This window comes from Bradyrhizobium sp. i1.15.2 (assembly GCF_040548425.1).
Classification (GTDB): Bacteria; Pseudomonadota; Alphaproteobacteria; order Rhizobiales; family Xanthobacteraceae; genus Bradyrhizobium; species Bradyrhizobium canariense.
This window is the reverse complement of record NZ_JBEPRQ010000041.1, coordinates 1-45,399: the sequence shown is the minus strand read 5'-3', so window position 1 is coordinate 45,399 and position 45,399 is coordinate 1. Positions and strand designations below refer to the sequence as shown.

Annotated in this window: 34 protein-coding genes and 5 pseudogenes; 26 read left to right on the top strand and 13 right to left on the bottom strand. The window is 58.6% G+C overall.

All coding sequences use genetic code 11. The features are described from left to right. From ABIB80_RS36925 to ABIB80_RS36910, 4 genes and pseudogenes are all read left to right on the top strand, one after another. A pseudogene (locus ABIB80_RS36925) lies at positions 1 to 481 on the top strand (M10 family metallopeptidase C-terminal domain-containing protein); the annotation flags it as partial. 317 nt (positions 482 to 798) lie between these two features. After that, positions 799 to 1,566 (top strand): annotated as a pseudogene (gene rfbF, locus ABIB80_RS36920) (glucose-1-phosphate cytidylyltransferase). A 94-nt stretch (positions 1,567 to 1,660) separates the two neighbouring features. After that, positions 1,661 to 1,888, top strand: a complete 228-nt coding sequence (locus ABIB80_RS36915; protein ID WP_354129378.1) for an NAD-dependent epimerase/dehydratase family protein — start codon at positions 1,661 to 1,663, stop codon at positions 1,886 to 1,888. A 27-nt stretch (positions 1,889 to 1,915) separates the two neighbouring features. Further along, complete coding sequence (locus ABIB80_RS36910) at positions 1,916 to 2,452, top strand: Rossmann-fold NAD(P)-binding domain-containing protein (RefSeq protein WP_354129377.1); 537 nt, start codon at positions 1,916 to 1,918, stop codon at positions 2,450 to 2,452. 339 nt (positions 2,453 to 2,791) lie between these two features. Here ABIB80_RS36910 and ABIB80_RS36905 read toward each other — a convergent pair whose 3' ends face one another. From ABIB80_RS36905 to ABIB80_RS36895, 3 genes are read right to left on the bottom strand one after another with little or no spacing between them, the layout of a single operon-like run. Then, positions 2,792 to 3,616: a glycosyltransferase family 2 protein gene (locus ABIB80_RS36905; protein ID WP_354129376.1), complete on the bottom strand. Its 825-nt coding sequence runs from the start codon at positions 3,614 to 3,616 to the stop codon at positions 2,792 to 2,794. 7 nt (positions 3,617 to 3,623) lie between these two features. Beyond that, complete coding sequence (locus ABIB80_RS36900) at positions 3,624 to 4,958, bottom strand: O-antigen ligase family protein (RefSeq protein ID WP_354129375.1); 1,335 nt, start codon at positions 4,956 to 4,958, stop codon at positions 3,624 to 3,626. 25 nt (positions 4,959 to 4,983) lie between these two features. Continuing rightward, complete coding sequence (locus ABIB80_RS36895; protein WP_354129374.1) at positions 4,984 to 5,922, bottom strand: glycosyltransferase family protein; 939 nt, start codon at positions 5,920 to 5,922, stop codon at positions 4,984 to 4,986. 427 nt (positions 5,923 to 6,349) lie between these two features. Between ABIB80_RS36895 and ABIB80_RS36890 the strand changes: the two genes are divergently transcribed. The 10 genes from ABIB80_RS36890 (at position 6,350) to ABIB80_RS36845 (ending at position 17,233) form a co-directional block, all read left to right on the top strand. Further along, positions 6,350 to 7,264 (top strand): FkbM family methyltransferase, encoded by a 915-nt coding sequence (locus ABIB80_RS36890; RefSeq protein WP_354129373.1) that lies wholly within the window; start codon positions 6,350 to 6,352, stop codon positions 7,262 to 7,264. Beyond that, positions 7,245 to 8,753 carry an oligosaccharide flippase family protein gene (locus ABIB80_RS36885; RefSeq protein ID WP_354129372.1) on the top strand — a complete coding sequence of 503 codons (1,509 nt, stop codon included), beginning with the start codon at positions 7,245 to 7,247 and terminating at the stop codon, positions 8,751 to 8,753. The genes ABIB80_RS36890 and ABIB80_RS36885 overlap by 20 nt, the downstream gene beginning before the upstream one ends. A 2-nt stretch (positions 8,754 to 8,755) precedes the next feature. Further along, positions 8,756 to 9,469: an FkbM family methyltransferase gene (locus ABIB80_RS36880; protein WP_354129371.1), complete on the top strand. Its 714-nt coding sequence runs from the start codon at positions 8,756 to 8,758 to the stop codon at positions 9,467 to 9,469. A 91-nt stretch (positions 9,470 to 9,560) separates the two neighbouring features. Then, complete coding sequence (gene asnB / locus ABIB80_RS36875) at positions 9,561 to 11,459, top strand: asparagine synthase (glutamine-hydrolyzing) (protein ID WP_354129370.1); 1,899 nt, start codon at positions 9,561 to 9,563, stop codon at positions 11,457 to 11,459. 487 nt (positions 11,460 to 11,946) lie between these two features. Continuing rightward, complete coding sequence (locus ABIB80_RS36870; RefSeq protein WP_354129369.1) at positions 11,947 to 12,768, top strand: methyltransferase domain-containing protein; 822 nt, start codon at positions 11,947 to 11,949, stop codon at positions 12,766 to 12,768. Beyond that, a complete protein-coding gene (locus tag ABIB80_RS36865) occupies positions 12,765 to 13,334 on the top strand; it encodes an acyltransferase (protein ID WP_354129368.1) in 570 nt (189 codons plus the stop codon). The genes ABIB80_RS36870 and ABIB80_RS36865 overlap by 4 nt, the downstream gene beginning before the upstream one ends. After that, a complete protein-coding gene (locus ABIB80_RS36860; RefSeq protein ID WP_354129367.1) occupies positions 13,324 to 14,181 on the top strand; it encodes a class I SAM-dependent methyltransferase in 858 nt (285 codons plus the stop codon). Before ABIB80_RS36865 ends, ABIB80_RS36860 begins: the two co-directional genes overlap by 11 nt. Next, positions 14,178 to 15,104: an NAD-dependent epimerase/dehydratase family protein gene (locus ABIB80_RS36855; RefSeq protein WP_354129366.1), complete on the top strand. Its 927-nt coding sequence runs from the start codon at positions 14,178 to 14,180 to the stop codon at positions 15,102 to 15,104. Before ABIB80_RS36860 ends, ABIB80_RS36855 begins: the two co-directional genes overlap by 4 nt. Then, positions 15,101 to 16,267 carry a glycosyltransferase family 4 protein gene (locus ABIB80_RS36850; protein WP_354129365.1) on the top strand — a complete coding sequence of 389 codons (1,167 nt, stop codon included), beginning with the start codon at positions 15,101 to 15,103 and terminating at the stop codon, positions 16,265 to 16,267. Before ABIB80_RS36855 ends, ABIB80_RS36850 begins: the two co-directional genes overlap by 4 nt. Positions 16,268 to 16,294: 27 nt before the next feature. Then, entirely contained in the window at positions 16,295 to 17,233 is a 939-nt protein-coding gene (locus ABIB80_RS36845) for an NAD-dependent epimerase/dehydratase family protein (RefSeq protein ID WP_354129364.1), read from the top strand. 218 nt (positions 17,234 to 17,451) lie between these two features. Here ABIB80_RS36845 and ABIB80_RS36840 read toward each other — a convergent pair. Together ABIB80_RS36840 and ABIB80_RS36835 are read right to left on the bottom strand one after the other, a co-directional pair. Then, positions 17,452 to 18,396: pseudogene (locus ABIB80_RS36840) on the bottom strand (nucleoside-diphosphate sugar epimerase/dehydratase); the annotation flags it as partial. A gap of 369 nt (positions 18,397 to 18,765) precedes the next feature. Further along, the gene (locus tag ABIB80_RS36835) at positions 18,766 to 19,131 is read right to left on the bottom strand and encodes a hypothetical protein (RefSeq protein ID WP_354129363.1); all 366 of its coding nucleotides are present in this window, start codon (positions 19,129 to 19,131) and stop codon (positions 18,766 to 18,768) included. A gap of 440 nt (positions 19,132 to 19,571) precedes the next feature. Here ABIB80_RS36835 and asnB (ABIB80_RS36830) point away from each other — a divergent pair, with 440 nt between their 5' ends. Genes asnB (ABIB80_RS36830) through ABIB80_RS36810 form a run of 5 tightly spaced genes read left to right on the top strand, consistent with a single transcriptional unit; the run spans position 19,572 to position 24,983 of the window. Further along, the gene (gene asnB, locus ABIB80_RS36830; RefSeq protein WP_354129362.1) at positions 19,572 to 21,458 is read left to right on the top strand and encodes an asparagine synthase (glutamine-hydrolyzing); all 1,887 of its coding nucleotides are present in this window, start codon (positions 19,572 to 19,574) and stop codon (positions 21,456 to 21,458) included. Between the two features lie 32 nt (positions 21,459 to 21,490). After that, complete coding sequence (locus ABIB80_RS36825; protein WP_354129361.1) at positions 21,491 to 22,426, top strand: glycosyltransferase family 2 protein; 936 nt, start codon at positions 21,491 to 21,493, stop codon at positions 22,424 to 22,426. Positions 22,427 to 22,458: 32 nt separating this feature from the next. Continuing rightward, a complete protein-coding gene (locus ABIB80_RS36820; RefSeq protein WP_354129380.1) occupies positions 22,459 to 23,385 on the top strand; it encodes a lysylphosphatidylglycerol synthase transmembrane domain-containing protein in 927 nt (308 codons plus the stop codon). Positions 23,386 to 23,422: 37 nt separating this feature from the next. After that, positions 23,423 to 24,118: a class I SAM-dependent methyltransferase gene (locus tag ABIB80_RS36815; protein WP_354129360.1), complete on the top strand. Its 696-nt coding sequence runs from the start codon at positions 23,423 to 23,425 to the stop codon at positions 24,116 to 24,118. A gap of 40 nt (positions 24,119 to 24,158) precedes the next feature. Further along, on the top strand, positions 24,159 to 24,983 hold the full coding sequence (locus tag ABIB80_RS36810; protein WP_354129359.1) for a class I SAM-dependent methyltransferase: 825 nt from the start codon (positions 24,159 to 24,161) through the stop codon (positions 24,981 to 24,983). Positions 24,984 to 25,011: 28 nt separating this feature from the next. Here the strand turns inward: ABIB80_RS36810 and ABIB80_RS36805 are convergent, their stop codons facing one another. The 4 genes from ABIB80_RS36805 to ABIB80_RS36790 form a co-directional block, all read right to left on the bottom strand. Then, positions 25,012 to 26,031, bottom strand: a complete 1,020-nt coding sequence (locus tag ABIB80_RS36805) for an NAD-dependent epimerase (protein ID WP_354129358.1) — start codon at positions 26,029 to 26,031, stop codon at positions 25,012 to 25,014. A gap of 218 nt (positions 26,032 to 26,249) precedes the next feature. Next, positions 26,250 to 27,920: a hypothetical protein gene (locus tag ABIB80_RS36800; RefSeq protein ID WP_354129357.1), complete on the bottom strand. Its 1,671-nt coding sequence runs from the start codon at positions 27,918 to 27,920 to the stop codon at positions 26,250 to 26,252. Between the two features lie 16 nt (positions 27,921 to 27,936). Next, on the bottom strand, positions 27,937 to 29,226 hold the full coding sequence (locus tag ABIB80_RS36795; protein ID WP_354129356.1) for a nucleotide sugar dehydrogenase: 1,290 nt from the start codon (positions 29,224 to 29,226) through the stop codon (positions 27,937 to 27,939). Between the two features lie 187 nt (positions 29,227 to 29,413). Further along, complete coding sequence (locus ABIB80_RS36790) at positions 29,414 to 29,761, bottom strand: hypothetical protein (protein WP_354129355.1); 348 nt, start codon at positions 29,759 to 29,761, stop codon at positions 29,414 to 29,416. Between the two features lie 933 nt (positions 29,762 to 30,694). On the opposite strand from ABIB80_RS36790, the gene ABIB80_RS36785 reads away from it, so the two are divergent. The 5 genes from ABIB80_RS36785 (at position 30,695) to ABIB80_RS36765 (ending at position 37,393) form a co-directional block, all read left to right on the top strand. Continuing rightward, the gene (locus ABIB80_RS36785) at positions 30,695 to 32,089 is read left to right on the top strand and encodes an MBOAT family O-acyltransferase (protein WP_354129354.1); all 1,395 of its coding nucleotides are present in this window, start codon (positions 30,695 to 30,697) and stop codon (positions 32,087 to 32,089) included. An 8-nt stretch (positions 32,090 to 32,097) separates the two neighbouring features. Beyond that, positions 32,098 to 33,174 (top strand): hypothetical protein, encoded by a 1,077-nt coding sequence (locus ABIB80_RS36780; protein WP_354129353.1) that lies wholly within the window; start codon positions 32,098 to 32,100, stop codon positions 33,172 to 33,174. A 1,561-nt stretch (positions 33,175 to 34,735) separates the two neighbouring features. Next, positions 34,736 to 35,806, top strand: a complete 1,071-nt coding sequence (gmd, locus tag ABIB80_RS36775) for a GDP-mannose 4,6-dehydratase (protein WP_354129352.1) — start codon at positions 34,736 to 34,738, stop codon at positions 35,804 to 35,806. Further along, complete coding sequence (fcl, locus tag ABIB80_RS36770) at positions 35,787 to 36,728, top strand: GDP-L-fucose synthase (protein WP_354129351.1); 942 nt, start codon at positions 35,787 to 35,789, stop codon at positions 36,726 to 36,728. Before gmd ends, fcl begins: the two co-directional genes overlap by 20 nt. Before the next feature lie 350 nt (positions 36,729 to 37,078). Continuing rightward, positions 37,079 to 37,393 (top strand): hypothetical protein, encoded by a 315-nt coding sequence (locus tag ABIB80_RS36765; RefSeq protein ID WP_354129350.1) that lies wholly within the window; start codon positions 37,079 to 37,081, stop codon positions 37,391 to 37,393. 166 nt (positions 37,394 to 37,559) lie between these two features. Here the strand turns inward: ABIB80_RS36765 and ABIB80_RS39530 are convergent. Both ABIB80_RS39530 and ABIB80_RS36750 read right to left on the bottom strand, forming a co-directional pair. Beyond that, positions 37,560 to 38,682, bottom strand: a pseudogene (locus ABIB80_RS39530) (ERF family protein). A gap of 7 nt (positions 38,683 to 38,689) precedes the next feature. Beyond that, positions 38,690 to 39,416 (bottom strand): annotated as a pseudogene (locus tag ABIB80_RS36750) (YqaJ viral recombinase family protein). A gap of 499 nt (positions 39,417 to 39,915) precedes the next feature. Here ABIB80_RS36750 and ABIB80_RS36745 point away from each other — a divergent pair. Then, a complete protein-coding gene (locus ABIB80_RS36745; protein WP_354129379.1) occupies positions 39,916 to 40,476 on the top strand; it encodes a D-glycero-alpha-D-manno-heptose-1,7-bisphosphate 7-phosphatase in 561 nt (186 codons plus the stop codon). A 1,985-nt stretch (positions 40,477 to 42,461) separates the two neighbouring features. Next, on the top strand, positions 42,462 to 42,977 hold the full coding sequence (locus ABIB80_RS36740) for a hypothetical protein (RefSeq protein WP_354129347.1): 516 nt from the start codon (positions 42,462 to 42,464) through the stop codon (positions 42,975 to 42,977). On the opposite strand, the gene ABIB80_RS36735 is transcribed toward ABIB80_RS36740, so the two are convergent. Beyond that, positions 42,955 to 43,503, bottom strand: a complete 549-nt coding sequence (locus ABIB80_RS36735; protein ID WP_354129345.1) for an SGNH/GDSL hydrolase family protein — start codon at positions 43,501 to 43,503, stop codon at positions 42,955 to 42,957. The genes ABIB80_RS36740 and ABIB80_RS36735 overlap by 23 nt on opposite strands. Before the next feature lie 1,431 nt (positions 43,504 to 44,934). After that, positions 44,935 to 45,180 carry a hypothetical protein gene (locus ABIB80_RS36730; protein ID WP_354129344.1) on the bottom strand — a complete coding sequence of 82 codons (246 nt, stop codon included), beginning with the start codon at positions 45,178 to 45,180 and terminating at the stop codon, positions 44,935 to 44,937. Between the last annotated feature and the right edge of the window lie 219 nt (positions 45,181 to 45,399).

Sequence of the window (45,399 nt, the reverse complement as noted above, 5' to 3'; positions counted from 1 at the left end):
CAACACCGGTCAGGTGTCAGGCACCAGCGCCACGCTTGAGCAAGCCGAGAGCCGCTTCCACCAGGACCTCAACGGCGATGGCGTCATCGGCATCCTCACGACCAGCATCGAAGCGTTCGGCAGCACGAGCCTGGTGCAGGTCGGCAGCAATTTCTACATGAATCCTGTAGCCGGCGGCTCAGGACCTGCGCTGAAATACGCCGGCTCGCCGGTGGTGGCCGGCCAGTCCGGCGGCTGGACGCCGATCGCCGTGGAGCAGACCTCGAGCGGTTACGAGGTCGCTTGGCGATACCCGGGCAGTGATCAGTTCACGATCTGGACGACCGACAGCAGCGGCAATTTCGCCACCAACACCGGTCAGGTGTCAGGTACCAGCGCCACGCTGCTGCTGGCGGAGGCCCGGTTTCATCAGGATCTCAATGCCGACGGGACGATTGGGCCGGTTGCGTCTCACGCAATCGACTGGCATCTCCATGTTTGAACACTGGGCCCCATCGCATGGGACAGCAGCGACTGCCGCGATGACGGTGGAAGAGTGGCTGCGGCGGGCCATTCGGCCGTGAGCCCTCTGTTTCCCAAAGGCGAGCGACGGCTAGCCACCCCGGTGATCTTCAGCGCCTCGCAGTTCGCTTTCGTGTCGCCACGGTCGTCGACGTGGACGTTCACATAAGCTGCGCGAAGCAACGATGCCCGGTCGCCAGGTGATGGCGGGTACCAACCGAGTTTGATTGACGGTTAAAAGTGCCCGCAGTATCCGGTGGTTAACCGGGGCCGATCCCAGACCGCAGCAGGCACTCAATGAAAGTCGTCTTTGTCGCGGGAGGTCTCGGCCCCCGAATCTCCGAGGAGACCAGCACGCGACGCAAGCCCATGGTCGAGATCGGCGCCGACCGATCCTCTGGCACATCATGAAGATCTACAGCCGTCACGGCTTCAATGATTCGTGATCTGCCTTGGCTACAAGGGTTAGATGATCAAGGAGTATTTCGCGAACTACTTGCTGCACATGTCCGACGTGACCTTCCATCTCGCCGAGAACCGGATGGAGGTCCACCGCGAAACCGCCGAGCCCTGGCGGGTCATGCTGGTCGATACCGACGATAAAGCCCAGACCGCGGCAAGCCGAAGCGGGTGCTGTCCTATGTCGCGGATGACCCCTTTTTTGCGTTGACCTATGGCGGCGACGTCGCCGACATCGATCTCGACGCCGAGATAGCCTTTCATAGGGCGCACGGGCGCCGGGCCCGCCGTCTCGGTGGTGCGGCCGGCCAAGCGGGTCGCGGCGATCGCGATCGAGGGCGATCGCGTCGTCAATTCGAGGAGCAGCCAGGCGATGACGGCGGCTGGATCAACGGCGGATTCTTCTTGCTGTCGCCGTCGGTCGGTGACCTGATCGCGGGCGACAGCATGATCTGGGAGCGCGAGCCCATGGAGCAGCTCGCCCGCGGTGAGGATTTGCGCGCGTATGTTCATCACGGCTTCTGGCACCCGATAGATTCGCAGCGCGACCGAAACTTCCTCGAGGGCGAGGGGGCCATCGGCCAGGCGAGGTGGAGGGTCTGGTGACGGATCCAGGATCTGGCGCGGCAAGAAGGTCTTCCTGACCGGACACACCGGCTTCAAGGGCGTTATCCGCGATCTCCCGACCTTGCGTGCCGCGATGGCAGAGGCCGAGCCCGTCATCCACTTGGCGGCGCAAGCGTTGGTGCGGCCTACCTACGATACGGTCGAGACCTTTGCGACCAATGCGAGGGGCACGCTGCATGTGCTGGAGGCGGCACGGCCCCTGCGCTCGGTGCAGGTGATCGGCAATGGCGCCGCCTTCGGCGAGGGCGACCGGCTCGGCGGCGACGATCCAGTAACAGCAAGACCTGCCCCGAGTTCGTGACGCACGCCTGTCGCCACAGCTTCTTCGATGCGAAGGGCACGGCGCGCTTTGCGACTGCGCGCGCGCGGCAACGTCTTTGGCGGCGGCGACTGGGCGCGCGACCGCCTAGTGCCCGACGCGATGGATTCCTTCCTCGAAGGCCGGGCGTTGCCCATCCGCAATCCCAATTCGGCGCGCCCCTGGCAGCACGCACTCTATCCAGTGCTGCGCTACCTCAGGCTGGTCGAGCGGATGGCGAGCGATGACCGCTTCACCGGCGGCTGGAATTTCGGGCCCGATGCCGCGAGCGAGGCGCCGGTCGGAACAGCGGCCGGGCCTCTGGTCGCGATGTGGGACGACGGTGCGCGCTGGACGGCCGATGCCGGCCCGCCTCCGCATGAAGCCGCCTGTCTCAGGCTCGACTGCGCGAAGGCGCCAAGCGAGCTCGGCTGGAGGCCACAGCTCGACCTGGCGCAGGGTCTGCGCCTCACCTCGACTGGTACAAGGCGATGCGCGGGGGCCGCGATTTGCGCGCATTCTCGCTCGATCAGGTCGTCGGCGTTGGCGGACATCCAACTGGCATGAACCCGCGCTTCACGGACAGTGCCTGACATTCGGGAGCGCGACGCTTGCTGGGGCTCATCCCCGACGCCGAAATGTCATGGTGATGGGCAGCGTGTGGCCGCTTCCTTCGACCCGGTTGACCGAGTGACCGTTGATGCCGGCGTACGGGATCGCCGAACCTTGCATTTTGCAGCTGATGGGGCCGTGGCGCAGGGCCAATTTTGAAGTCAAGCAAAGGCTCAGGCACTTTCGCCTCGGCGCCTGAAACGCAGTGAGATTGCGCTTAATCATCATCGCGCTTTAGGTTGTTGTTTGCAAGATCATTTCGGAAAACCGCTGCGCACTTTTCCGGATCATGCTTTAATTCCCGCCAGCGCGCCGCCATAAGCCGCGCATGACGTATCCGATATCGCCGTGGGCAAGCATCAAGGCGAGGCGGCGCAATTGGGAGCAGGCGACGCTCAAACCTGACGGTGCGCGTCCACCGCGAATTGCCAGGTTCTCCTTCGCAAAACGTTCGGTGAGGACACTCGTTTTCGATTGGCCATGATACCGGAGGCAGCCCCAATGCTCCCGAACGTGGACCGCGCGTCCAGACTTGAGGAGGCGCATGAACCAATCATAGTCGAACGAGCAATTGTACTGCTCATCGAGAAATCCAACGCGCTCATGCAGGGCGCGGCGCCAGAATGCCGCCTGGTTCGCGAGCACCATGCCCTCTGCGAATAGGCTTTCGTAGGTTGGCTTGACATATCTGACATCACGGATCGGCGCGCCAGCTTCATCGACGAGGACGATATCGGCCAGAACGATGTCGGCATCGGGATATCGTCGAGTGGCGACGGCAAAGGATTCGAAAGCTCCGGGCAAATAGAAATCGTCGGAATTTTGCCAGCCTACCCAGTCGCCAGTAGCGCGCTCGAACCCCTTATTTAGAGCGTGCACTTGGCCGCGATCTTTCTCGCTAACCCAAAATGTCAAGCGGTCACTGTAGCTTTCGAGGATCTCGCGGGATCCATCTATGGAGCCACCGTCGATGACGATGTATTCGAGTCCAGGATATTTCTGGTCAAGAACGCTGTCGAGCGTCTGGGGCAGGAAAGGTGCTTGATTGAAGGACGGCGTGACGATCGATAGAGTCGGGACGGAGGCGGTCGTCCTGCGGAAAGCTTGGTCATTCGTCATAGTCATCTCACCGAGAGTTTTCAGGATTTCGAATAGGCCAGCCGCGCAAGTGCGGATGCTCGGATCTCGTGACCAGTGATGCTGAAAAGCCCAGCAAGAGACTAGCTGTCGACGACAAAAGAATTCGTCCATAGAATTGATCGAGAATTATAAAGAATGAGAGCAATGCGAGCACAACAATCGCTGGGCGACTTGTGCAAGGGAGACGATTAATCGTCAAGCCGATTAACGAGAATATCGCTGTGGCGAGCAGTAGTACGTACGCGATGCCCCCAACAGCGCCCATCTCGACGAAGGCTTGTAAAATAGTGCTATGCGGAAAGCTGCCTGGGCAAGTGTGGGCGGCGAAGTTTTCGAGCCCGATTCCGAATACTGGCGTTTTTTGAAAAAATAAGAAGCCTTGTTGAAACAGCCAGATCCGAATCGGCGTCGAATCAACCATTTTATTAAGTTGATCACACTCCTCCCGAGAGTCCCGTCCCAAGCCCGGAACGCCAGCGCCCGAGTCCCGTCCCAAGCCCGGAACGCCAGCGCCCGCCGGCGATTCTAGCGGCAGATAGGTACGCACCATGAAGTCGCGGGCAACGTGGTTCAATATTAGTGCGAGCGTGGCTCCGACAAGAATGGCGGCGAAAACGACAATGCGCCCGCGGCGTCCATGGCGGGTGGGAGCCAATACCATTAGCAAGGCAGTCGCGATGGTCGCGATAACGACGCCGCGCGCCCCGAGTACCACGAGCGCAGCTGTGACCAGCGCGGCGATCATCGGCATCGTACAGGTTGCGATCGAGTATTTCCCGGACGCGCCGCTGGCTTGGATCACGACGGAGATGCCGAGCGCAACGGCCACGATTAGTACGCCGTGGTTAAGGCCCAGCATGACCGGTCGTAAATTATCGCCCGCCGTCAACTGCGGCGAGAACTGCCACGTGATCGCTGCTGCGCTTACTGTCAGCGTTATCGCTCCGAGGATCTTGAGAATGCGCGTTATGTCCTGCGCGGAAACGAGCCTCGCCGCAGCGTAGGGGCCGATCCAGAACGTCACGAGGAGGGCCCAGTCGCGTAGACCTGCATGGAGTGTGAAAACCTTGAGATGGACCGCAAGCAAGACAGAAACGAGGCAGAATGTAACGTCTATTGCTGTAATGCTCGCCTGGCGACGGATGAAGTTCGGCAGAAGGAGAGCCAGAGGTATAAACCAAACAGCGACGGACCAGACAGCAAAATATGAGGATTCGTGGTCGATACCTAACAATTGTAATGAGAGAAAATACACTAGCGATGCGATCGGCAGGAGGCTCAACAAAGTGAGGCTGAGTGATCGAAGTAAAACGCCGCTCATCGTTCACAAGCTCTCTTCCGAAAAGTTACCTTGGTCCTCGCATTGAGGTTTGCATCGTCAGATTGACGCGGAAAAGCAGCCATCGCAAAAGGTTTCTTGCTCTCCGATAGAAGAGGGGATCTACGATCCTCGCGAGCTCGGCAAGCGATGCTTGATTGATTGCAACCTGGTCCGGCATCGCCGGCGACGATTCCGGTAACTCGTGATTTAGGCCTCGCCATAGCAATTTTGAACGGGACGTATGAGTTCCCGAGCTGTCGAGCCCATCATTCCGAACGAGGCTGATGGGAGGGTAGAGCACTAGGCCATCTCGGCGGAACACCGACCAGTACCATCGAATCGCCCAACTATCTATGCGGCCCGCTTCTTGCCTCTGTAGCATGTCGTAATAGCCAAATAGCCCACCAAGGTCAAAGCGCGATCTAAGCGCGTAGTTGGAGCGCAAGGCATCGGTATCTCGGGCATCGGGATCAAAATCGTGCCACGATCGTTCCCATGTAGCCCAGCCCCAAGACGTCGTGACTGGCAAAAACCGCGCTGTCGAGTGCGGCGATGCGTTGCTTCGCGCAAACGCAAAACCAGAGATCTGCATGACGCGTGGATCATCTGCAAAGGTATCGAGGCCGGTATTCATATAGTCAAGAAATGCAGGTGAGACGGTCAGGTCGTCTTCGACAACAATGACCCGGCCGTATTGTTCGCACAAGCGAGTGACACCGGCGATGATCGAGCGGGCGAGGCCCTGGTTCTCGGTCGAGATGACGAGGGTCTTTCTTGGATGGTCGAAGGCCTCGACGATGGCGCGCACATCCGCGACCGCCTGCTCGTCGCGTGTGCCGCGAGGACCGTCGCAGAAAATATACAAATCAATGTTTTCTATTCCCCTGCAGCGAGCGAGCGATGCTAGCGTGGCTCTCGTCTTGTCAGGTCGGCGAAAAACGAAAAGTGCAATCGGAGCAGCCATTATGGAGTTGTTCCGTTCTCCCGAATTCAGGACTCACCCATCCATACTTCGGCCGCTTGTGACTATCTGTCAAGAAGTGCAGGCTGTTGGAGAAGGTTTGAATGAAGTTCGCGGCGATCTCTTGCTCCAGGGCGTGGCACTTGAAATTGCGCCGGGACTTCATCGGTGGCCGAGGCCCTTGCCAAGGCTAGCTGAGCCGGAAAACTCGCACTGAGGCTGGTCCAAGAACTCGGGGACCAGCGCATCCTGGATTGGCCCCGACCTCGGCGGGACTCCTGCGATCTCGGCAAGGAAGGTCCCCAACGATCCCATGGGCCCATCGATCAGGCGGACCGTTAGCGGAAATTATTCGCGGTAGACGATCCAAGCGAACCTCGTTATGACCCACATATAGACCTTGGGGGCAGGTGGTGACTAGGAGTTGGTCGTGTCGCGAAGCCTGAGCGGAGAACTTGCCGAAGCTTTTGAGGCTGCAGTCGCCCGGCGGAATGCGTCACGGATACAGCGACTGGTCGCCGACCCCCAGCGCGCTGTGACGCCTGCTTTTCTGCGGACGCTCGGGCGCGTCAAGGAAGTTCCTGCCCAAACATTCTGGGGCGAGACGATGCGGGTTGTGGTTCCCGAGCCGGTTTCGGCGATGATCTATCGCTTCGGTTATTACGATGAGAACGTTTGCCGTTTCTTGCTTGCAGCTCTGCGCGAGGGCAACACGTTTGTGGATATTGGCGCTCACTTTGGTTTTTTTTCGAAACTTGCCGTGCGGCTCGTCGGAGGGAGCGGGCACGTGGTTGCGTTCGAGCCCATGCCGCGGACACGCAGCCTGCTGAGCGCGAACCTTTCCGGCTCCATCGGAGCCGGTTGCGCAAGCGTCGTCGAGTACGCCGCTTTCGATGAGGAAAAAACACTTGAGTTTCGCGACTACGGGGATGCGCATTCATCGTTCAACTCTGCATTTGTTGGACGCGGGCTCGAGCGAACCGGTATCCCTGTCGATGTTCGGGCGCGCCGCTTCGACGACATCTGGAAGGAGCTGGGCCATCAACGCATCGACGTCATGAAGATCGATGCGGAGAGCGCCGAGCTGAGGGTTTTGATCGGTGCCGAACAATCGCTTGCGAAATTCAAGCCTGTCGTCATCGCAGAATTCGGTGATTTCGACCTTCCGAACGTTCCCGCTTCGCGATCCATCGTTGAATGGCTGCTTCCCCGCGGTTACGTCGCGTTTGAGGCATCAAAAAGTGGCCCCAGGCCACACCAGACCCAGGTCAGGTATGGTTATACCAATCTGATGTTTGTGCCGCGCGACAAGCTGGACCTTATCGATGCGCGCGACAGTCACTAGGCAGGCGATAGCCTCCCTGGCCGATGTTGTTATCCAAGGCATCGCACTCGCATTTCTGTACGGGTACCTTCTGCGTGCTCTGGGCTCGGACCAGGTCGGCCTTTGGGCAGTCGTTTTCAGCATCGCCGCGATTGGACGCGGCGCCGATCTAGGGCTGTCGAGGGGATTGATACGTTACCTTCCATTGCAGACCGATGACCCTCGGCGATCGCCGGATCTCGTCGATTCCGCAGTCGTGGGGACTCTCGTTCTACTTGCGCCGTTGGGCCTCGTCTCGGCCGCAGCATTGTGGTTCTTGATCCCGTTATCCGTCCAAGATTCCTTGCATGAAGCGCAAGCGCTGGTCCCATGGGCGCTGGTACTGCTTGCGGTCATGACGATGGGGCAAGTTTATCTGAATGCGCTTACGGCGGTTTTTCGTACCGACCAGCGATCCTATGCAAACATCACCGCGACCCTTGTCATGCTCTCCGCAACCGTATCCCTTGTGCCGGTCTACGGACTTCTCGGTGTCGCATGGGCGCAGATCATTCAACACGTTGTTTCGATCGCAGTTTCTGCCTTGCATCTGAAGCGCAGCCTTCCGGGATTTCGTTTCGTGCCACGAAGAGCCGGGCGCAAGGACATGCGCCTGCTCTTCGCCTACGGATTGAAGTTGCATGTTGCAGGCCTTGCCATGCTAGTATTTGAGCCAGCTACCCGGATCATCTTGGCCAGGGTCGAAACGCTCGACGCCGTCGCCTACTACGATATGGCCTCTCGCTTGCTCCAGCAGGCGAGAAACCTGATCGTCATGGCAAATCAGGTCATGTCGCCCTACTTTGCCCGGCTTTCCGCGCTCTCTCGCGTAGAGCTTCTGGCTGCCTATCGCTCGGCCTTGTCCATGACGCTCTTCTTCTCGCTGCCGACGATGGCATTCCTTGTGGTGTCGGCTCCCCTGATCGCAATACTGTGGATAGGCAAGAGCAACGATTCTTTTGTCGTCTTCGTTGCGGTACTCAGCATAGGTTGGACCATCAACATTTTGAGCGCGCCCTCCTACTTCCTGGCGACCGCCGCGGGATACCTGTCTCCCGTCATCGTTTCCCACCTGCTGATCTCCGTTGGCAGTTCCGTTCTTGCGTATGCATTCAGCCTGCTCGCCGGCGAGCGCGGAGTTGTTGTCGGCGTCACGTCCGGGCTCGTCGTCGGAAGCGTTTGGTGCATGCGAATGGTGCATGCCAACAACCTTGGCGGGTCGGAACATCTGTGGCGGCCTTCGGATCTGCGCTTTGCAATTCTTTGCGTCGTTGCGCCGATAGCAAGCCTGACATTCTATTTCGCTATGCGCGCGTCGCTCGGCACATCGACAAGTGCGCTGGCGGGGTTGGCTGGCGGGACGCTCGTGATCGGATTGGCCGTCTTGACCAATCCCTCAACAAGGCTGATACGCGATAGGTTGCTGCCGTCGCTAAAGCGGCATGGCGGAACGAAGGCCGTTGACATATGAGCATGAAGCACCTCGCCACTGCATTTCTCGCCAAGTTTGATCTTCACGTCGAACGCTTGTCCAAGCATCCAAAAGAAACGCTTCTCGGACTTTCGGGCGAAAACGTACGAAATGTGCTGGATATCGGAGCCAATACGGGACAGTTCGCGCGTGCGGCGCTCAACCGATTTCCCCGCGCGAAGATCTGGTGCTTCGAGCCGCTTCCCGCGGCATACAAGCTCTTGAAGGGCATGGAACGGGACAGTGACGGTCGCATGACCGCCCTGAACTTCGCGCTCGGGGCCAGGCAAGGCGTGATGAACATGCACTTCCATAGCGAGCATTCGCCGTCGTCGTCGCTGATGCCGACGACTGGGATGTGTGAGGAGCTCTTTCCCCAAACTCGTGCTCAGACCAGCGTTCCCGTCGAAGTCCGGACGCTGGACGGCGTGTGCGCCGAATTCCCGACGCCACCGCTCGAAGATCTCGTGATCAAGATAGATGTTCAGGGTTATGAAGCCGAAGTCATTGCGGGAGGCAGGAAAACGATAACGGCGGCGAAGGCTGTGATCATCGAGATTTCCTTTGACGAGCTCTACAAGGGAGCTCCAACCTTTGAAGACCTGAGTAAACTTCTGGGCGAGACGGGACATCGTTTCGCCGGAGCCATAGAGCAATTCACTGCAGGGGACGGCCGCGTCATCTTCATGGACGCCCTGTTCAAGAAGCTCGGATAGTCCTCGGCGACAGAAGGATGAGACACTGCCTTGGCGGCCCGCATTTCGTGATAGTCGTTGCCGTTTCGCGAAGCGGGCCGTATGACGCGACATGTCGGCGGGATATGCGTGTGATTGCGAGCCGCCTTTTGTCAGCGAGGGTCTTCTAGCCATGTGCGGGATTGCGGGTATCGTTCATTTCCGTGGCAACGCGATTGAGCAGGAGGCGATATCGCGCTTGACGAATCTCCTGGCCCATCGCGGCCCGAACGGCGCCGGGACCTGGTTCAGTGCCGATCGCGATGTCGCCATGGGGCATCGCCGGCTGGCGGTTATCGATCCGGGAGAGGGCGGCTACCAGCCGATGTTGTCGGCTGATCGTCGCCATGTGATCGTCTTCAATGGCGAAATCTACAACTTCCTCGAGCTTCGGCGCGAACTCGAGGAGCGGGGCGCGATCTTCCGCACTCAATCGGATACCGAGGTCATTCTTGCTGCGTGGCGGGAATGGCGGGAAGGGATGTTGTCGCGCTTCAACGGCATGTGGGCGCTGGCAATCTACGACACCGAAACAAGGGAACTGTTCCTCGCGCGCGACCGCTTCGGCATCAAGCCGCTGCTCTATGCGATGTCGCCGGAGCGCTTTGTTTTCGCATCGGAGCAGCGCGCCCTGGTGCGAAGTGGTCTGATCGGGACGTCGCTGGATGTCGACGTAGCGCGGCGGCTGTTGCTGGATGCCTTCGGAGTCGAAGGTAGCGAACGGACCCTCTGCCAGGACGTGCGCCGCTTGCAGAGCGGCCATTGCTTGTGGCTGCGTCACGGGCAGCTGGATATCCGACGCTGGTGGCGCACCATCGATCACTTGCCGGAGGTGCCGAAGACCGAAGCCGAGCGCGTCGAACGTTTTCGCGAGTTGTTCCAGGATGCCGTCGCGCTGAGGATGCGCAGCGACGTGCCGATCGGAACTTGCTTGTCGGGAGGGTTCGATTCATCAGCAGTGATTTGCACCATGGCTGCGCACGAAAGGGTCGGGATGGGTCCGCGCGACAGTACGTCATGGCGCCACGCCTTTGTCGCGACATTTCCAGGCGCATCGAATGATGAGCGGCCAATGGCCGAGGAGGCGGCTGCGTGGGCGGAAGTCAACCCGACCTATCTCGAGATCGGTCGGGCGGACGCTCTGACGGAGCTGGACCAGATCCTCGACGACAATGATGACGTCTATATCGGGCTTCCGAGTGCGATCTGGTTGATCTATCGTGAACTCAGACGTCAGAACGTGCCGGTGTCGATCGATGGCCACGGGGCCGATGAGTTGATGGGGGGCTATTTCCAGGGAGGGCAATACGGCGCTTTCTGGATTAGAAATGCCATTGCGGGAATTTCCTCGAATTCAGCGTTGACCAGGCGCGGCGTCGATCTGTTGAGGGCGCTGATGATCAAGCGTCAGGGGCAGTATTTCCTGCGCGGCGGACTGCGCCAGGTTCCCGGCCAGCTCAGTCTTGTGGGCGATGACGACGTGCTGCCGCGCGATTGGGGCTCGTTCAATCGCCGCCTCTATCGAATGTTTCACGGCACCGTATTGCCGACAATTCTGCGAAACTACGATCGCCTCTCGATGGCCCATGGCATCGAGGTCCGGATGCCGTTCATGGACTGGCGCCTGGTGACCTACACGATGGCGTTGCCGGAGAGCAGCAAATCCTCCAGTGGTCTCACGAAAGTCATCGCGCGGCGGGCGATGGAAAACCAGATGCCGGAGTCCATCCGCATGGGAGCCCGGAAGGTGGGGTTTAACTCGCCGATGCCGGAGTGGCTGAACGGGCCTCTTGCCGGCTGGACGGCCAGCCTGCTCGATCAGAACGTTCCGGCATTCGCCGAGTTGGTGGACGAGCCTGCATTGCGCCGGGCGGTCGGCCGCTTGACAACATCGAAGGCCTGGGATTGGGAATCGGTCGGACGGGTTTGGCCGTATCTGAACATGAAATGGATGCTAGCGAGGCGCACTTGACGAGCTACGTCGGCCCTTAGAGGCCGATCGATGTCGTCATCATCGGCGGCTACTCGCGGCATCATTCCGCCCGCGCGAAAGCGCTGGAACAGGTGGCCGGGCTGCCGCAAACGCTTAAGGTCGTGTTCCACCTCGATGCATCGCGCTTGACGCGTCTGGCCGAAACGGGCTGGAGTGCTTGTTTCCGAAACCTGGATGGCCTAGACGGCCGCACGCGGAAGCCAAAATCAGCCGGCCCGCTGTACGAACTTGTCGGACGTCCAAAATCGTCCTCAACGGAGCCGTTGACATGGCGGGTAGGGATCGAGGAAGTATGGGCTGTTTCGAGGCGATTGGATGCGGCGCCCTGGGACGGAGGGAATTCCCCCTGGCATGAGCGCAGGCGTCACGATGCTGACTTATCAATCCCCGGAACTGGCGTTGACCGTCTGTGGCCCGCCGCCAGCAGGGATCATTTAGGACCTCGATCATGCGCACAGATGCCCCCGTGCATGCGGCCAAATCCCTGGTCGACGCAGCCGCGGCACCGCTTTTCAAGGTGCGCCCGAGACCGTTCGGGCCAGGCTATCAGACCGTCAAGCGCCGTATCATCGGGCGCGCGATCGATCAGGGAGTCCTGCGCGAAACCAGCGAATTGCCGCCGGCCTACGGCATCGCCATGGATGAGCGGGTGGTCGAGTATCCCTGGGCCTTCTGGCGGCTCCCCAGGGGAGGCAGGATGCTGGACGCGGGTTCGACCTTCAACCACGATTTCCTCCTGTCTCGCCCGCCCCTGAAGGATCTTGACGTCACCATCATGACACTTGCGCCCGAAAAGCGGTGCTACTGGCATCTCGGGATTTCCTACGTATTCGGCGATCTCAGAAGGACGCTTTTTAACGATCACGTGTTCGATGTCGTGGCGAGCATTTCCACGATCGAACACATCGGCCTTGACAACGCGATGCTGTATTCCGGCGACACGCGACATGCCGAAACCGACGAGAATGGCTTCGAGGCGGCTGTCCGCGAGTTTCGGCGCGTTCTCAAACCCGGCGGCACCTGTCTGATTTCTGTTCCGTACGGCCAGCGTGCGAATCTCGGCTGGTATCAGGTGTTCGACCAGGAGAAGATCCAATCCATCGTCGCGGCCTTTGCGCCGACGTCTCACGTCATCGACTATTTCGGCTACAGCCGGAACGGCTGGTCGCGCGGCAGTTCCTCCGGTCTCTCCGATGCGACCGTCTATGACGTTCACAGCGGGAAGGGTTGGGCCGACGATCTCGCCGCCTCGTCCCGCGCCATCGCGTGCCTGCAGTTGACCGCATGAACATCGACTACCTGATCCAGCGACTGATTGGACGTCCGACCTGCGTGTTGGAGGACGGCGCCGTGCTTGGCTCCAGCGCGAGGATCAGGAACATCTTCGGTCAACGTGACCGCATCAGGGTCGGATCGCATTCGCGGGTCCTGGGAGAGCTTCTGACGTTCCGTCACGGCGGGCGGATCGAGCTTGGTTCATGGTGCTATGTCGGCGCGAGCAGCCGAATCTGGTCCGCCGGCTCCATCATCATCGGCGATCGCGTTCTCATCTCTCATTCGGCCAATGTGTTCGACAACCTGACTCATCCGCTGAGCGCGCAGGCGCGTCATGTGCAGATCAGGGAGATATTCAAGTCCGGCCATCCCAGGGAGATCGATCTCGGCGAGCGGCCGGTACGGATCGGCAACGATGCCTGGATTGGCGCCAACGCCATCGTGCTGCGCGGCGTGAGCATCGGGCAGGGGGGCGTTGTCGCGGCCGGAGCGGTCGTCACCAAGGATGTGCCGCCCTATTCGGTCGTGGCTGGCAACCCGGCAGTCGTGGTGAAGGAGCTTGAGGCCGATGTCGGCTGAAGCGAAGATGCTCACCTGGGAGGACGCAGTGGTGTGGCTGCGCGAGCAGCCGGATCAGCACCAACTGGTGCTCGATGCCTACTATGACGATCCCCTGACCCAGGCCGCGGAGCGATACGTCCGGAGCGGCGAGTGGCAGGAGGTCGCCAAATTGCTCGCGGGCCGCAGCGGCAAGGCGCTCGACGTGGGCGCCGGCCGGGGCATTGCCAGCTATGCGCTGGCCCGGCAGGGTTTCGACGTCACCGCGCTGGAGCCCGACGGCAGTACCATCGTCGGCGCGGAGGCAATCCGTAAGCTCGGCCGCGACACCGGACTTGCCATCGAGGTGGTTCAGGAGTTTTCGGAGGGGCTGCCGTTCGAGGATGGAACGTTTGACGTAGTGTTCGCGCGAGCCGTACTGCATCATACTCGTGACCTCGACGCCGCGTGCCGCGAGATGTATCGCGTGCTGCGCCCTGGGGGCGTATTCCTAGCCTTGCGCGAACATGTGATCAGCCGTGAAGAAGATCTGAACCGCTTCCTGGAGCAGCACCCGCTTCATCGGCTCTACGGCGGCGAGCGCGCCTATCTGCTTAAGCGTTACTATGCGGCGTTGCAGAGGGCCGGGTTCTCGCGCATAGAAATCCTGACACCGCTGGGGAGCGCGATCAATCTCTTTCCCCATTCGCGAGAGAGTCTGCGGGCGGCGATCATCGACCGGCTTTCCCGATATTTTCCGGCGCGCGCACTGTTCGAGTTCTTGCTCGGCCGAGGACGCGGCTTCGACTATCTATTGTCTCTCGCCGGATACTTCGACAATCGTCCAGGCCGACTTTATTCTTTGGTCTGCCACAAGGGCGTCCCATGAGCGTTTGGGTCACAGGCGGCAACGGCTTCATCGGGCGCCATCTCATCGGTCAACTGGCCCGAGAGGGCGAAAGCGTGTATGGCGTTGGTCATGGTGCGATTGACGAAGCGGATCGACGGAAGCTTGGCCTGACAGACTGGATAAATGGCGAGATCATCACGCCGAACTTGGACGGTCTTGTTCAACGCGGGGGCGCTCCCAGCGCCATCTTCCATCTCGCCGGCGGTGCATCGGTCGCGCGCTCGATAGAGCAACCCTACGAGGACTTCTCCCGCACCGTTGCGGCGACGGCAAGCCTGTTGGAGTGGCTGCGCCATTCAGTGCCCGGGTGTCGGCTGATCGTGGTCTCCAGCGCTGCCGTGTACGGAGCGCATCATGCCGGCGCGATTTCAGAGCAGGCCAACGCGCAGCCCATGTCGCCCTATGGACATCACAAGCTGATCATGGAGCATCTCTGCCGCAGTTATGCGGTTTCGTTTGGTATCCGGGCTACCATCGTTCGATTGTTTTCGGTCTACGGTCCCTTACTTCGCAAACAGCTGTTGTGGGACCTCTGCTTGCGGCTGGGGGAAGGTCAGCGCGAACTCGTGCTCGGCGGCACCGGCAACGAGACCCGTGATTGGATCGATGTACGGGATGTCGTGCGACTGCTAGCGGAACTCGCGCGAGCTGACGGTGCGCCCCTGAAGGTGCTGAACGGCGGCAGCGGCGTTCCAACCCAGGTTGCAGAGATCGCCCGTTTGGTGACGAAAGCTTGGGGCGGCAATACCTCCGTGCGGTTTTCGGGGGTCGTCCGTGCGGGAGATCCCTTCAGCTTGGTCGCCGACGCCGGACAGCTTGCCTCCATCCCATTCAGCTGGCGTATCCCGGTCCAGGACGGCATTGCCCAGTATGTGAGCTGGTTCAAGGGGCGGGCCCATTGAGCGACGCCCGCCCCATCCGGCTCGCCTTCACCTTGATTTCTCGCAAGGCCTGGGCGGGCGGCTACAATTATCAATTGAACCTTTTCCATGCGCTTGCAAAATACTGCCCTGGCGCGATTACGCCGGTGGTGTTCGCAGGCAAAGCTCACGATGCTGGCGAACTGGCACCCATCCGAAAGGTGCCGGGTGCCGAGACTATTTGCTTGACGCATTTTGATCGTCCCACGCTGGCATCGTTGCTGCCGACCATGTTCGCCCAGGATCGCGACGCGATCTCCAGCTTTCGCGATCACGATGTCAATGCGGTGTGGGAGAACGCCCGCTTCTTTGGATGGAACTCTCCCTATCCGACCGTAGCCTGGATGCCTGACTTCCAGCATCGGCAGTTGCCTCATCTGTTCTCGAATAAGGCGAGACGACGGCGTGAAGTGGGTTTTCAGATGCAGGTCCTATCCGGCCGCACTATCATTCTGAGCAGCCGCAGCGCCGAGCGCGATTGCCTTTGTTATTATCCCCGTACGAAGGGCCGGACCGCCATCGTGAGGTTCGCCAGCGAGCCTCCGGCCGATCTCCTCAAGCTGGATCCAGTAGAGGTGCTTCAAAGATACGATCTGCCGAGAACGTACTTCTATGTCCCTAATCAGTTCTGGCGCCACAAGAACCACAGGATCATTCTGGAAGCGCTTGCCTTGCTTAGGGAGCGCGGCATCCACCCAGTTGTCGTCGCATCCGGCGGCGGTGATCCGCATGAACCGGAGTATCTTGATCAAATTCTGCGCGAAGTGGCAGAGCGCGGTCTGGCGCGGCAGTTCCGGTATCTCGGGATGATCCCGCTCGGCGATGTCTACGCCCTTCTGCGCGCCAGCACAGCGCTGATCAATCCGTCGCGCTTCGAAGGCTGGAGCACAACGGTCGAGGAAGCCAAGTCGTTCGGCGTTCCGATGATATTGTCCGACATCGATGTGCACCGTGAACAGGCAGAACAGCGCGCGCGCTATTTCGGCACGGATGATGCCGCCGCGCTCGTCGCCCACCTGCAAGATTTTGAGCATTCTGCTTTCGTCGTGCGCGAGATGAACGATCAACTGGGCGAGCGCGTGCGGGAATTCGCCGAAAGTTTCGTCTCGACCATAAAGCAGGCCGTCCGAGCCCATTCGTATTGACCCGTCCCCATTGGAGTGCGCGCCGCCATGAATCCACGGGTCGTTCTCGTCACCGGCGCAACCGGATTTATCGGGCGCAATCTGGTCTCCTTGCTTGATAGTAGCGGCTATCGCGTGCGCCGCGCATTACGCGACGGACGGGCCGGGGAGGACGATGTCGTGGTCGGTTTGATCGGACCAACCACCGATTGGGACGCTGCGCTTGCGGGAGTGCATTCGGTGATCCATCTGGCCGCCCGGGTGCACCACCCCAACGAAGAGCACGCCGGAGGGCTCTACGACGCGGTGAATAGGCAAGGCACCATGCAATTGGCTCAAGCAGCCGCGCGGGCGGGGGTATCCAGGTTCGTGTTTCTGAGCACGATCTTGGTCAATGGAAGCTCGACAGACGGGCGTGGACCTTTCAAGCCAGACGACCCAGCGGTACCGCGCGGTGTCTACGGGCAGTCTAAGGCGGCAGCGGAGGCTGCTCTGCAGCGCCTCGCGGCTCAATCCAAAATGCAGATAGCTGTAGTGCGCCCGCCGCTGGTGTATGGACGCGAGGCGCTTGGTAATTTTCGTCAACTCGTCGGCGCGATCGGACGGCGGATTCCTCTTCCGCTTGGCCTTGTCGACAACAAGCGGGCATTCATCAGCGTGCAGAATCTCGTGTCCTTTGTCGCGCATCTGGTCGACTTCGACCTTGGTCCGGCGTATCAAGTCTACTTGGTTGCCGACGACGAGCAGATCTCGACCGCTGCTTTCGTTCGCCGCATCGGCAAGGCCATGGATAAGCCCGGCATTCTTCTGCCTGTCCCTCCTTCGGCGCTGGCGCTCGTCTTTCGGGCGATCCGGCCGGAGCTGCGCCACAGCCTGTTGGAATCCATGGAAGTTGACACCTCCGCCGCCCTGTCGACTGGCTGGAGACCGCCGCTCAGCATGACCGAGGGATTGCGGCTGGCGGTGGGCACATCGGCTTCGTCCTAGACACCCATCCGAGTCATTCGGCAGCTGCTCCGCTAACGCACCGGCGAAAACGTTGTGCGTTGCTCATCGTTGCTCTGAAAGGTCGGGGGCTGCGCAACGATTCGCCGCGCGATCCATTTGCGCAACGTCTGCATCGGCGGCTCGTTCGGCTGCGCGGCCATGATGCCGGCAACGCCGATCTCGCGGGTCGGCTCCTCGGTGGCGAACAGGATCTCGTGCGCGACGACACGCTCGCAGATCTCGGAACCGATCGCGCCGCCGCCGCCGGTGACGATCACCGCCTTGCCGTTGATCAGCGCTTCCAGGCGCGCATAGTCGATCGTCTCGCTCGGCCGCAGCAGGAGGTCCTCGACCGCGACGGCCGTGAGCCGTGGCGTATCGCCGCTCTCGAGCGAGGGCATGCGGCTCACGATCACGCCGAGCTTGCGCGCCCGCATCAGGATCGATTCGGGATGGGCCTCCGGCTCGAATGCCGACGGCGTCATGACGAGGCGCGCGATCCCCTTGCCGCGCTTGGCGAAGTCGGCGATGACGTCCTCGACGTCGTCGATGCCGCCCAGAACCGGGACGTTGCGGATGAACTGGCCGCGATCGGCGCTCGACGGCGACAGCACGCCGACCGGCCAGATGCGCTTGATCGCCCCGCTTTCGATGCCGCGGAGCAGCACCTCGGCATCCGCGGCGCGGCCGATCAGCAACGTCGGGGCGGCGTGGTCGATCCTCGCATGACGGCGCACCCGCGTATAGCGGAAGTAGCGGTAGGCCATGCGTAGCGCGCTGAGGAAAGAGATCTCGAGGAACCAGTAGAGGACGATCGTCACCTTGCCGAGGAAGAAGGCGCCGCGCACGTTGGGGGCGACGAAGATGTAGTCGAGCACCAGGAGGGCAACTGTCAGCACGGTCGCGACGCGGATGATGTTGAGCGCGTCCGGCAGCGAGATGAAGCGCCATTTCGTCGTGGTCAGGTTGAAGACGAAGAACACGACCACGCTGAAGGCGAGGAGATAGGGCAGGATCTGGATCAGCAGCGGCAAGCGGTCGAAGAAACCGTCGCCCCCCTCGAATCGCAGATAGATGGCGGCAAACAGCGCCGCCGTGGTCGCCAGCAGGTCGTGGAGCGCGATCAGGACATTGCGCAAGGTGAGATGCGAAAGACGCGTCATTAGCTCACTGGTCTCGGACTTCGGATCCACCGGTGCTACGGCTCTTGACTAAAGAGAATGACGTCCATCTGAGATCCTAGGCTCCATCAGCGGTCGCAAGGCTCGAAAAGCTAAATCGTATTTTGACGATTGCCCAAGACCGAGATTGCCAGTGAAGCTGCCTCCTCAATTGACCAATCTGAGCAGGGTTCCTTGAGGACAATTTATTGAACGCCATGACACCTTGTGCTACCTTGCGTCAATGTCCTCTAGGGATCGGCCAGGCCTTGGCCAAAGCGGCAGCAATCGCACCGATACGCTCACTGGACTGATGCATGAGCGACTTCTATCGGCAGGGTTTCAAAGCTGATAGCTCCTGCCTTTGGACAACTATGGTTTTGCGGTAGCGGCTCGCTCTACTGTAGCTTTCAACGCGTCCACGTCGGCCCGAATTGCTCTTGTTTCCGCGACGTTGGCCGGGGTTTCTTCCGTGGCTTTTTCTACCTTGGTCATGCGAAGATTCAATTCCGCCAGTCCCCTGTAGATCAGGTCCAGATACATTGTTTCGCTCTTCTTGGTCTCAGCTAATTCCTTGGCCAAGATGTCAAATCGTTCGGTTGATGGTTGCTGGATCTGCTTAAAATATGCTTCTTCAGTCCGCCATATCGCGAGCCTTTGCATTTCTAGGAGCCCCATGAAGACGAGGTTTGCCGCAAGCAACGTCACCAAAATTACCCGCCAGTTTTCCTTGAACATCCGATTCCCTCCGATACAAGAGTTCTTATCACCAAGGGCTGGCTGACGGACTCGCAGACGTTTGATTACCCACAAAAGCAAAGGCCCGCCGGTTCACGCTGGCGGGGCTCTTTCCGCAATTCACCACATTCTAACTACGGTCTGAGGATCGATTCGAGGTTCCGTTGATGGGCATGGAGATCTAGCGCGATGGCACGATTATAGCGGCTCGCACTGGTTGGGTTCTACCCTTCTCGACAGCTTTACGGGTCTTCCGGTCGGTTTCCATACCAACTCGTTTATTCTCGCGCCAGCCCTCCAATCACGGCGATCGCACCGTGCATTCCGATTGGCGGGCGGCGCTCCCGGCATCCTTCCCGATCCCCGCACCTGCACTCGCTAGCGGTACATTTGCCGCTGTGGTAAGGGCTGCAGCTTCAGAGCGAAAGCGATCGATTGAAATGTGCGGAATTGCCGGTATCGTAAATTTCGATGGTGAACCCGTCGCCCGTCAGTCCGTCATTCAAATGATCGAAACGCTGGCACACAGGGGCCCGGATGGCTCCGGGATCTGGGTCCAGGGACATGTCGGTCTTGGACATCGTCGGCTCGCCATTCGGGACCTGTCACCGGCCGGCGCCCAACCAATGATCGATACCGGTGCAAAGATCGCGGTCTCCTACAATGGCGAACTCTACAACGACGCTGATCTTCGACGAGCGCTCGGCCGCACAGCGGGTGCCAGATTCCACACCAGCTGCGATACCGAAGTCATTGCTCCCAGTTATCGTCTCTGGGGCAAGAAAGCGTTCCTGAAATTCGAGGGCATGTACGCGATTGCGCTTTGGGATCAGGAGAACGAGCGCCTCATTCTGGCGAGAGATCCGATCGGGATCAAACCCCTTTATTTTTCCTTCGTTGGGCGGTCGTTGCGGTTTGCAAGCGAGATCAAAGCTCTTCTGGAGCTGCAAGATCAGCCGCGGCAACTTTCACCGCAAAGCCTGCATCGGTTCTTTGCGCAGGGCTATCCCGGACCATCGCGCAGCCTGATCGACGGGATCGAGCCGCTGCCGCCCGGCAGCACGCTCGTTGCGGACCGGAACGGTTGGCGCGTCGAACATTTCTGGCAACCCAAGCGGCACACCAAGATCGTGAGCTTCGAAGAAGCCCTTTCAGGTTTCGACGCACTCTGGCCCGAGGTGGTTGATGATCAGCTCATCAGCGACGTGCCGGTCGCTCTGTTGTTAAGCGGCGGAATCGACAGCGCGCTGATCGCCACCGCGCTGCCTGGTCGCTCGGACCTGTCGGCCTATACCGCCAGTTTCGGCGAAGCCGCCTTCGACGAAAGTGGACTCGCCGCGGTCACCGCCAGACACACCAATCTACGCCAGCGTTTTGTTTCGATCGATACCGAGGAAGATATCGAGGTTCGCTTTCTGGACGTTGTCGCCAAGGTCGATGGCCAGCTGGCCGATTCGAGCGCTTTGGCATTTTATTCGCTTTGCCAGAAGGCGGGCCGGGAAGTCCGCGTCCTGCTGACCGGTGATGGCGCCGACGAGTTCTTCGCCGGCTATGAAACCTATCGCGCCACCCGCCTTGCAACGGCCGTGGGGCCTTTGTTTCCGAAATTCGCGATGCGACATCTTTCAGACGCGCTGTTTGCGAAAGCGGCGGCGAGCCAGGCCAAGGTGGGAGCCGCGGAAAAATTCGCGCGATTGCTCGCCGGCATGGCCAACGGCGGCGCGCAGCCACACCCGCAATGGCGGCGATATCTATTTCCCGAACAGATCCATACCCTCTATGGCACCGGGATGAAGGACATCGATCGCGAGGCTGACGCCCTCAACGAATATGCCGCGGCACTCGGCGCCGAAGGCTCCGCGGCGGACCGGGCCCTAGAGGCGGATCAGCGTTACTATCTTCCTGGCGACATGCTGATGAAGACCGATTCGATGAGCATGGCGCACGGCGTTGAGGTGCGGGTGCCGTTCCTCGACCGGCGCATCATGGAATTCGCCAATGGCCTCGACGTGGCGGTGATCAGCCCGCTTCGCGGTCCGGACAAGCGCATTCTGCGCGCCTATCTCGAGAGACACGGTCTGCCAAAGGGCATGACACAGGGGACTAAAAAGGGCTTCAATATTCCGGTGGCAAGCTATCTGCGCCATGGCCTGAGGTCGCTCGGAGAAAGGCTGCTGGACAGGGAGGCTGATTGTCTGGCGCCCTTCCTGCAGCCGGATGCCGTGCGGCGGCTCTGGCGAGAGCACGTTGACGGAAATTCCCGTTATAGTTACACCCTCTGGACCTTGCTGACCTTGGCGACGTGGCGAACGACGGCCAATGTCTAGCAGTGCTTTCCGAGCCTAATTAGGAAACAATTTTGGGACCGTTCGAAGACGTTTCAGTCATCATTCCGGCGTTCAATGAAGCGGGCGGGATTGGTCCGACTCTGGAGCAGCTTTCGCTTGCAGTGCCGGGCGCCGAAATCATCGTCGTCGATGATGGCTCGACCGACAGCACCGCCGAGGTTGTCGAAAAATATCCGAACGTGACCCTGATGCGGCATGGCTTCAACCGGGGATACGGAGCGGCGCTGAAAACCGGCATGGCCCACGCCAGCCGTCCGTTGGTTGCCTGGTTCGACGCCGATAACGAGCATCGCGTCAGCGATCTGGTTTCGATGATAGCTGCCATTCGCCAGGGCGGTCTGGCGGCGGTGATCGGCCAGCGAATATCGGGCGGCGCCTCCGCGGTCCGCGGCGTCGGCAAGGCGGTGATCCTGATGCTCGCACGGTCGCTCGGGTTCCGCGGTGGTCGCGACATGAACTGCGGGCTTCGCGTGTTCCGCACTGAGGTGATCTGTCGATATTTGCCGTTGCTTCCGAATGGTTACAGCGCGTCGATGACGAGCCTGCTGGTGATGCTCGAGCGCGGTTATCCCATCGGGTACCATCCCGTGGAGCTCGCCGCCCGCATAGGAACCAGCAAGGTCACCCTCCGCGCGGGCTTTGCCAGTCTGCTACTGGTGATGCGGGTGATCATGATGTTCGCCCCGATGCGGATTTTCCTGCCCTTCGCATTGGCAATGTTCAGCATCGGCGCGGTCTACGGCGCGACCCTGGCAATCCTGCACGGCGAAGGGTTTCCCACGTTCGGCATCTTCCTGACGCTCGCCGGCCTTCTCATCGGCATGCTGGGGCTGATCGCCGACCAGCTCAGCCAGATGCGCCTCGTCCAATACGAGACCATCACACCCTATCGCGCGCTGCCGCTTGCAAAGGACCGCGAAGCGAAATTACCGCCGGGACTGTCTTGAGAAGCCATGTCTTGAAGATCGGCCGATCCGCCGTGCCGCTGCTATTGACCTCGTTGCTCCTCTGGCTGGTGTCATACGCGGTCGATTCGAGGCAGGTGTTGCTGCAATTGTCGGCGATGCGGCCGGGCTTCTTCGTCGCCGCGGTGATGCTGATGTTGCTGAGCATCGCAGTCGCAACCCTGCGCTATCAGTCGGTGCTCCGAATCCTTTGTCCTGACGGTCCGGTGCATTACTTCCCGGTCCTCAAGCTCAACCTCCTGACGCTCTTCAGCGCGCATTTTGTCCCGTTCGGCGCGCTGGCGGATGCCATGCGCGCGCTGGTTTCGCGCAAGCTCCTGAAAATGCCGGTCGGCAAGGCGGTGGAGGGCGTGATCGCAGATCGCGCGCTGGCGGTGGCTGGATTTGCGCTTTTTGGACTGCTGTTGCTTCCGCTGCAGATCTCGATGCACTGGCCCTGGCGGATCGTCATGGCTCAGGTCGCGACCTTTGGCGGGCTGCTCGTGCTCCTCGGAGTCGCTGTCTTCGGCTTGACCTTGCACGTGCGGTTCCTCAAGTCCGCAGCAGAAGCCGCGCGACGGTTTTTGGGACATATCGCGACGTGCCATAGCCTCGGCTGGCAGCTTGGCCTCGCGGCCGTCAGCACCGGCCTGTTCGCAGCGATGCTGGTGCTGCTCGGGCTCGGGCTCGGCTTGCGCATTCCGCTCTGGGTTGCGTTCACGACGACGCCGGCCATCTATCTTTCGCAGGTTGTTCCGATCTTCTATGCTGGATTTGGCTCGCGCGAGATTGCGTTCGCCGCTTTGCTCGTGCCTAGTGGCGTTCTGGTCGACTCGGATGCGGTCGCCCTCAGCTTGAGCATAGGTCTTTGCAATCTGGCGGCCAGTGTCCCAGGAGCGATTTTTGCCTGGCCGCTGCTGCAGGCATTGCGAGGGGAGGCGATCGCGCCGGCGGTGAAATGATGCCTCCCCTGATAGCGAAAGGGACACGGGTTCAGCCATGAATCCCAATGCGACGACACATGATGGAACTCTCCCGCCCAACTGGGCGCTCGCCCCGCGCAAGAGCCTGCTGCAGTCGGCCTGGGACCTAGCCGGTGCCCCCCTGCGGATGGTGCTGCTGCCGGATTCACGGAACGAACGGATGCACCTGACATCGCTGCGGGCCGAGCGCTATGCCGCCGTGTTGCCGCAGCTCAGGGGACGGGTTCTCGATATCGGCGCCGGCGACAATGCGCTGATACGTCTCTATCGACAAAGGCTGCTCCGCTCAGGCAAGGATGACGCCGGCGCGGACGACAGCGTCGGCGTCGATGTCGTCGACTGGGGCGGGGATACGCTAAAGATCGCATCCTCGGACAGTCTTCCGTTCGAAGCGGAAAGCTTCGATACGGTGGCCTTTGTCGCATGCCTAAATCATATCCCTGAGCGGATCGGTGCTCTGAAGGAAGCGCATCGTGTGCTCAAGCCCGGCGGTTTGCTGGTAGCGACGATGATCGGGCGGCTGATCGGCGATGTTGGCCATTCCATCTGGTGGTACAGCGAAGACAAGCACCGCGACGTTGCCGAAGGCGAGGTCATGGGAATAGACAAGACTGAGATGCTATGGCTTCTTGAGCAAGCCGGCTTCAGGCAGGTTGCGGTAAAGCGGTTTGTCTATGGAATGAACTATCTCTATCTGGCTACGCGCACCTGATCCAGAAAGCGCGGCGCGCGCCGGAAGCGGGAAACTGGCAATGACATCCTCGCATTCAGCAAAATCCAAGCCGGACGTCGGTCAGCGGACGATTGCCGATTTCGGCGATCAATGGACCCGTTACACCGACAATTCCGGCTATTATGGCTCGCTCGGACTCTTTGCCGATATCTGCGAGCCGCTACTGAGCCTCGACAATGTGCGCGGACGCACTGTTGCGGATATCGGATCCGGTACTGGCCGAATAGTAAATATGCTGCTGGATTCCGGCGCCGCGCACGTGACCGCACTTGAGCCCTCGCAATCCTTCGCCGTTGTCGCTGCCAACACCGCCGATCGCGCCAGCCGGGTCGAGGTGATACGCTGCGACGGGACGGCCATTCCGCAGGATCGTGATTTCGACCTTGTGGTATCGATCGGCGTGCTGCATCACGTCAAGGATCCCGCACCGATCGTCAAGGCGGCGAGATGCGCGCTAAGACCGGGAGGCGTGATTTTCATTTGGCTCTACGGTAGGGAAGGCAATGGCATATACTTGGCGCTGTTCGAGCCCTTGCGAGCCGTCACCAAGCGAATGCCGCATCGCCTGCTAGCCATTCTGTGCCACGTCTTGGACTTCATTGCGATGTCCTACACCGCGGCTTCGCGAATCCTGCCGCTTCCGATGCGCCAATATATGCAAATGGTCTATCGCCGGCTGCCCCCGGATAAGCGACGCCTGGTGATCTATGACCAGCTCAATCCAGCATACGCCAAGTATTATAGCGAAAACGAGGCGCGGAGCCTCTTGGAGAACAACGGCTTCACGAACGTTCGTACCCATCACCGGCACGGCTATAGCTGGAGCGTGACCGGGGTACGATGAAAACTCCTGGCGGCCCCTCGCAACGTGGTTAGGCGGACTGGTCGGGCTTGTAGTAGCTTAAATACCAATCGACGAATTTCCCGACTCCCTCTTCAATCGACGTCTTCGGTTGAAATCCAACGGCTTCAACGAGACTATCAACGTCGGCATATGTGCTGACTACGTCGCCCGGCTGCATCGGAAGAAATCGTTTAATGGCCTTCCTGCCGATTTTCGCCTCGATACACTCGATAAATGAAGTCAGCTTAATCGGATTTCTGTTTCCAATATTGTAAATTCGGTAGGGCGCCGATGAAGTTGCCGGATCGGGCGCCTCGTAATTTTGGACCGCGCTGGGCGTTGCAATCTTGTCTGCAACCCGAACGACGCCTTCGACAATATCATCAATATAGGTGAAGTCTCGCTCATGCTGCCCGTTGTTGAATACGTCGATGGGCGTTCCGGAAATAATACTACGCGTAAAGAGAAACAGAGCCATATCCGGCCGACCCCAAGGACCGTACACGGTGAAGAATCGCAATCCGCTCACAGGCAGATCGTATAAATGGGCATACGAGTGCGCCATTAGCTCATTGGATTTTTTGGTCGCCGCGTAGAGGCTGAGAGGATGATCAACGTTATGACTGACGGAAAACGGCATCTTGGTATTTGCGCCGTATACGGACGAAGACGACGCAAAGACGAGATGCTTGACGCTGTTGTGGCGACAGCCCTCCAATATGTTCAAGAAGCCTATGATATTTGAGTTGATGTAAGCATGTGGCGCTTCCAGGGAATAGCGCACGCCAGCCTGGGCCGCCAAATGGATGACTTTCTCCGGCTTGAACTTTGAAAACAAGCCCGAAACGGCGGCGCAATCTTCGAGATTCGCCTCTACAAAGTGAAAATTCCGAAAGGCAGAAAGACGGCTTAGCCTGGCTCTTTTCAAATTCACATCATAATAATCGCAAATATTATCGATCGTAACGACGGCGTGACCTGCCTCCAACAGACGGTGGGCGGTGTGATATCCAATGAAACCAGCTGCGCCGGTTATCAGCGTCGGCATCTTTGACTTCACGAACTCAGGGTTCGTGCCCTCGATATTGTCTTGGCTTCCAAATCCGGCCCCGAGCGTAACTTTGCTTTGGGCCGCCCTGAACGTTCATCCAGAGCCAGTTAGCGTCCTTCAGTGTTGTACGCCAAATGGCGCGGGTGGACAACGGACGATCGGCGGCCTGTACGCAGTGTTCGAGTCATGCCCGAAGGCTCCAGCGAGCGAGCGCCTCAGTCGGGATTGGAATATTTCCGCAATTCCACTCCCCCCTTGGCGAATGAAAAGTTCCTCTTAACGATCGCGGAGATCTGAAGAAGAACCGGCGTTGGAGGCAGAGGCAAAAGGGCAACGCAAGTTGCTATGGAGAAAAGGAACGTCCCGAGCAAAGCGTAACTATAGCGGACGTCCGCGAACAACGAGCTTCCCGTGATGTAGATATTGATCAGGGGTATCCCGAGAAATATCGAGCCAAGCAAAACGTCCTTTCTCAGGAGAACCGCCGATGCCGCTAATGAAAGAAGAAAGAAGAGGTCAAGCGGAATATAGGCGACCAACCCCATGATAAAATGAAGGTAAGTCGGCTGGCTTCTAAAGTATGATTTCATCGATGCAGCAAACAGCCGATGAAGTTCGGACTTGCCATCCTTCTCAAAGAACTCGGCGATTTGACTGTCGAAGGCGCCAACGTTCGGCCGAACCCAGGACAGGTAAAGATAGTGATTGCGTTCATGCGCAAAGAGCTTCCTGCCATTGAAGCCGCGGAAAATCTCATAGTCGGCTGGAAGAGCTAAAAGATAGAAATTAGAACCGCTCGAAGAAAGGCCGTAGCCGATCGAGTTCAATCGAGGTCGATAGCCGTCGGCAATCAGCGCTCGGCCCATTTCCTCGATTTTCCCGATGGCTTCTGTATTGGTCGCACCAGCATCAATCCAGGAGCGCATGATGGTCGTAACGTCATCGAACGAAGCTCCCTCCTTGAGCAGCCTGTCCACGCTGATCGATGGCGGTAATTCGTACCTTCTGAATCTCTCGATCAATTCGGGGCTCGGGGTGGGATTTGCATACAGCCCTGCCCACAACTTGCTTGGGCCCAGTCGGGGGAAAATGAACTCACCCCCGTCGAGTGTTCTGATGGACGGGAAAAGCAAAATGCCAAAGACAAACACGAAGCTGAATGCCGCGAGACTTCTGGAAAGTAGCTGACCTTGTCGAATAAGCGTCGCACAAGCGATACCAAGACAGAACACTGCGACGGTGCTTCTCAACTGAGTTGCGAAGAAAATGCAGATGCAAAAGAGAATCGAATTTCGCGCATTCATGCTTCGGCTATTGATCGCACTAACCGATGTTCCTAAGGAAATCAGCAGGAGCGACGAAGATAGCGACTCCGTCAAAAGTGCATTATGCATCGATTGATAGAATGGAATTAGACAGAGTGTCACTGCCGCAACCGCAAACCATTTTGACTGCCAAGCAGAGTAAAAAGATCGAGTGCAACAGGTGAGTGCTAAAACCGCAGTCGCATGTTGCCCGACCGCAAGGCAAGGCCAGATCAGCTTAACGGGCAACAACGCCAAAGCGTTCCAAAGCAAGGGCAAGCCCAATGGAACGTAATTGTGCCACCAAAGCGGCTCTCCCGTGATTATACCGACGCCACGCTGCGAGGATACGAGCGCATCAGATATATTGATGTAGCTCGAGGCATCCGCCCATATGACCGCACCGTCCAGCCAGAAAAACAAGACGTGGAGAAACACTATCAAAAAAATGAAAGATCGCTTCTCCGGGCTCAAATAATTCAGAATCTTCTCTCCAAAGGAGAAAGAAACATGCGCATACCTTTTTCCAAGCCGCGCCAACTGCAACAGACGTCCAATGGCTATTTCAGATTGCATAGACACCCAACTAAGCTATCCGTCAAAGACGAGAGAGATGGACGCCGCTAGGAACATCACTTCGCGGCAACATACCCTTTAAATCAAAAACAATGCCTTGATCGGCCAGCTTGAGTAGGCCGGACACTCGACGCCATCCATACTCATTAAAGATCTTATGCGGGACAGCAATGATCACTGCATCGGCCGGGGCAAGATCATCAAACTCAAAAAGACTCAAGCCGTATTCCTTCATTGCCTCGAGCCGATCTACAACAGGGTCATGTACTTGTACGTTGATCCCGTACTTTTCGAGCTCTTTCACGGTATCTCCGACACGACTGTTTCGTATATCAGGCACGTTCTCTTTAAATGCCAATCCCAAGATCGTCACCGTAAGGGGCTGCCCCAGCTTTCTTATCATCATCACACGAGCGCATTCGTCAGCTACGGACTTACTCATGGAATCGTTTACGCGACGCCCTGCAAGTATGACTTCTGGCCGGTAGCCGATTTGCTCTGCCATATGGGTCAAGTAGTACGGATCGACGCCGATACAGTGGCCGCCTACCAAACCTGGTGAGAAAGGCAAGAAATTCCATTTTGTTTTTGCAGCCGCCAGCACATCACCTGTGTCGATACCAAGGCGATTAAAGATCAGCGACAGCTCGTTGATCAGCGCGATGTTCAAGTCACGCTGTGTGTTCTCAATTACCTTTGCCGCTTCGGCGGTCATTATGTTCGGCGCTTTATGGATAGGTGCGTTAATGACCGCGCCATAGACCCGCGTCATTGTTTCCAGCGTCGTTTGATTCTGACCGGCAACTATCTTGGCGATGTTTTCAAAGCGATGCTCTTTATCGCCAGGATTTATCCGCTCAGGCGAGTAGCCAAGAAAAAAATCTCTACCTGCTACCAACCCGGATGCTTTCTCCAGATAGGGCGCACATTCACTCTCCGTGACACCAGGATACACAGTTGACTCATAAACAACGATATCGCCTCGGGAAAGCACCGAGCCGACGAACTCCGAAGCGCTAAACAACATGCTAAGATCAGGCCGCTTGGCGTGATCCAAGGGAGTCGGAACAGTCACGATAAAAAAGTTTACCGCAGCTAGACTCCGAACGTTGTTCGAATAAACCACATTGACTTCTTCGAGATCGCCTGACTCAACTTCTCTGGTGCGGTCGTAACCTCTGACGAGCTCATCTATGCGTTGCGGGTTTATGTCGAAGCCTACAGTTTGAAATCCCGCGCGTGCGAACGCAACAGCAATCGGTAACCCAACGTAGCCGAGTCCAACGACGCCAATCCTAATTTCATCACGCACTTCTGTTTCCTTCTATAGCTGTCGTGCACCTTAGAAAAGGCCAACTCGACCGAGGTCGGACCGAGCAACGCAATTGCTGTTCCTGCGACTTATAGGAAATTGTTGGGGCTGCTCGACTCGAATCGCTGAGTCGTTTTGATCTCGGCTTGCGTGGCGCGTCCGTGGTTTATTGCCCGTAGTCTGGACATCACGCAAGAGGAGGACACCATGACGGGAAGCAATGGCGCTTGAAAGCTTGAGCGATGGATGTCTTGCCAAACCTCATAGCGTCGGCAATCTTCACTCCTTCCAGCAAATTAACGCCAGGAGAATCCAGTCTCACGTTGGCGACGGATTCTCCGGCATCGTTTGCCTGGCGAATCGACTGCGAAAACCTATCCGCATCGCCGGGAACAATTTCTGCGGCGATCGAGATGGTCACCTGACCGGATCTGTCCACGCCGACTTTGATCTCAGCAGATTCAGCATTGCTCGAAAGCGTTGCGACCAACAGCAATATGAAAGCCACTGAGGCCGTCGCCCGCGAAATGACCATCGTATACCCCCAACGAGGGACATTGTTCAGCAACCGGGAGGCGTGCACAAGTGCTTCCAAAAGGGAATGGATTCTGGGGCCAAATCGGCCGTGATTCCCGTCGGACGCGGGCTGGATCTGAGCTATAGCCGCTTCAATGCGCGGGACTTGGCCGTTGGTACCGGCAACAAGCTGCCCGCCGGGCCTCTGCGCTGGCCATGGTGTGCTGTAACGATCGCCGAGCCCGGATTCTTCCACCGCCCAGTCCGGGTATGGGTGATGCGTGCATTCGCTCGAGGCATCTTCCCAAAAAGTAGCGCTGAATGCAGGAAGTCAATTTATCGATTCCCAGTAGGTCGGAACAGCGCCGAGCTACCGCCCGTCGCGGATATCGACAAGCTGATCGCTGCGACACCGCCCTGTAATGGCTGGCGGCGCATGCCCGGCTAAGATGCCACGAAGGCCGGGCAACGGTGGAAAAATCCCACGGTTTCGGAAAAGTCTGGTTGGATGCTCTTTCAAAGCGAATTACCGGATAATCAGAGGCCTCAATGGGCCCCGAGGCGGACATTTGATGTTCACCTCGTTACATATTTGGAAGGTGGTCGCGCGGTGTTGGCTTAGGCAAGAGCCTATCATTGGTCCTCTTCAATTTGCGCCGGACCCAACGGGGGCTCCTTTCCTTTCGGATTGAACTCAGGGACATAGTCCCGGTTCAGCGCACCATCGACGAGCTCGCGCGTGGAACGCATCTGCCTAGTTTTGATGGAGGAGAGCAGGGTGCCCGGTGAAGCTGTGGCTCTCGCGGTCCCGACGTTAGGCCTGACTTTAGTCGGGGAAGCCTCCGATTGCAACAATGGGGTATCGGCAATATCGTCCAGACTTGATTAGGGCGATTGCAGCAGGCATTTTCGAATCATCGGGTGACACGTCGCCCATTGGGGTTTCCTCTTTATGTCATTCGTGTCGACTCAGTTTCTCATTTTTTTATCTATCGTTTTCGCGCTCTATCATCTGTCGGGATCGGTCCGCCTGCAAAACTTGATCATCCTGATCGCCAGCTACGTCTTTTATGGGTCCTGGGACTGGCGTTTCATTTCCCTGCTGTTGGCCATTTCGCTGGCGAACTACGTAGCCGCCATCCTGATTGAGCGGCTCAAAGACCCAAAGGGCAGGAAAGCCATTCTCTGGATCGCGGTCTCATTCTCGCTGTTCGCGCTTGCCGTTTTCAAGTACTTCAATTTTTTTGTCTTTTCGGCGGTTTCGGCAGCCGACCTGTTCGGACTGAAGCTGCATGTGCCAGTAGCGAATATTTTGCTGCCCCTCGGCATCTCCTTCATGACGTTCCAGGGCATCGCCTATGTCGTCGACGTCTGGCGCGGTGAGCATAAGGCGGAATTAGATATCGTTCGCTTCCTCGCCTTCAAGGCATTCTTCCCGCAGCTCATCGCCGGTCCAATTGAACGCGCCTCGCATCTTTTGGATCAGTTTTCGCGGCCGCGCACATTGGATGCTGACAAGCTCGGCCGCGCGATGTGGCTGTTGATTTACGGATACAGTCTCAAGATCGTGGTCGCCGACAGCCTGGCGCCGATCGTCGATTCTCTGTTCGTGCCGCATCAGCCCTTCGGCTGGAGCGTGGTGCTTGGCACGCTCGCGTTCGGCTTGCAGATCTATGCCGACTTTTGCGGCTACAGCGTGATCGCCAAGGGAGTCGCGCTTCTGTTAGGTTTCGACCTGATCTGGAATTTCAAGTTTCCATACTGGGCAACGTCAATCAGCGATTTCTGGCGGCGTTGGCACATCAGCCTCAGCAACTGGCTACGCGACTATCTCTACATTCCGCTTGGCGGTAACCGTTACGGCGCTATCTCAACCAGCCGTAACCTTCTGTTGACGATGGGCCTTGGCGGCCTCTGGCACGGCGCAAGTTGGAATTTCGTGTTCTGGGGTTTGTTGCACGGCGTCGCCCTCACACTCTGGCGGTTTCTTCCGGCATCGATTCATCTCGTCGCTTCCGCTGGCAACGTGGTCGGCTGGGTTGCCACCATGATGGTGGTCTTTGTCGGTTGGTTCCTCTTCCGCGCAACAACATGGGACGTGCTGTTTACAATGACGATGGCGCTGCGCAATTGGGAGTGGGCGCCGGTTCATTCGGCGCTCGTTGTGACCCTCGTGACATTGGCGCTTCCGCTTGGCCTGCTTGAGTGGTTGCTCCAGCGCAGGGGCGACTTCTTCCCACTCCACACACCCGTCTGGCTGGCCTATCCAGCATACGCCGCCTTAATCGTCATCTGCCTTGCGATGTCGAGCCACTATCACGCAAGCTTCATCTATTTCCAATTCTGAAGGTGCCGATGAGCGGATTGATTGCATCGGGAACTGTCAATCGCCTCGCGGCGGGCCGCTTTCTGTCGCTCAGGCAATTGCTGCACGTCTGCTGGCTGGTGGCTGGTCATTTAGTTCGGCTGTTCGTACTTTGCCTTATCGGCCTCGGTATCCTGCATTTTTTGTATCTTCGCGATCCGGCGCGGACCGACGGGATGCGGCAGCTCAGCATCGATCATTTCATTGTGCTGGAGCAAATCCGGCGCGCGGCCGAAGTGCCCGCCCCTGACGTTGCGTTTTTCGGCGACAGTTCGTGCTTGATGGGAGTTGATGCCAAAGCTATCGAGCGCGCACTCAAGGGTAAAAGTACCCAATCGTTCTGCACGCTGGCATATCTCGGCCCGGTGGGATACGCTAAAATCCTGGACGACATGATCACTCGAAACGCTGCTCCCAAGGCAGTATTCTTCATGTTCCATCCTGCGGCTTTCCGCCGAGAATCCAGCTGGGAATACTGGCCGGCATTCGTGATGAGCGCGCGACAAGCGGCCCCGCCGCTGCTTCCGTTTCCGCGCGGCGCGCTGGATTATTTTCAGTTCGAATGGCTGAGCCGGCTGATTTACAGCCCCCTGCCCGCGGCTTACGGCCGATATTACGGCGGCGAGGGGGCGTTCCGAGCTACCATCAACGCACGGCAGGGGAGCGCAATCGATCCAAATACTGGATTGGACACCGCCAGCGTCGATGCCGTGAGGGCCGTTCCAACGCCGCCCTCTGGCACGGCATTCGATTTGAGCATCAACCAGGCCTACCGAGACGCCCTCAAGGTACTGAGTGAGACCGTCAAAAAGCTGCCCCAATCAACACCGGTCTATCTAATCGTATCGCCATTGCCCGACTACACGTTCGGTCCGGGTTCGGTGGACCAGCGCGCTGAGCGAGCGCTAGAAATTGCCCTCGCGCTTGGGATCGGAAGCAACCGCATTCTCCGCACCCCGGCGACAATGTTTGCGGCATATTTCGCCAGCATCACGCATCTCAACCGCTGGGGGCAGCAAGTTTATTCGGCCGAGTTGGCCAAACAGCTTGCTGAAGTCGTCAAATGAAACGCGGAAGCGGCTCATGAAGACGGCTCAACGGAGCCGAGCTCGCGGAGTAGAAATGCCCCGTTGATCAACTCGATGAAGAGGACAGCTTCCTCCATGCGCTTCTGTAGGCTGCCTCAACGGTACGGGCGTCGGCCTCCAGAAGAGTGTTCTTGAGCGGCAGGCCAGCCTTGGCCCAGGCAAGTAGCCCGTCACTGTCCTGCTTGGGCGGCCAGCTCGCCCAGGAGCCGCTCCAGGAGCTCGGCGGAGGCCTGGGGCGGCACAAGACGGGGGCGCGGTTCAGAATGGCCTTGGAAGGCCTTCCGTTCGCTCCCGGCGCGGCCTGTAGCCCGTGACCACGTCAGGCGCATCCAGATCGTCCTCTCCGGCGATCCCACCCAAGGCAAACAGGGCATACCGGCGGGCCTAGGTCAGCGCCGAGCCCATCCGGTGCGGCGCCTCGACTGCCTTGGAGGCGCAGACCGGCAGGTCGGAGTAGATCCACGCCGGAGGCGTCGGCAAGCAGGGTGGTAAGATGGATCTGACCGGTGCGCTGCTCGATCCGGGTGTCTGGATGGTGGCGATCTCCTGCTGGTTTAACGTCTTGCGGACAACATCGAGGCCGGAGGCCAAGGACGCATACCGGAAGCTTCGATCATCCTCTCGGGGAAAGATGATCGGATCACGGCGGTCAGTGTCTTCTCGGGATTTGTCAGTTCAGCCTGAGCCCGGGCCGCCGAGATGGTCCGATGCTTTCACTGGATTGATGCACGAGATCCCTCCGTCGCCAGGGCTTCGAAGCTATCCTGGCCGATGGCGATTTGTGGTAGCGCCTGCCCATCAATCTTTGTGCGTCTTACTTCTGACTCTCGATGAGAAAATGGAAATTAGATAGCATTGTCAATGGAGTGCACTTCTAGTGTAGGCGAGCCATTCTCCTAAGCGCTTCTATCGATCCGAGAAGGGCTTCGCAAGAGCGGTACTTGACTCCGGCATGCGGTCAGATGATTCCTTCCGAGCGGCTTCCGGTCTTGGGACATTGCCGATGGGCTTTAATGATCCAAATGCCAGCATAGCTTGGGAAGCCAAAGAGCTGACACCAGACGGCATAAAGAACGTTTTGGTTGTGGAGACTCACTTGGTACAGCTAGTGCTGAGGGCCACGATCCTCTTGCCGTAATCAATCTTCTCTCGGCCGCGAACCAGTATCTTGTCCAGAAAGGGGAGCGGTTAGCGGAACCACGAATGCCATCAATTCAAGATGTATCAAAGTAGGTCCGACGCGGCGGTTCGCGCAACCCTCTAGGGGCGGGCGACGAACTGTGCCTCCAAGGCGGGTTGAGGAACTGAATTCGTGTGGAGGCCCAGTGGGAAAGGCGGGGTAATATCTGCGACCACTTGGCCGCTGTCCCGTCGGTTGGCCATGTCACTGTTTCCAAACAGCTTGCAGCCGTTTGACAGACGCCGAGACCGGGGGTTGACCTGCGAATGGTGATCTGTCCAAGAAGGCGTGCGTGAACATGCTTCGCTGGCGCCTCGTCGCGCCTGTTTTATCTCAGATGCGCGGGAACAAAGGTAGGCCATGACCAAACGGGTCGCTTTAATCACCGGCGTGACGGGTCAGGACGGGGCCTATCTCGCCGAGTATCTGCTGTCGTTAGGCTATACCGTGCACGGCATCAAGCGGCGCTCGTCGTCCTTCAACACCGCGCGCGTGGACCATCTCTACAAAGACCCGCATGTCGGAGACGTGCCTTTCCTCATGCACTACGGTGACATGACGGATTCGACCAACCTTATTCGCTTGGTGCAGCAGATAAGGCCGACCGAGATCTACAATCTCGCCGCCCAGAGCCACGTCGCCGTCAGTTTCGAGAGCCCGGAGTACACCGCTAACGCCGATGCCGTCGGCGTGCTACGCCTATTGGAGGCGATCCGCATCCTCGGCATGGAGCAACAGACGCGGTTCTACCAAGCCTCGACCTCCGAGCTCTACGGCCTCGTGCAGGAGATCCCGCAGAAGGAAACCACGCCATTCTATCCGCGCTCGCCGTATGGCGTCGCTAAGCTCTACGGCTACTGGATCACGGTGAATTACCGCGAAGCCTACGGAATGTTCGCTTCCAACGGCATCCTGTTCAACCACGAGAGCCCGATCCGCGGCGAGACCTTCGTCACCCGCAAGATCACGCGAGGCGTCTCCCGGATCGAGGTTGGGCTGGAGGAAACGCTCTATCTCGGCAATCTTGAGGCAAAGCGTGACTGGGGCCATGCCAGGGATTACGTCGAGGGCATGCACATGATCCTGCAAGCCGACAAGCCGGACGATTTCGTGCTTGCCACCGGCGAGACTCGCTCTGTGCGCGAGATGGTGGAGCTGTCCTTCGGCCATGTTGGCCGCCGCATCGAATGGCGCGGGAAGGGCGTCGACGAGACCGGCGTCGATGCCATCAGCGGCAAGACGATGGTAAAGATTGATCCGACATATTTCCGCCCGACCGAGGTCGATCTGCTCGTCGGCGATGCCAGCAAGGCACAGAAAGTGCTCGGCTGGAAGCCGAGGCGGACTTTTGCGCAGCTTGTCGACGAGATGATGACGGGCGATCTGTCCGAGGCCAAACGGGAAGCGGCCCATGGCAAGCGTACCGTTTGAACTAAGGGGCAAAAGCGTCTACGTCGCCGGCCACCGCGGCATGGTCGGCAGCGCGATCGTGCGCAGGCTGGCCCGGGAGGATGTGAATCTCGTCACCGTCGAGCGTCGCGAGCTCGATCTCAGCAATCAGGCGCAAGTGTTCGACTGGTTCGCGAAGGTGCGGCCGCAGGTGATCTTTCTCGCCGCCGCCAAGGTCGGCGGCATCGTCGCCAACAATACGCTGCGGGCTGAGTTCATCTACCAAAACATCGCGATCGCCGCGAACGTCATCCAAGCCGCGCATGTGAACCATGCCGAGAAGCTTATGTTCCTCGGCTCGTCTTGCATCTATCCGAAGCTGGCGCCGCAGCCGCTGCGGGAAGAATTGGTGCTGACGGGCCCGCTGGAGCCGACCAACGAGCCCTATGCCATCGCCAAGATCGCCGGCATCAAGATGGCAGAAGCCTATCGCAGCCAATATGGCAACGACTTCATCAGCGTGATGCCGACCAACCTCTACGGGCCCGGCGACAATTATCATCCTGAACTGAGCCACGTGGTCGCCGCGTTGATCCGGCGCTTCCACGAAGCGAAGTTCTCGGGCGCGACGAACGTCGTGGTGTGGGGCACCGGCACGCCCCGGCGCGAATTCCTCTATGTCGACGACATGGCGGATGCCTGCGTTCATCTGATGAAGACGTACTCCAGCGCCGAACTGGTCAACATCGGCACCGGCGAGGACATCGCCGTTGGTGAGTTCGCCCGACTCGTCGCAGAAATCGTTGATTTCAAGGGTGAGATTGTTTTCGATATGTCAAGGCCGGACGGCACGCCGCGCAAGCTACTCGATGTGAGCCGCCTGGAAGGGCTCGGCTGGCGCGCGAAGATCTCCCTCGCGGACGGTCTGAAGCAGGCGTACGCGGCATATTTATCGGTTGGGTGATACTGCGTTTTCTCCCGCCTAGTCCCCCGCAAGCGGTCCACGGGATCGCAATTGTATATTGAAGGCGCGTCACTTCGAAGGCGATCTGAGTCTTCAATCCTCGTGTTGTCTCCGCGTTTTTGCCAAGTCGGTGCACTGGAGGTCGTTTTTTGATTAAGCCGTTCCAGCCCATCGTCGCCTTTCATTGGGATGCATTCTTTAGGTTCATCGTCCTCTTGCAAAGCGGTTCGATGCGCAATGCGGTTTGGTTGCCGCCTGCGAGGGCTCCGCAGAGCATTGATTTCTTTGATCAGCATTAGGCGCCGAAGTTGTGCTCCGTTCAGAAGAGATTCAAACAGCGCGAGGATCTCGTGAGCCTGAACGTAAGCTTCCATGCTTATAGCATGTTGATCGAAGCCGTACGATCGAAGACGCGCCTCGATGTTGAGCGCCGCAGAAGCATCCAATTGCCAGTCCAGCGCGTTACCGATGGTGTAGATTTCGGCTACATCCTGGAAGTCCGGGGCGATGCCTGCGAGATCGACGCGGCGAAGGGTCATCTCGACGGCCTTTTGGCGATGGGTGCTCAGGAGCCTATGCCGGAGAACCCGGTAACGTTGCATCTCCCAGGAGAGTTCGGCGATGTCGACAGCGAGCAGCCACTCGATCGCAGACTCGGGATTTAAGTCGCAGAAAATGGCTTCTGAAGAGCCTGATAGTGATCAATGTCCTCGCCGGGAAGAAGTTGCGGCGGAGGACACCGCGCCTTGAATTGAGGCGGCAAAACGCTGGCCGACCGCGGCTGACGAAGGTTGAGAGAACCATTCATTGACCTTGCACCCCCGATGCCGGTCACGACGACGGTGCTGCAGCCGTTTCGCTGGCCATCAGATGGACGGGGCTCGCATCCCAAAGCTCCTTTGCGATCGGCAGAGGAGCGATCTGCAGATTAGTCCACCAAGCTTTTTCGTTCCCATGTCTGTGCAGCGATTGATGATGTGATCGGCAAAGCGGCACCGTGAACTGGTCGCTGACTTTGCGTCCCAGTGTCCTCGGTTGAGCAAATTTCAAGTGATGCGCATCAGCGGGGGTCTTCTGGCAGACCAGACAACCCTGACTCCGAATGAAGCCGAGGTGATCCTTGCTTCGTCTCCGCGGCGGCTCTTTCGGGAAGGCAAGGCCGACCTCTGCTCCGGACGAGCCGCTGGCGGGACCCTCAACGTCACGCTGTCGGATCGCTACCACCGGCTCTTGGTCTGCTATATCGAGATCGGGAAGGGCGGCTTCCTCGAACCTCTTCTGGTAGGCAGCCTCGAGCACGCAGGCGTCCGCCTCCAGAAGAGTGTTCTTGAGCGGGAGGCTGATCTTGGCCCAGACGAGCAGGTCCTCGCCGCCTTCCCGCTCGGCAAGCTCGCCCAGGAGGCGATCCAATAGCGCAGCGGAGCGGTCAGGCGGAAGGACGGGAGGGCGGTTCAGAACGTCTTTGAGCGGCTTGCGCTTCTGTGCTGGTGCGGATCTGTAGCTTGAGCGCGGTGGGAGACCCTGTCATGAAGTCTGGGGCGTCCAGATCGTCCTCCCCAGCAATTCCGACCAAGGCAAACAGCGCATAGCGGCGGGCGTAGGTCAGCGCCGCCCCCATCCGGTGCGGCGCCTCGACCTCCTTAGAGGCGCAGACCGGAAGGTCCGAGGAGATCCACTCCCTTGAAGCGTGGGCGAGCAGGGTGGTGAGGTGGATCTGGCCGGTTGGCTGTTCGATCCGGGTGGTCTGGATGGTGGCGATCTCCTGCTGGCTCAACGTTTTGCGGACGATGTCTAGACCGGAGGCCAGCGAGGCGTAGCGGAAAGTCCGATCCTCCTCCCGCGGGAAGGGCGACCTGATGACGGCGGTCAGGGTCTTCTCAGGGTTCATCAGTTCGGCCTGGACCCGGGCGAGTGCGGCTGCGATGGTCCCGATCCGTTCACTGGACTGGTGCATGGGAGCCCTACGCCGCTTGAGCCTCGAAGCTGATCGCGCCCGACTTGGAACGCTTGGCTTTGACGCCGTGCCCGGTCGCCTTCTTGGCGTCCTCCGGCATCAGTATTTTCAGATCCGCTTTGGCTGTCTCGAGTGGGCCTCTCGCGTCCGCAGGTAGGTCGCCGCCAGCTCAGCCCATTGGTTGGAGGTCGACATATCGACGACCTTGACCGCCTTGAGTCTTGGGTGGGGGCGTTTCGATATTGAAGAGGATGGGTGGCTCGCCGCTTTGGACGCAACGCTAGAACTTCTTTTCGGCCGTGAGCAGGAGGTGCTGATAGAGCGGATCGGCGTGGATTTTGATCTCGACCCATTTTGCCGCCACCGGTGATGATCGAGAGAACGGCGCTCCGTGACGCGGTGACCCACATGTTGTGCTGTAGCTGGGCGATGTGCTTCTCGGCCGCGGCCTCGTCTGTGAAGACTCAAAGCAGCATGAACTTGGCCTCGAAGACGGCGCCGGTCTGCTCGACGGTCCCATCCAGCGTTGCCGCCATCCATTTGTGGATGGGATGACGAACCCTTCTCTGGATGTCCTTAACGGTGTGACCGCTCGCGCGCTGGTACCAGGCGCGGTTCGAAACCTCCGTCACAGTTCCGAGCTGGACGATCAGATTGTCTGAGAGATCCTGCGATTCGATTTCGCCGCGTTTTTCCCGCCAAAGTCGGATAAGGTTCTCCTGGTCATCCCCCATGTTGATGCGGGCATCCGAGCCGCCGTTGAAATGCCGCCGATCGTTTGGGTTGAACCTGATGATATGATTTGGCGCATCGGCGCCATTCGCTTGAACCGTTGTCACCGATATCTCCTACGCAAGAACAAGCGGCGTTACTTGCCGCACTGCCTGAAGCCCCGCGTCCGCGAGGCGAGATACCGGCGCTACGATCGATGGTGGCGCCCGGTCGAATCAGTAGCGCTCCAATCGCGGATGAAGGCCAGTACTATCTGCAGCAACAATCTTGCTCGTTTTAGGGACAGGAATGGCTCTTGTTCTCACGTGCTTCGAGCAGGGACGGGACGAGGCTGACCGGTATAAAACCGACAAAACGAAGCCAACTCAGGGATGAACAGCAAACGTGGATGCGAAAAGCGCGCTCGCAGCGAACGATGTTGTCCGGTCGCATGAAATGTTGAAATGAAGTCGTTATTGTCGGAAGATCGGCGGGTATCCCTCTAGCTTGGGCCTGCAAGATTTGAAGCGTCCGGCAGTATTTTTCGATCGTGATGGCGTCCTCAACGAGGATGACGGCTATGCCTTCGATCCTGGCAAGATCCGGTGGGTGGAAGGAGCCCAACAGGCCGTCAAAGCAGTCAATGACGCCGGGTATCTTGCGTTTGTCGTGACCAACCAATCAGGAATTGCGAGGGGATTTTACGAGGAGCGGCATGTTCGCAATCTGCACGAATGGATGTTACGTGAACTTGCGATCGTTGGTGCCCGTATCGATGCGTTCGAATTTTGCCCCCATCACCCCGAAGGTCTGGTTGAGCGTTACCGTGTCCTCTGCAGTTGCCGTAAGCCGCAGCCGGGGATGATTAGAGCTCTGCTTGAGCGATACGCGGTGGATGTTGATGCCAGCTTCTTGATCGGCGACAAGCAGAGCGACCTTGCTGCGGCGCAGGCGGCCGGCATCGCGGCCTATCTGTTTGACGGATCAAACCTCCGTACTTTCATTGCCCCCTTGTTGACGGATCGGTCCTACCCTCCGGATCAATCACGGTCGCATCACGGAGGTGCGGGAACGGAGGATTGAGGCCGTGGTCTTTGTGACCAACGGATCGATCGATTACTAGGTAGAGAAGTCAAGGAGGCAAGTTGGCGTCAAAGCGACAGATCGAAGCCAATCGCGCAAACGCAGCAAAGAGTACCGGCCCCCAAACAAGCGCTGGGAAAGCAACATCGAGCCGCAACGCCTATCGGCATGGTTTATCGCGTTGGGACGAAGCCGCTGGTTGTGGCTTCGATGCAGTCCTTGCAAAAGAGTTAAAAGGTACGGACATGCAAGTCGCACTTCAAGATCTGGCTCAAGCCAGGAGTCGGCAGGATCGCCTGCGAGCTCTTAGGTTAGGCCTGATCTCGGCGGTGATTGACGGCGCGGAACCAACGCAAATGAGATATTTGTCGAGCTTGGAACGGTATGAGAAGGCTGCCCTCTCGCGGCAACGGCGAGGGCTCAAACACCTGAAGCGAAATCCCGGATGAGAACCATAAGCCTGGGTGGGATCATCGAAGAGTAGAGATCGGGAGGCGGGGCGTCGCACCGGGCCTAGTGGCGGAGAGTGGTGGACCGACCATGCTTGTCTACATCGGTTCATGCGACATGAACCGTCATCACGTACCGGAGCTTAAAGGAACCCGCTAGAGCCCGCTGCAATGTGTATTTGCGCCACTTCGGCGAGCTTATAAGATGCGCCGCTCTTCTGATTGGGAGAGGCGACCCGACTGCTTGGGCTAGTGTCGAGAAGCCGACATGATGCCGCCGCTGAGGGCGAGCATCCAAGAGCGTCCGCCAGCATCAACAAATTTGTCGGGACCAGAGGGCGGAGGTCCTGTAGCGGCGATGTAGGTCGCAAACGAGACGGCATCGACCCGCTCGCGGGCACCCCGTCGGTCTCATAATCGCGAAAAATTTCTACGGCGGTGGGCATTTAGTTAAATGGTCACATCTCTTGCTCTAGTAGTTGCCGACACTTTGAAGACCTATTTCCGTTTCATTGGCGGTGCCGATCTAGTCGACCACTTCGAACCGAAATTGGACGACTTGCAAGATCGGATATTTGCGCTTGTTGATGGCCACGAGGGCTATTTGGGTCGCAGGAAATGGCCGGCTATCTGATGAGTCTTGCAAGCCGCCCACCAGGAAATTTACGGGGGGGGGGCGCCTCGTCCCATCCATTTACGACGCTTTCCTGCTCTCGTTGGTTGCGGTAGCTTTCGGGAGCTACGTGGGGGAGGATTCATGCTGAGGTTTTTGGCGACCGTCATTGCCGCCTGCTGCGCTACCGCGGCAAATGCCGCTGCTGACTGCAAATCAATCCAATATCCATCCGCTAGGCTGTCGTGCTATGACGGGGCGGCCAAGGCCGCTCCAAAAGCTGCCACCACCGCCAAAAACCTCCAGCGATGAATTCGCCGATGTAAAGGCCGCACTAACCCGCAAGCTCAAGGATCCGGAATCCGCGATCTCTTCAAGGTAACTACACGTCATCCGGCGACGTCGCACACTACATCGCCAATGCTAACGGTCTCAAAATCGATGTGCGCGATGAATTTATCGGGCGAGCTACGATTGACGCTGGAAACATGACAGCGAACACCACTTCGGTTCTGGGAACCGTAACGATATTCCCGGCCAGAGTAGGTGATCATGTAAACGTCGAATGCTCAGGCGACCTGCAGGGCCTTCCGTTGCCCGGCTACGTGAGCGCCGACAACGCCGTCACCCTGCGGCTAACGAATCCAACTGGCGGCGCCATCAATCTAGGAAGTCTGAAATACACTGCGCGCGTGCGGTTGCTAGACCATCGCTGGCGGGGCAGAGGAGAGGATGAACTACAGCAATTGGAGCGGTAATCCTTGCGGACACGGCCGGTATTGCCGGCCTCGGTACTCTTGCAACCTCGACGATCTGGGTTGGAGCGTTTAGCGTTAGTTTTGCGGCCGTAGTTGGTGGCAGGCAGCGATACAGCGGCACTTGTCGTCGCTCTCTCCGCTCAACTGACCAAGTTCGAGCGCCACATGAAGCAGGCCGGCGACATCGCCGACCGGACCACCTCCGCCGTCGAGGACCGCCTCTCCAGGATCAATCCGTCCGCCGCATCCTTCATCGGAAATTTTGCATCCAACCTTGTCACCAAAGGTTTCGACAAGGCAATCGATCTCGTCCAGGACCTCACGCGCCGTTTCACCGAGTTGAACGATACGGCCAAGCTGGTCGGCGTCTCCATGAACGAGATTTTCTGTAAGCAGGAGGCTGCGGGCAAGTTCGGCGCGCCGGTTGACGACGTGACCACGAGCGTTCGAAACTTGGCCGTTCTGCTCGACCAAGTACAACGTGGCGAGAAGAACTCGCTGAGCAATTTGTTCCACTCCAATCCGGAGGCGCTCAAGGGTGTCAACGTGCAGGCACTGAACCTGCAGCACAGGCATTTTGTACGTTGCCACCGTCGGTTGGACCGATACCCGCGGACGCATGGATTAGCGGCTGCGGGTACACCCACTGAGCGCCGTTCTAGGTCTTCCCCGACGATCTGAGTATTTCGTCTACTACCGATTGAACCCACAATCTCGAAACGCGGCGCGTGGGATGGATGCCATCGACGGTTTCACCTTTCGGTGGGTCCATCACAATAATAGGAGAGAATGGCTTGAGAGCTAACAACAAGTCTTTCATGTTTTGCTGTCTGTTCGGGTTGGCAGTGTCGTTCGCGCCAATCGTCACGACGATCAGCGATGGTTTCGACCCTTCGAATATTGTAGGAGCCAGTGCGGTATAATCCAAGATTGTCGCCCCGCCTATGCCGGCGTTGATGACGGGATTACCGTCCAGATTGTTCGGGAAGCTCGCCATCTCTGTGATGCTATCCCCAACGATGACAATTGGGCGGTACGCATCTGCTAGATGCGCCCGAATTACCGCCCGCCTAACGTCCTGATGGTCGTGGAATGTGTGCCGCGGGACCTCGCCGAGTCGTTTCCTGACGCGCTGAAGCTCAGAGAACGAAGCGCCGAAGGCAATCAGTAGAACAACAGACAATATCCAGGGCATGGCGCGCTGCATTTGGCGTCCTTCCTACCACCACAACCCTTAATTTATCAAAGTCTGGCGGTTTACCCGTCCTCAACTATCGCTGATGGCCCAGTCCAATTCCCAGGACAATCGCCTTCTGACGGAGCGCGCCACCGGTGCGCTTGGTCGCGGGATATTTTGAGACAGGCGTCCGGGCCTTTGTCCTTCGATGTTGAGGACGCGGTCTAACAACATGAAGCGCAGTTCGCAACCGCGCACTTATCCACCACCGCGCGACGATATTTGAGCGCGCCTTCACTCAAGGACGGCAATTGTCCAGACCGCAAAAAGGACCCCAGCTTCAGGCGGTGAAGCTGGGGCTGGCTTTGAGGTTGCCCCTTGCGGAAGGCAGCCATCCTTGACAACGGGACCGGGAAAGCTTGGTAATAGGCGAAGCGCTCCGGCCTGGTTTTAAGTGACCGGCGCGACGATTAGTTCCTGAATGGGGATCGCTTGCCTTGCACCTCGACGCTGACATGCCACAAGCGCGAGCGCGTCGCTCCGCTTCTTCGAGCTGAAGTCGGAGATCTTCGACTTCTGCTAGTCGGGAGGTGAGTTCGCTTACCCAATTCGGCTCATTGTCTTTGTTCCATCTGAGAGAGCGTACTAACGGCCGCGCTCGGCAAGTGAATACCCGATCATTGGCACCCATCGCATCAAAATCAAGCCTGACGCCTCCCGCGCTTTCGGTATTTCAAAGCGTGATCAGCCGTTGTACAGGTTGGGTCGGGATAAACCCGTACCATCCCACGAGATGAACTTGATCCGATCGGGGCTCAGGTCGCTCCTAGAGAGTTGGTTTGGTGAAGTGAAGCGTTACACGCCTCTTTTCTGTTTGCTCTTGTCAAGCTGTTCTTCAATTTGGGTAGAAGCCTCTGCGCCACCCCCTGCTGTTCAGCCATCTCAGCCGCCACGCCAAGAGGCCGTCCAAAATGGTGTCGGCAAGTCGGTTAAGGAGCAACATTTAGCGCAACCGGTTGAAATATCCGCGCCACGACAGTCAGACCATGGGCCAGGCCGATACTATGTTTGTTTACGGGAGATAAGCCCGTTGGTCGACAAGCCACACCTCACACATTCGGTGTTCTTCGATGACGATGCTTACAAAGGATCTCGACAGTCGGTGATCTTGGAGGACTGTGAGCACCAGCAGTATTTTCGGCTAGACATCGCAACCGCCGAAACCGCAAAAGCCCATCCGAGGCCATGACAGACCAAATCGTCGAACTCTCTAAAGCTTGGGGCGCCTCTCGCTGGCCTCAGGAATTGCCCTTGCGTTGTTCTTCTTGGCAGCATTGATGGTTTTCCCCCGCACCGTCCTCATTGTGGGAGCCGGTGGGTCATTTGGAAAAGTAGCGGCGCCGATCATCCTTGTCGCCCGCGCGGCCGGTAGCACGGTTGCGTTCCTGCTCGCCCGCCATATTACTTCCGCTTGGTTTCGGGGGACGATCGCGCAGCAATACAAGCTTGAGGCGTGCCAATGCTGTTGATCGGGAAGGCTGGCGCGTGGTTGCGCTGATGCGTCTGGGTGCTGGCCCCGGCGCGTTCGATACAGCGCTTGCGGACGCACTCAAATGCGCCGAGAAGAATGCCGTAATTCCGGCTGAAGTCGCCATTGAGCTGGGCGATCTTCGACAGCTCGCTAGACGCTTGGCCTTCCACCGCCATCCGGCTGCTCCTTCAATTTCGTAGGACCAACACTCTATAAGCACCTGTTTTGCCCGACGGCGCAAGCGATATTTCGGCAAATCGAAATTATCCCAAGTCGAGAGTTCACAAACCGGACTCCGCTTAGTCGTCCGTGAACAAGGCTCTAAGCGATTGAGCAGGAGTCAGTTTTCCGGTTGCGGCGGCATTTGAGATTGCAGGGATTGGGGGCTTGAGGCC

Excerpts from the sequence above, each read along its gene's own strand:
- ABIB80_RS36835 (WP_354129363.1), bottom strand. The coding sequence starts at position 19,131 with ATGTTCAAGGAAAACTGGCGGGTAATTTTGGTGACGTTGCTTGCGGCA.
- asnB (WP_354129362.1), top strand. The coding sequence starts at position 19,572 with ATGTGCGGAATTGCCGGTATCGTAAATTTCGATGGTGAACCCGTCGCC.
- ABIB80_RS36805 (WP_354129358.1), bottom strand. The coding sequence starts at position 26,031 with ATGCCGACGCTGATAACCGGCGCAGCTGGTTTCATTGGATATCACACC.
- ABIB80_RS36785 (WP_354129354.1), top strand. The coding sequence starts at position 30,695 with ATGTCATTCGTGTCGACTCAGTTTCTCATTTTTTTATCTATCGTTTTC.
- ABIB80_RS36860 (WP_354129367.1), top strand. The coding sequence starts at position 13,324 with ATGTCGGCTGAAGCGAAGATGCTCACCTGGGAGGACGCAGTGGTGTGG.
- ABIB80_RS36905 (WP_354129376.1), bottom strand. The coding sequence starts at position 3,616 with ATGACGAATGACCAAGCTTTCCGCAGGACGACCGCCTCCGTCCCGACT.
- ABIB80_RS36855 (WP_354129366.1), top strand. The coding sequence starts at position 14,178 with ATGAGCGTTTGGGTCACAGGCGGCAACGGCTTCATCGGGCGCCATCTC.
- ABIB80_RS36815 (WP_354129360.1), top strand. The coding sequence starts at position 23,423 with ATGAATCCCAATGCGACGACACATGATGGAACTCTCCCGCCCAACTGG.
- ABIB80_RS36880 (WP_354129371.1), top strand. The coding sequence starts at position 8,756 with ATGAAGCACCTCGCCACTGCATTTCTCGCCAAGTTTGATCTTCACGTC.
- ABIB80_RS36740 (WP_354129347.1), top strand. The coding sequence starts at position 42,462 with ATGAAGCAGGCCGGCGACATCGCCGACCGGACCACCTCCGCCGTCGAG.
- ABIB80_RS36780 (WP_354129353.1), top strand. The coding sequence starts at position 32,098 with ATGAGCGGATTGATTGCATCGGGAACTGTCAATCGCCTCGCGGCGGGC.
- ABIB80_RS36915 (WP_354129378.1), top strand. The coding sequence starts at position 1,661 with ATGGCAGAGGCCGAGCCCGTCATCCACTTGGCGGCGCAAGCGTTGGTG.
- ABIB80_RS36865 (WP_354129368.1), top strand. The coding sequence starts at position 12,765 with ATGAACATCGACTACCTGATCCAGCGACTGATTGGACGTCCGACCTGC.
- asnB (WP_354129370.1), top strand. The coding sequence starts at position 9,561 with ATGTCGGCGGGATATGCGTGTGATTGCGAGCCGCCTTTTGTCAGCGAG.
- ABIB80_RS36895 (WP_354129374.1), bottom strand. The coding sequence starts at position 5,922 with ATGGCTGCTCCGATTGCACTTTTCGTTTTTCGCCGACCTGACAAGACG.
- ABIB80_RS36885 (WP_354129372.1), top strand. The coding sequence starts at position 7,245 with ATGCGCGCGACAGTCACTAGGCAGGCGATAGCCTCCCTGGCCGATGTT.
- ABIB80_RS36730 (WP_354129344.1), bottom strand. The coding sequence starts at position 45,180 with ATGGCGGTGGAAGGCCAAGCGTCTAGCGAGCTGTCGAAGATCGCCCAG.
- fcl (WP_354129351.1), top strand. The coding sequence starts at position 35,787 with ATGGCAAGCGTACCGTTTGAACTAAGGGGCAAAAGCGTCTACGTCGCC.
- ABIB80_RS36810 (WP_354129359.1), top strand. The coding sequence starts at position 24,159 with ATGACATCCTCGCATTCAGCAAAATCCAAGCCGGACGTCGGTCAGCGG.
- ABIB80_RS36790 (WP_354129355.1), bottom strand. The coding sequence starts at position 29,761 with ATGGTCATTTCGCGGGCGACGGCCTCAGTGGCTTTCATATTGCTGTTG.
- ABIB80_RS36845 (WP_354129364.1), top strand. The coding sequence starts at position 16,295 with ATGAATCCACGGGTCGTTCTCGTCACCGGCGCAACCGGATTTATCGGG.
- gmd (WP_354129352.1), top strand. The coding sequence starts at position 34,736 with ATGACCAAACGGGTCGCTTTAATCACCGGCGTGACGGGTCAGGACGGG.
- ABIB80_RS36735 (WP_354129345.1), bottom strand. The coding sequence starts at position 43,503 with ATGCAGCGCGCCATGCCCTGGATATTGTCTGTTGTTCTACTGATTGCC.
- ABIB80_RS36910 (WP_354129377.1), top strand. The coding sequence starts at position 1,916 with ATGCGAAGGGCACGGCGCGCTTTGCGACTGCGCGCGCGCGGCAACGTC.
- ABIB80_RS36900 (WP_354129375.1), bottom strand. The coding sequence starts at position 4,958 with ATGAGCGGCGTTTTACTTCGATCACTCAGCCTCACTTTGTTGAGCCTC.